The sequence below is a fragment of the Enterobacter cloacae complex sp. XAL002 genome (genome assembly GCF_049236805.1).
Lineage (GTDB): Bacteria > Pseudomonadota > Gammaproteobacteria > Enterobacterales > Enterobacteriaceae > Enterobacter > Enterobacter intestinihominis.
Map to the genome: position 1 here is coordinate 169,955 of NZ_JBMKJN010000003.1, position 56,456 is coordinate 226,410.

Sequence of the window (56,456 nt, forward strand, 5' to 3'; positions counted from 1 at the left end):
TGCCTGTAAGACTGAAAAGACAAAGGAGCAAATCCATGAAATCGTATCAGCGCCAGTTTATTGAGTTTGCGCTTAACAAGCAGGTACTTAAGTTTGGCGAGTTCACGCTGAAATCCGGTCGTAAAAGCCCGTATTTCTTCAACGCCGGGCTGTTTAATACCGGGCGCGACCTGGCACTGTTAGGCCGCTTCTATGCCGAAGCGCTGGTAGATTCCGGGATTGATTTCGATCTGCTGTTTGGCCCCGCGTACAAAGGCATTCCAATTGCAACCACCACGGCGGTGGCGCTGGCGGAGCACCATGACCGCGACGTACCGTACTGCTTTAACCGTAAAGAGGCCAAAACCCACGGTGAAGGCGGCAATCTGGTCGGCAGTGCGTTGCAGGGCCGCGTGATGCTGGTGGATGACGTGATCACCGCAGGCACCGCGATCCGTGAATCGATGGAGATTATCCAGGCTAACGGTGCAACGCTTGCGGGTGTGCTGATTTCGCTTGATCGTCAGGAACGCGGGCGTGGCGACATCTCTGCTATTCAGGAAGTGGAACGCGATTATGGCTGCAAAGTGATCTCTATCATCACGCTGACAGACCTGATTGCATATCTGGAAGAGAAGCCTGAGATGGCGGATCACCTGGCGGCGGTAAAAGCGTATCGCGAAGAGTTCGGGGTTTAATTGCGTTGCCCGGTGGCGCTACGCTTACCGGGCCTACCTGTTCGTAGGCCGGATAAGGCGAAGCCGCCATCCGGCGATGGCGTTACTGTAATTGTGCTGCCACTAACGGCCAGCGGGCGTCAAAATCGTCCGTTGGTCGATATTTAAACTCGCTGCGCACAAACCGGGAGAGCATCCCTTCGCAAAATGCCAGGATCTGGCTTGCCAGCAGCGTCTCATCCGTATTATATCCCTCACCTTCCCGCATTTTCTTCTCGCGCAGAACCTGACGAAGCTGGGCTTCGATACGCTCAAAAAGCTGGTTTATACGGCCTTGCAGACGATCCTGTTCAAACATCAGCGCGTGGCCGGTAAGAATACGGGTCAGACCCGGGTTACGTTCACCAAAGCCCAGAATCAGCAGCACAATCAGACGCAGACGCGTGCAGGTGTCTTTTTCATCCTTCAGAATCAGGTTGATGCGCGTGATCAGGCTATCTTCGATAAACTCGATCAGGCTGTCGAACATCCGGGTTTTGCTCGGGAAATGACGATACAGCGCCGCCTCTGACACGCCCACAGAGGCCGCCAGCTTGGCGGTGGTGATGCGTTGACTGCCGTCGCTGGATTCAAGCATCAGAGCCAGAGATTGAAGTATTTCTTCGCGACGATTCCTTTTCGCGGTTTGTTTTTCTGCCATGTTACAAAATACCCCTGAAAATAAGCACTTGTCAGGCTGGCAACCACACAGCGACCCGCAAACTGACGTTTGCGGTTTGTTATTGCATTATGGCGCTGTGAGATGCGTGTTTGTCGGGCGGTTATTTGCGCCCGGAATGGCCGAAGCCGCCTTCGCCACGGTCGGTAGCGTCGAAGTCTGCCACCAGGTTAAATTCTGCCTGCACCACCGGTACAAACACCATCTGCGCGATACGCTCGCCCGGTTCAATGGTGAAGCTGTCCTGGCCACGGTTCCAGACGGATACCATCAGCTGACCCTGATAGTCAGAGTCGATCAGGCCGACCAGGTTACCCAGCACGACGCCATGCTTATGGCCCAGGCCAGAGCGCGGCAGGATCACCGCTGCCAGTGACGGGTCAGCAATGTGAATCGCCAGCCCGGTCGGGATCAGGGTCGTTGCACCCGGCGCCAGTTCTACGGCGTCATCGAGACAGGCGCGCAGGTCAAGACCGGCAGAGCCGGAGGTGGCATACGTTGGCAGCGGAAATTGCTCGCCAACGCGCGGGTCCAGAATCTTAACGTCGATTTTTTTCATCATAACGGGTAACGATCTCGTCCAGTAATTGTTGGCCCAGGAGTTCTTTGCGCTCAAGCGGTAAGACTTTATCTCCATCCTGCCAGAAAAGGTGCAATGCGTTGCTGTCGCTGTTAAATCCTTGCGTGGACAGCGATACGTCGTTCGCGCAAATCAAATCGAGGTTTTTGCGGGTACGTTTTTGCCGGGCATATTCTTCCACATTATTCGTTTCTGCGGCAAACCCAACAACGTAAGGACGATGAGTTTTCAATGCGGCGACACCGGCAACGATATCCGGGTTCTTCACCATTTTTATTGTTAATTCATCACCTTGCTTTTTAATTTTGGCGTCGGCAATGGTTTCGGCGCGGTAATCAGCGACGGCCGCACAGCCGATAAAAATATGCTGCTGTTGAGCATGCGCCTGTACGGCGGCTTCCATTTCCAGCGCGGTAGTTACATCAATACGCCGCACAAACGCAGGGGTGGTAAGCGACACCGGGCCGCTCACCAGCGTCACGTTCGCGCCTCGTTTGGCTGCCGCGGCAGCAATCGCAAAGCCCATTTTGCCGGAGCTGTGGTTGGTGATGTATCGCACCGGATCCAGCGGCTCGCGCGTGGGGCCCGCGGTAATCATGATGTTGAGATGTTGCAGATCGTTGACAGGCGAGAAATGGGCGGCGGCCATATCAACAATCGTCAATGGGTCGAGCATACGCCCTGGCCCCACGTCGCCACAGGCCTGGCTGCCGCTCTCCGGTCCCCAAATTAGCAGGCCGCGCGAGGCCAGCGTATCCAGATTATGCTGGGTAGCGGCGTTGCGATACATCTGCTGGTTCATTGCGGGTACAACCGCGACGGGCGCAGGCGTGGCGAGGCAAATGGTCGTTACCAGATCGTTCGCCATCCCGGCCGCCACGCGGGCAATTACATCTGCCGTGGCGGGGGCAAGGATAACCAGATCGGCCCATTTCCCCAGCTCAATATGGCCCATTGCGGCTTCGGCTGCCGGGTCGAGAAGGCTGTCGGATACCGGGTATCCCGAGACGGCTTGCAGGCTCAGCGGGGTGATAAAGGCTTTGCCGCCTTCGGTGATCGCGACCCGTACGTCGGCCCCGCGCTCGCGCAAACGGCGCACCAGGTCTGGCGTTTTATAGGCAGCAATACCGCCGCTGACGCCAAGAACGATTTTTTTACCGGCCAGGCTCATCATGATTCTTTCCTGTTGGGTTTCACCAGAGAGCGGGCATTTTATCACAATCCCTAAAACGGGGTGATGATGTCCTCAATTCACTTTGCGAGGCGCTACGCAAGAACGAAACGCCAGCGTCGAGCCCCGAATTTGCCTGTGGCAGCATAATGGCAAACAGAAGGAGGCCGGGCATGGAAGAGACTGAACTGCTGCTACCGCGTGAAAAAATGCTGCGCCATGGCGTCACGTTGTTAAAGGACGACGAGCTGCTGGCGCTCTTTTTACGCACAGGCACGCCGGGGAAAACGGTATTTACGCTGGCGAAAGAGCTGATAGAGCATTTCGGCTCACTGTATGGATTGTTGACCGCCGAGCTGGAGGCGTTTACGCACGTTGAGGGTATTGGCGTGGCGAAATATGCCCAGTTACGGGGCATTGCCGAGCTGGCCCGGCGATTTTACAACGTGCGTATGGAGGAAGAAGACCCGATCCTCACCCCCGATATGACCCGCGAATTTCTGCAAAGCCAGCTTTCCGATCTGGAGCGGGAGATCTTTATGGTGATCTTTCTCGACAACAAAAACCGGGTACTGAAACATACCCGCCTTTTTTCGGGAACATTGAGCCACGTTGAGGTGCATCCGCGTGAAATTGTGCGGGAAGCGATAAAAGTGAATGCAGCCGGCGTGATCCTCGCGCATAATCACCCCTCTGGCTGTGCAGAACCAAGCAGAGCTGACAAAGCAATTACCGAACGTATTATCAAATGCTGTCAATTCATGGACATTCGTGTGCTGGACCATCTGATAATTGGCCGCGGAGAGTACATTTCTTTTGCCGAACGTGGCTGGATTTAGGCCTTTTCTCGCGATCCATCGGGATCTTTGTCTGTTCGGGACTTGAGCACACCGCCGAGTCAGCGTATACTACGCCACCTTTGAGAATCTCGGGTTTGGCATTTGGGCCTGGCAATCGAGAGTTCAATAGAACTATGCGATGACCGGGCTGTAAAGCCTGACGAGGCGCCGATACCCCATACGAAGCTCGAGCTAATTTGATTTTTGGAGAATAGACATGTCCCGAGTCTGCCAAGTTACTGGCAAGCGTCCGGTGACCGGTAACAACCGTTCCCACGCACTGAACGCGACTAAACGCCGTTTCCTGCCGAACCTGCACTCTCACCGTTTCTGGGTTGAGAGCGAGAAGCGTTTTGTCACCCTGCGCGTATCTGCTAAAGGTATGCGTGTAATCGATAAGAAAGGCATCGATACAGTTCTGTCCGAACTGCGTGCCCGTGGCGAAAAGTACTAAGTACTTAAAGAGGAAATAAATCATGGCTAAAGGTATTCGCGAGAAAATCAAGCTGGTTTCTTCTGCTGGTACAGGTCACTTCTACACCACCACGAAGAACAAACGTACTAAGCCGGAAAAACTGGAACTGAAAAAATTCGATCCAGTTGTACGCCAGCACGTACTGTACAAAGAAGCTAAAATCAAATAATTTTAGTCTCCTTGTATTGAAAAACCCCGCAACTGCGGGGTTTTTTGCATTCTGCATCTCAACGGAGGAACCATGCCTGAATTACCTGAGGTAGAGACCAGCCGCCGCGGCATTGAGCCCCATCTGGTTGGCGCGACTATTCTTCATGCTGTCGTTCGCAACGGGCGTCTGCGCTGGCCGGTGTCCGATGAGATCCACGCGTTAAGCGATAAACCCGTCCTGAGCGTACAGCGCCGCGCGAAATACCTGCTGCTGGAGCTGCCTGACGGCTGGATCATTATCCATCTGGGCATGTCGGGAAGCCTGCGCATCCTCACCGAAGAGTTGCCTGCGGAAAAGCACGACCACGTTGATCTGGTGATGAGTAACGGCAAGGTGCTGCGTTACACCGACCCGCGTCGCTTTGGTGCATGGCTGTGGACCAAAGAGCTGGAAGGGCACAACGTGCTGGCGCATCTTGGACCTGAGCCGCTCTCAGAGGCGTTTAACGCAGATTATCTCAAAGAGAAGTGCGCGAAAAAGAAAACCCCGATTAAACCCTGGCTGATGGATAACAAGCTGGTCGTGGGCGTGGGGAATATCTATGCCAGCGAATCGTTGTTTGCCGCCGGGATCCATCCCGATCGGCTGGCCTCTTCGCTGTCTGCGCAGGAGTGCGAGCTGCTGGTCAGAGTGATTAAAGCGGTACTACTGCGCTCAATTGAGCAGGGCGGGACGACGCTGAAGGATTTTCTGCAAAGCGACGGGAAGCCGGGCTATTTTGCGCAGGAGTTGCAGGTTTATGGTCGTAAGGGGGAACCGTGCAGAGCATGCGGGACGCCGATTATTGCCACGAAGCACGCTCAGCGCGCCACGTTTTACTGCCGTCAGTGCCAGAAGTAGGGTTACTTTAACTTTTCCATCAACGCCTGGTGGACGTTAACCGGCAGAAAGTGGGTAACGTCCCCGCGATGGCGCGCCACCTCTTTCACCAGCGAAGAAGAGATGAAGGACCACTCTTTGGAGGGCATCAGGAATACGCTCTCCAGCTCCGGCATCAGATGGCGGTTCATGTGCGCCAGCTGCATCTCATATTCGAAGTCTGCTACCGCGCGAAGACCGCGGATCAGGATATTGGCCTGCTGGGCACGGGCAAAGTTTGCCATCAAATCGCTGAATCCGACGACCTCAACATTCGACAAATGCGAAATCGCATCGGTGGCAAGCTGCACGCGTTCGTTCAGGTCGAACATCGGCTTTTTGCTCGGGCTGGCGGCAATGGCCAGAATCACCTTGTCGAACATACACGCCGCACGGGTGATGATATCAAGATGACCGTTAGTGATCGGATCGAAGGTACCCGGATAAATCGCTTTTGTGCTCATGGCTCACGTTTTCTCTGAGTAGCCGCGGTTCAGCGCCCACAGCTCGGTGTATTTATTGAAAGTATACTGGGCATTCACTACCGCCAGTAACCAGCCCTGTTTGCCGTCCAGCACGCCGCCACGTAGCAGCAGCGTTTTCAGAAACGCGCCCAGCGTGTGGGTGAAGATGCCGGTCAGCGTGGCCTTCTTGCCGCGCGCATGCCGCTCCTGTGCCCAGGCGGTGGCATAGTTCAGCTGTTTCCGCTGGAAGCTGGCGAAATCGCGGCAGGTCAGATGAAGCAGATCGCCCGTCAGGGGGATGACCTGAGCGTTATCGCAGGCCAGAGACTCATGGACCAGGTTGTCGTTGTACTGATAACGCTCGCGGGCATAGAGGCGCATCACGCGGTCGGGGTACCAGCCGCTGTGGCGCATAAAGCGGCCCAGGAAATAGTTACGACGCGCGATACTGTAGACCGCGCCGGGCTGTGGCGCGGCAAGCACCGTTTGAATGGCCTGTCGGAGTTCCGGGGTGACGCGCTCATCGGTATCGATCATCAACACGTAATCGCCTGTGGCGTAACCCTGCGCACGCTGACGCTGAATACCGTAGCCCTGCCAGTCGGTGTCGGTAAAGACTTTTGCCCCGGCTGCACGGGCAACGTCCGCCGTATTGTCCGTACTTCCGGAATCGAGAATGACGATTTCGTCAGCCCAGGCAACAGAGGCCAGGCAATCCGGAAGCAGGTCGGCGGCGTTTTTGGCGATCATCACGACCGACAGACGCGTTGACATTAGTGGCTCCGCTGCGGCAGGTAAGGTTGCAAAAGTTGCAGCAGACGGGTCAGTGCGCCCTGGTTCTGATGCAGGACTTCAACGGCGTGACGACCGTACCACAGGCGGTAATCTTCGTCAGTCAGAAGGGTTGAGACCTCTTTGACCACCGAGTCCGCATCGGTCACGGTGATTAAGCCATCGGCTTGCTGCAATTTCGCGCAGATATCTTTGAAGTTAAACGTGTGTGGACCCATCAGCACGGGAATGGCGTGGGCTGCCGGCTCCAGCGGGTTATGACCACCGCGCTCCACCAGGCTTCCGCCAACGAAAGCAAGATCGGCAATCCCGTACAGCAGCATCAGTTCGCCCATCGTATCGCCAATCACCACCTGCGTGCTGCCAGAGGGGATTTCGCCGCTGCTGCGCAGGGTGAAGCTGAAACCGCCTTTTTGCACCATCTCCCGGGCATCTTTAAAACGCTCAGGATGGCGAGGCACCAGAATCAGCAGTAAATCAGGGAATTTTTCCAGCAGCTGGCGGTGAGCCTGAAGAATAATGGCCTCTTCGCCGTCATGGGTGCTGGTGGCAATCCAGACCTGGCGACGCGGCGCCCACTGACGACGCAGCGTTACCGCACGGGCGGCGAGTTCAGGGGTGACGGAAATATCGAACTTCAGGCTACCCGTGACCGCAAGCTGGTTGCGCTTCAGGCCGAGGGCGATAAAGCGCGCGGCATCTTCTTCGTTCTGCGCGGCGATCAGCGTAATTTTGCTGAGCAGGCGACGCATAAATTTACCCAGCTTGCCGTACCCTTTCGCCGAGCGTTCCGACAGACGCGCGTTGGCGATAACCAAAGGAATTTTACGGGCATGCAGGGCGGAAATCATATTCGGCCACAGTTCAGTTTCCATGACGATCACCAGTTTAGGGCGAACGGTATTCAGGAAACGGTTCATGGCGCAGGGGAGATCGTACGGCAGGTAGACGTGATGCACGTCTTTACCGAAGGCAGACATCACGCGCTCTGAGCCTGTTGGCGTCATCGTGGTGACGGTGATGGGCAGTGACGGATAACGGTGGCGTAAGGCACGCACCAGTGGAATGGCGGCCAGCGTTTCCCCGACTGACACGGAATGCAGCAGAATACCGTCCGGCGCCACTTTATTGCGGCAGTAGCCATAGCGTTCGGCCCAGCGTTTACGGTACGCAGGCGCTTTACGGCTACGAAGCAACAGTCGCAGCCACACCAGTGGCTGAATGATGTAGAGCAGGGCGGTATACAACAATTCCAAGCGATTATCCGTTTTTTTAGTTTCGGCCGGGAAATTCTAAGCATTTAAGCGTGCTAAAGCTATCTCTTATGCCAGATACCGTTTTAAACGGAAGTAGCGTCGGCCCAGGCGCCAGCGCAAACGCGGGCTTTTGGCACTTTTCCAGATGAGCTTCCAGATCCCGGTGTCGAAGAACTCTTTGATTATCATTGATTTCTTCGCTTCATCCTTCATGTTGTCGAAGGTATGAATAATTCCCAGACCCTCTTTGGCGATTTGCCAGTGACAGGCCGGGATATTTTTCACTTTATCCGGGTAGCGCTGGTTAATGGCATCTAGCATCTTCAGGATCTTCATGTAATGGCGCGCTGAGCGAATCAGCGTGTCGTCATTATCCGGGGTGTGCGATACCGAGGCGGAGTGAATGTAGTAGTCGTAAAAGCGTTCGCTGGTGTACTGAACGCGTTCTGCAGCAAGCAGCACCTCAGTCGTCCACGGGATATCCTGATGGCGCAGGCCAGGCTCGAAACGAAAGCCGTGCTGACGAATAAAATCGTGACGATAGATATTCAGCCAGGTCACATGCAGGAACTTACGTGAATCCAGCGCCTTTTTTAACCATGCCGCGCCATTCATGACGCCCGTTGAGGCGAGCTTATCTTCAGGGAAGATAGGGCGAGACGGTTTTTTGTTATTTTCCCAGACGTAGTTGCCATTGCAGGTGGCGACATCCAGGTTCTGCGTGACGGCCATATCCAGCAGACGCTGGTACATGCCGGGTTTGAAGACATCATCAATATCCGGGAAAGAGAGATATTGGCCGGTCGCAATGGCCAGGCCGGTATTACGCGCGATGGACACGCCCTGATTAGGTTGTTCAATAACCTGCATCTGTGGCAGCTGTTCGCGCCATTTTTCGACAATCTGCATCGAGCGGTCAGTGGAGCCGTCATTCACGATGATGACTTCCATACTGTCCATGTGTTGATTTACAAGGCAGGTAAAGAACTGATCGAGAAAAGCTTCACCGTTATAAACGGCAACCACCACGCTTAATATAGGCGCTGAATTTTGCATATGAAACCTGATTATTTTTGGTTGTCGACCAAAGCAATGTATTGCTGGCAAATGGCGTTGATACCGAACGATGCGATCGTTTCGCGATCAACAACCGGCGGAGAGGCATACAGTTCTGCCAGGGTATTCGCCAGTGATTCGTCGGTTAACGCGGTCAGACCGCGCGCCAGGGGGCCAGTAAGGATCTCAGCAGGGCCGCCAGGGCAGTTTGTACTCACCGGTGGGGTCTGACAGATAATGGACTCTACCAGTACATTACCAAAACCTTCGCAGTCGGAACTTAACACTAAAAGGCGTGCACCTTTGATCCACGGATAAGGATTGGTTTCAAACGGGCGGAAGACGATCTTGTTTTCAATTCCCAGCTTAGCGGCAAGCTGTTTGAGCTGGTTAATTTTCACGTCAGAGCCTTTGCCCATCAACACCAGTGATGCGTCAATCTTGCTCATCGCAAACGCCCGCAGCAGCCGGTCGTGACGTTTGTGCTCATGAAAACGGCCAACGTGGATAATGTAATTCTGCCCCTGCATCTCAAAGGGCGCTTCCGCCAGACGCTGAATTTCAGGGATATCAAACGGGTTATGGATAACCGCTTTGCGCCGCAGGGGGATCGCGAGTACTTCAGACAGATCGTGCAGCACGGCGCCGGATACCGCCACCACGTTGCGGTTTTCATAGGTATGACGAATTTTATAATGCTTAAACCAGCGAGAAAGCCCGCTGCGATGGCGCAAATAGGAGAAGGAGAACATCCCGTGTACGCAAAACCAGACCTTATCGCGATCCAGCACGCGGCTGTGCGCCACGATACGGTCGGTTTTATGCAGATGCGAGAAGACGACGTCAAATTTACCGCTGCGTTCTGCCTGCTCAATGGCGCGATCCAGCAAACGGGCGCGACGCGGGATCTCGGTCAGCTTGCGCCAGGGTTTTTTACAGGTATCCTGCACGACCTGAAAATCGATGCCTTCCGGAATGGCGTAGTCGCACACCTTCCGTAAGGAGAAAAGGGTGACCTGATGCCCCAGTTCTGTCAGTCCGCTGGAGAGGGTGAGAACCGTTTTTTCGGCTCCTCCACCGGGTAAACCATCAATAATCATTAGGATGCGCATTATTAATCCAGTAATTTTTGATAAAGCGAAATAAGCTGACTTGATAGTTTTTCAGGGGTTGCTTCTCTGACGCGTTCACGCGCCGCAAGCCCCATATTGTTATTTTTTTCCAGTGAAGGGATGGACATGACGGCCTCCTTCAATGTGTGGATATCAAGTGCATCACAGTAAAACCCGTTCTGGCCTTGCTCAATAAATTCTGAACCACCGCAACTCTCTGACGTAATGACGGGCAATCCACAGGCCATTGCTTCAAGTATGACGTTAGGGAAAGGATCATACAGCGTCGGCAGCAGTAAACCATCAGAAAGCTGATAAAATGGCAGCGTCTCTTTTTGCATCCCCAGGAAACGGATTTGCCCCTCACAGCCTAATGAACGGGCGAGGTCGCGATAACGGCTTTCCGCTTTATCCTGACCGACCACAACCAGCCACGCCGATGTTCCTGCTATAGCCTGAATAGCGCTTGCCAGCCCCTTGCGTTCAAACCCTGAACCCACGAAGCAGAAAATGACGGCATCAGCGGGTAAGCCAAATTGCTTACGCAGTACAGCGCGCTGCCTCTCTTCTGCCGGAACGAAGCGGCGGGAATCTATTGAATTATAAATCACATGTATCTTTTTTGCGTCAATATCAAAGTCTTCGACGATTTCGCGCTTGATCATCTCCGCATTACAGATAACGGCTTTCAACTCGGGAGCCTGGTACATTTCACGTTCGGCGTTCATCACGTAGCGGTGATAGCGATCGTGCATGAGCAGCTTCGCGCGCCAGGCGGGAAGAATACGCGTACGCTGTAGCAGCCAGCGTCGATGTACACCATCTCCGGCGCGGTAAATATCGCAGCCCGGAATACGTTCGTGGCTCTGTACAATATCAAACTGCTGTTGCTGCCACAGCGCGCGCGCGGCGTGCGCAAAGCCGCGTTCACGGCTGATGCGGCCCCACTTTCTTGGATCGCAAATATGAATATGCCAGTCGTCCTGCTTTTCGCCCTGCCACTCGCGGGTGATGACGTTGAGCTCAAGATTTTGATTGCTCAGCGCGGTGAGTGCCCTGGAGACAAAACGTTCTGCTCCCCCATCCGGCCGATATTTTTGGCGCACAATGGCCAGACGATGAAGCTTCATTGCAGGTATCTCCTTGCGGCGGAGACGACAGCATCAACGGGGATGGCGTCGAGATAACGTTCCGTCGTTTTTGTATCAATGGCGTCAGGGTTGGGAAGCGGGCCGTAGTTACCAGCCCAGATGACCTCGCCGTTAACCTGCCATGGCGACCAGAACGTCAACTTTGATGGGCCAAACAGCGCCACGCAGGGCGTCTGAAGGGCGGCGGCCATGTGCATGGGGACGGAGTCAACGCCAATGAACAGGGCTGCGTGATCGATAAGCGAGGCCAGCTGGCGCAGGGTTAACTGCCCTGCCAGCGATACAACACCCGTCTGCGGGGAGGCGGCAAGAATGCGGTCAATCATCGCCAGCTCTTTCTTATCCGGTCCCGCCGTAAGGACGATAGTGTGGCCGTCCTGCTGCAACGCGGCGATAGTTTGCGCCATTTTGCCTTCGTCCCAGCACTTAAAGAACCAGCGTGAAGTGGGTTGAATAACGATATAGCGTTCCCCCACGCCCTTTTTTGTCAGCTTGTGATGAGCATGGTTCCAGTCATCCGCGCTGTAAGCCATGGTGACGGCGGGTCTGGCGGCAACGGGTAATGGTTTCAGTATGGACAGGTTTTGTTCAACGGTGTGCAGCGACTGATGGCTGGCGACCGAGACCAGTTCACTGTGACAAAAACGCCAGAAGGCATTATTGCGCTTGTTAAAAGCGAACCCGAGCCGAACCGGTGCGCCGGTGAAGCGGGTAACCAGTGCGCTGCGCCACTGATCGGCAAGATTGATCACCAGATGATAATGCTGAGCGCGTAAAGCACGAAGCAACAGCCACTCTTTTTGCAGGTGCTTCAGCGTCCCCAACTGCTTCCATTTACGATCGATACCATAGATCGTACCGATTGCCGGATGCGCGGCGAGCATGTCTCGCGTCTCTTCATAGAGAAGCACGTCGATTTGGGCTTCAGGCCATTTCTGGCGCAATGAATTGATGACGGGGGTGGTGAGTAACATGTCACCATGATGGCGAAGTTTAATCAGTAAAATGCGCAAATCAGGCGTGTCAGGTAAGTTATTCATCATCATCTTATCGGCGTTGTACTGTTGGCAATTCTAATAGACCTGGTAACGACTTGCACTCTTTCTCCATAATGTCAGGAATTTCCCTGGAAGGGTTTACTCCAGCTTTCGGGCGTGCGTAACATAGCGCTAACTATTTTGTCTTGCGGACTCATTATGAAAAAACCAGCGTTTATCATCACGATCGATACAGAAGGGGATAATCTCTGGCAGAACCACCGGGTCATCAAAACGGAAAACGCGCGCTACCTGGCGCGGTTTCAGACGCTTTGCGAGCGTTTCGGCTTTAAGCCTGTCTGGCTCACCAACTACGAGATGGCCGTCGAACCGGTGTTCATTGAGTTCGCGAAAGAGGTCATAGCCCGGGGGCAGGGCGAGGTAGGAATGCATCTCCATGCCTGGAACAGCCCTCCGGAGCACGATCTGACCGGTGATGACTGGCGCTGGCAGCCTTATCTGATTGAGTTTTCAGACGAGGTCATGCGTGAGAAAGTGCTGTTCATGACCCGCCTACTGGAAGAGACCTTCCAGACAAAAATGCTCAGCCATCGCGCCGGGCGCTGGGCATTCGACAGCCGTTACGCCCGGTTGCTGATTGAGCTGGGGTATCAGGTAGATTGTTCCGTTACGCCGCGCGTGAACTGGCGCAACGCGAAAGGTGCCCCGCAGGGTAATGGCGGAACGAATTACCAGCATTTTCCCGATCGTGCCTACTTTTTGGACGTAGACGACATTTCCCGGCCGGGAAATAGCCCCTTACTCGAAGTTCCGATGAGTATCCAGTATAAACACCCGGCATGGCTGAATTCCCTGAAGCAGGGTTACGATCGTCTGCGCGGTAAATACCGTTCTCCGTCAGTTAACTGGTTACGCCCGTCCGGCGGTAACGCGCAGGAGATGATTAAGGTTGCGCAGCAGTGCCTGTCTCAGGGAAATGACTACGTAGAGTTCATGCTGCATTCGTCGGAATTTATGCCTGGCGGGAGCCCTACTTTTAAAGACGAGGCGGCGATTGAAGGTTTATATCAGGATTTGGAACAGCTGTTTACCTGGCTATCAGATAAAACGGTGGGAATGACGCTGGCGGAGTTTTACCAGTACAAAAAATAGTTATGCCCGCCAGGCGGGCATATTTGCTATTGCTGCTTTGTTTGGGTGAAAGGTGTACTTAATGCAAACAAAACCATAAAGAAGATTAAGGCTTCTGAACTGAGCAGTATGACATCCGTCAGACCATACAAAAGCAAAAGTAGCATCGAGGTTAGCAGCAGTGCGTTTTTACTTCTAATAGAGTAAGCTATTATCGAAACAAAAAAGAAGCACAAAATTAGCAGTCCAGGAATGCCTTGCAGTGAATATTTTTCAATAAACTCATTGTGCAAATGAATTCGAATGTAACCGAGCGCTGCTGCAACATGTTGATGTCCATTTGCGACATAATTTCGAACCCATGATTCCCTGCTTTCAATAGACTGTCCCAGTGGATGCGCAATGCCAGTCATAAGACCCACGTTCCACATTGAAAAACGAGCCCCCAGAGAAGTTGCATCATGCCCTTCTTGATATTTAGTTATCTCAGTCACTGTTTGTTGAATTTTAGGTGATATCAATGGTTTATAACTTACAATTATGATCCCTGCAACGATGCATAAAAAAATCATTAATGATTTAAGGTGAATTTTTCGGAAATGATAAAGTGTAAGAATAATAGCCAGTAACAGATAAAGGGCCATGGCGGCACGCGTGGCTGTCAAAAGAATCAGGAAGAAAGATATCAGGACTACGACGCCTGCCAAAAGGTATAATTTCACATTATTCTTTAGGTATAAGCTGTAAACAAAGGCTAATGATAGAACAGAATATACATACGCTGCGATAGTTGGACGGTTTATAGCCATCTCTACGCGATTAATACCTTGTACAGCCTGATAAAGGCCATAAGCTGTGGCAAGGGTATAACCTACAGCTGTACTAATTAAGAAGTATTTCACAAAATTATCTTTTGTTACATAATTTTTGAAACGGTCAAGGTAAAAAATCAAAAGGCTTGCCAGAATTAATTTTTTACTCGATCCAAGATAATCACTGTATGCGTTTAATCCCTCATTATGCAATTCATAAGTGGCATACCAAATAAGATTAAGTAACCCTATCAGCATAATAGGATAGGCGATACTAAAAGGATGCCAGGAGATTTTTTTATACTCAAATGCCAAACCCAAGATACTTGCATATATTGCAATATAAAAAAACTCTCGTTGTTTCCCTGAATTAACAAGCACAAGAGCTAAAGAGATAAGGCTCAATGCGAGTGTTAACTGGTAAGTTCTTAACTTTATTTTTTCCATAACGCCTCAATAACCCTTTTTTTGTAGCTAAAACGAACATCGGTGGACAGGAAAAAAGACAATGTGTACATGGCCTTTACGCGTTGTTTCACGAGTTGCAATTGTTGGTCTGTAAGACAGGACCGATGGTTGCTGTAAATATCAAACCAGTGGCAATTGACAAGATGCCTGTAGCTTGACGGAAATGTTCTTTCCATCTGTAACGTGCATTCGACAAGCGTTGAAATTTTGCTGGCGTCCAGACTGCTCGACAAACTGTCGCGACGCTTGACGTAATAATAATGCCCCTGGCGTTGATAGACTATTTTGCTCGACTGCATCAACATTCCGGGGAAGACAGCGAAATCCTCATAACATAACATTGGAGGAATAGGGTTGCTTTCGTACAGGCTACGATGAATAAACTGGCCAATGAGATGCGCCTGAAAGTCTTTATGGCGTAAGAAACGAGCGACTGCTTCATGTTGTGACAATGGCACAGGATTGAATCCCTGCCAGTCTGAAGTCATTTTCCGGGGATCGCGAATCTCAAGCAAACGTGTCAGTAACATATCCGGACGTTGCGCTTTCAGAAAGGTAATTGCGTCCCTGAGGCTGCCCGGCTTTAAGCAATCGTCACTGTCGAGCATCGTAATATATTCACCGGATGCCAGTGCGACAGCACTGTTTCGTACCCGGCCGACGTTACGAAAGTTCACGGTGCGCGTTATGATCTGAGGAAATTTAGGTGACCACTCTTCAATTATTGCCTGCGTGGTATCCTCAGAACTGTCATTAAAAATAATAATTTCAGTGTCTTGAACGGTGGCTGCCAGCAGGCTTGAAAGCGTGGCATGCAGCGTAGCTTCAGCGTTATGCGCAGCAATAATGACGCTTAAAAAAGCCATAAAAATTAGTTTCCTTGAGCGTCGGTAGCGCTAGCCAGTGAGCGGGCTTTGGGTAATGTACGGATAAACTGCTGAAGATCGTGTAACGCGGAGTCAGTGACAGAGAATAGTGCTTCCCGTTCTTGCGGGAAGTAATAGCGCGTTTCAAACACATAAGAACAAATGTTGTCGTCATTCCCGATCAGCAACACATTGCCAAGCGGACGTTGTTCATAGTGACAACACGGACCAAACAGCAGGACTACCGGAACGCCAACGGCGTCTGCGATATACACATTCCCCGAGTCAGACGCGATATAACAGTCCATCTTAGAAATGGCCCAGGGAAGCTCTTCCAGCGAAATTTTGCCAATAAGATTGATAAAATTAGGGATTTCACCGTAAAGGCGGGTGATATCGTCCATCCACGACTGTTCATTTGGCGCGCCGAAGACATAAAACTCGCAGGGTAAATCAGCGAGTTGATCAACAATCCGCTTCCAGATAACCGGAGGGACGGTTTTGGCTTTATTGCCCGCCGCAATACTGATGCCGATGCGGATAACGTCAGGTTTATCAAGAGTGGCCGGCCAGGTCGTCGGTTTAAAGAGCGGCTTTGTGGCGTGCTTGGGAGAGTCTTGCCATGTGAGTGCGCGGTCGGCCAGTTTCAGGTAGTTCGTCACCGAAAGCGTTTTTTTGCCATGCTCAACGGTACCGTCAGCCGCAAGATAGAAAATCCCGTGATACCACCTGCGCGTGTAAATGGTTAAAAATTGTTTGTTTTTAGCATTGCAGACGGCGGCAAAAAAGAGGTTCACGCTGTTGGGTTGTAGCAGGTAGACGTTGTCGTAGCGGTTCATGATCCTGCACGCGAAGCACAGTTTACGCCACAGGTTGCGCTTATGCTGCTCAATAAAATAGATCTGCTCGATAGTCTCATCATGCTTCGCCAGCGCACCAACGCTGCGACTGACCAACACATCGCTTTTTTGCAGATATGCCAGTAGAGGTGTCGCATTAATAAAGTCACCGATTTTGGCTGTCTGAATGACAAGGTTTTTGCCCGTGTCTTTTCGAAACAGCTTCCGGAGGAGTTTCACCGGAAAGAGTAAAATCAGCAGAAATACATAACTCATGGGTTAAATATCCCTGTTGGAAAGCCGATGGCTGCCCTGTAAAAATGAAAAAATAGCATCTGCGCTAATATCCTTCGTTTGTTGCGTAGGGCTGACCATCTGATGCTGGTTTTTACCGTAACCCCCGATCAACCCCGGATCGGTCGGGCCGAAAATCGTGATATTAGGACGATCCAGTGCGGCGGTTAAATGGCTTAACCCTGTATCCACAGAAACGACGGCGTTAGCGCCCGCCAGCTGTGCGGCAACTTGCGCCAGCGTGAGTTTGGGTAACACCTCAACGTGGGAAAAACCGGCTGCCAGACGTTCCGCACGCTGCCGCTCATGTTCTGCACCCCACGGGAGTTTAATATGGATACCGCAAGGTTGCATTAGTTCAATCAGCCTTCTCCAGTGCGTTTCCGGCCAGTGCTTATCGTCGCGCGTTGTGGCATGCAGGAACACCAGATACGGTTCAGCATGCTCCTCCGTCTCGCGCAAAAAATGCTGTGCAATAGCGTAGTCACCCTGGGCTTCAGGTTTTGCATAGCCCAGGCTTTTCGCGAACAGCTCGCGGGTACGTTCCACGGCGTGCTGCTGCTTCGCAATATGGTGGCGACGATTATAGAACAGGCTCGCCAGCGGTTCGCGGGCGGTTTGCCAGTCCATGCCGTGCTTTACGCCGTGCGCCAGACGCGTGACCAGCGCGGCGCTTTTCACCAGGCCCTGAGCGTCAACGATCGCGTCGTAACGCCGGGCCTGCACCGCTTCGCGGAAGGCTTTACGTTCGGCTTTAATCGGTGCGGAGAACCATGCTTTGCGCCAGCGGCGAATGGCCACCGGGATCACGCGGTCAACCGCTTCGTGCCAAGTGGGGATCTGCGCGAAGCCTTCTTCCACCACCCAGTCAAAACGAATGCCGGGAATGGCCCGCATCGCGTCCGTCAGTGACGGCAGCGTATGCAGCACATCGCCCATCGAAGAGGTTTTAACGATCAATACCCGCATTCGTTATCCTTCTTCGCTCAACAGAAGTTCGTTGAGCTCTTCGAGAACGCGCTGCGGCGTAATGTCGATCAGGCTCTGATGGTAGCCTTCTGCGGCATCACCTTTACGTACCTTGTGGTAGCCGGTGATCAAACGGATCACGCGCGCTTTGTGCGACAGCGGCGGCGTGAAGTCCGGGCTGCTCGGGCCATACAGCGCCACCAGCGGACGATCCAGCGCGGCGGCGACGTGCATCAGGCCAGAGTCGTTGCTGACAACGGCTTTACAGGCGGCAATCAAAATAACCGCCTGCTCGAGCTGCGTTTCCCCGGCCAGGTTTCGGCACCAGGCCTGTTGCTCGGTGCTGAGCGTGGCGAGAATTTCATTGCCCGCCTCGTGATCTTTCGCTGAGCCAAACAGCACAATTTGATAGCCTTCGTCGATCAGCTGTTTCGCCAGCTCTGCGTAGTGATAGTGCGGCCAGCGTTTTGCCGGACCAAACTCCGCGCCGGGGCAGAAGCCAATCATCGGGCGTTCGGACGAAATGCCAAACGCGTTGCAGGTGTGGGATTTCTCCCCGTCGCTTACCTGGAGCTGCGGCCACAGTAGCGGCTGCGGCAGATCTTTCGCGCTGCGCATCACGCCTTTGTCGTAGGCCAGCGCCACGTAGCGTTCTACCATCAGCGGCCAGGCCTCTTTATCCAGCACCCGGGCGTCGTTAAGCAGGCCGTAGCGCATTTCACCGCGCCAACCGGTACGGTGCGGGATGCCCGCAAAGAAGGGCACAAGAGCGGATTTGAAGGAGTTTGGCAGGACATATGCGCGATCATAGCGTTTCTCGCGCAGGCTATGGCCGAGTTTGCGGCGTTCACCGATTTCCAGCGCCCCGTGGCCGAGCGGCATCGGGATCGCCTCGTTCACTTCCGGCATACGCGATAACAGCGGACGGCACCATGCGGGTGCCATCACGTCGATTATCGCCTGGGGATAACGCGCCTTGAGCGTGCGATAGAGACTTTGCGACATCATCATGTCGCCCACCCAGGACGGGCCGATCACCAGTATTTTCATTCACTTCATCCTTCAAGCTGTCTCTGCGTTGGCTGCCTGCGTTCACTCCAGTCACTTACTTTTGTAAGCTCCCGGAGATTCACTTAGTTGCCGCCTTGATACCGCTCGAATGATTTTGTGAATTTATATCGCGGTCACGGTTCAGCCAGGCCATATATTCCGTTACGCCTTCGGCAACGGTCTTGAACGGCTTGTCGTAGCCTGCGGCGCGCAGGTTAGTCAGGTCCGCCTGGGTGAATGCCTGGTAGCGGCCTTTCAGCTTATCCGGGAACGGAATGTACTCGATGCTGCCTTTCTTATGGTAAGCCAGCGTCGCGTCTGCCACCGCCTGGAAGGATTCCGCGCGGCCTGTGCCCAGGTTGAAAATGCCGGACACGCCGTTTTCCAGGAACCACAGGTTCACTGCCGCCACGTCGCCTACGTAGACGAAGTCACGCTTAAAGCCGTCGCTGCCTTCGAACAGTTTCGGACTTTCGCCGTTATTTAACTGGGTGTTCAGGTGGAACGCCACGCTCGCCATGCTGCCTTTGTGGCCTTCGCGCGGTCCGTAGACGTTGAAGTAGCGGAAGCCGACAATCTGAGAGTTGGCTTCTGGGAGGATCTGACGCACGTACTCATCAAACAGGAATTTGGAGTAACCGTAAACGTTCAGCGGCTGCTCATACTCGCGGGATTCGATGAAATCTGAAGTGCGTCCACCGTAGGTTGCCGCGGAAGAGGCGTACAGGAACGGAATTTCACGCTCCAGGCAGTAGTGCAGGATCTCTTTGGAGTACTGATAGTTGTTGTCCATCATGTACTTGCCGTCCCACTCGGTGGTGGAGGAACAGGCCCCTTCGTGGAAGATGGCTTCGATCTCGCCGAACTCTTCACCCGCCATAATCTGGATAAGAAAGTCTTCTTTATCCATGTAGTCAGCGATGTTCAGATCCACCAGGTTTACGAACTTGGTGCCGTCTTTCAGGTTGTCCACCACCAGGATGTCGGTGATGCCTTTGTCATTGAGGGCCTTAACAATATTGCTGCCGATAAAGCCCGCGCCGCCGGTAACGATGATCATAACTGTAACCTTTGAAGTGTGGAGTCCGGGGAACATCCCGAACGCTAATCTCTTTATCATATCATCACAATGCCCGGTCTTCAGCCATTCACCGATATGCAGCAGGGGTACACGTGATTTATGCTGCAAAAACGAGAAGAGATACGGCGTCATCTCGTCATGAACTATTGGTTTGGGTAATATGTGCCAAAATTTGCCGAGTCTGGAGAATTGCAATGCGTGGTGATTTTTACAAACAGTTAAACAGCGACCTCGACACCGCACGTGCGGAAGGGTTGTTCAAAGAAGAGCGTATTATCACGTCTGCCCAGCAGGCGGACATCACCGTTGCCGACGGCAGCCATGTGATCAACTTTTGCGCGAACAACTATTTAGGTCTTGCGAATCACCCTGAGCTGATTGCCGCGGCGAAAAACGGCATGGATACCCACGGCTTCGGCATGGCCTCCGTTCGCTTTATCTGCGGTACCCAGGACAGCCACAAGCAGCTTGAGCAAAAGCTGGCGAACTTCCTCGGAATGGAAGACGCGATTCTGTACTCCTCCTGCTTCGACGCCAACGGCGGTCTGTTTGAGACCCTGCTCGGTGCAGAAGACGCGATTATCTCCGACGCCCTGAACCACGCCTCCATCATCGACGGTGTACGCCTGTGCAAAGCGAAGCGTTTCCGCTACGCCAACAACGACATGGTTGAGCTGGAAGCCCGCCTGAAAGAGGCCCGTGAAGCCGGTGCCCGCCACGTGCTGATCGCCACCGACGGCGTGTTCTCCATGGACGGCGTGATCGCCAACCTGAAAGGCGTGTGCGATCTGGCGGATAAATACGACGCGCTGGTGATGGTGGATGACTCTCACGCGGTTGGCTTTGTCGGCGAAAATGGCCGCGGCTCCCACGAATACTGCGACGTAATGGGCCGCGTAGATATCATCACCGGTACGCTGGGCAAAGCGCTTGGTGGCGCGTCTGGCGGCTACACTGCTGCGCGCAAAGAGGTGGTTGAGTGGCTGCGTCAGCGCTCCCGCCCGTACCTGTTCTCCAACTCCCTGGCGCCGGCGATTGTGGCCGCCTCTATTAAAGTGCTGGAGATGGTGGAATCCGGGGCTGAGCTGCGCGACCGCCTGTGGGCTAACGCCCGCCTGTTCCGTGAAAAAATGAGTGCCGCAGGATTCACCCTGGCCGGCGCTGACCATGCGATCATTCCAGTGATGCTGGGCGACGCGGTTGTCGCGCAGAAATTTGCTCGTGAGCTTCAGAAAGAAGGGATTTACGTGACCGGGTTCTTCTTCCCGGTGGTACCAAAAGGTCAGGCGCGTATCCGCACCCAGATGTCTGCGGCGCACTCGCCTGAACAAATTGAACGTGCGGTGGAAGCCTTTACCCGCATCGGCAAACAGCTGGGCGTAATTGCCTGAGGACGTGTGATGAAAGCGTTATCCAAACTGAAAGCGGAAGAAGGGATTTGGATGACCGACGTGCCGGAGCCGGAAGTCGGTCATAACGATCTGCTGATCAAAATTCGTAAAACCGCCATCTGCGGTACTGACGTTCACATCTACAACTGGGACCAGTGGTCGCAAAAAACCATTCCCGTGCCAATGGTTGTCGGCCACGAATATGTCGGCGAAGTGGTCGGCATTGGCCAGGAAGTGAAAGGCTTCAACATTGGCGACCGCGTCTCCGGTGAAGGCCACATTACCTGCGGTCACTGCCGCAACTGTCGCGGTGGGCGTACGCACCTGTGCCGCAATACCGTCGGCGTGGGTGTGAACCGTCCGGGATGCTTCGCGGAATACCTGGTGATCCCGGCGTTTAACGCGTTCAAAATCCCGGACAATATCTCTGACGACCTGGCCTCCATCTTCGACCCGTTCGGCAACGCGGTACACACGGCGCTCTCCTTCGACCTGGTGGGTGAAGACGTGCTGGTCTCCGGCGCGGGCCCAATCGGCATTATGGCGGCAGCCGTGGCGAAGCATGTGGGTGCGCGCAACGTGGTGATCACCGACGTGAACGAATACCGCCTGTCGCTGGCGCGCAAAATGGGCGTCACCCGCGCGGTGGATGTCTCGAAAGAGAGCCTGACAGACGTGATGGAAGAGCTGGGCATGACCGAAGGCTTTGACGTGGGTCTGGAGATGTCCGGCGCGCCACCGGCGTTCCGCACCATGCTCGACACCATGAACCACGGAGGCCGTATCGCGATGCTGGGTATTCCGCCGTCAGATATGTCCATCGACTGGAACAAAGTCATCTTCAAAGGGCTGTTCATTAAGGGCATTTATGGCCGCGAGATGTTCGAAACCTGGTACAAGATGGCTGCGCTGATCCAGTCCGGTCTGGATCTGTCCCCGATTATCACTCACCGTTTCTCCATCGATGAGTTCCAGCAGGGCTTCGACGCAATGCGTTCCGGCCAGTCAGGGAAAGTGATCCTGAGCTGGGATAAGTAATCAAAAAGGGGCCTGAGGCCCCTTTTTTACTGATTCTTTTTCTCTTCGTCCGTCAGGTAACGCACCTTGCGGGTGTAATCCTGACCTTTGAACAGCAGCTTATTATCCGGTGATTCCAGATACTTCTGCCATTCGGAAAGCGGGAAACCGCCGTGCGCGCCAATCACCTCTTTCGGCACAACGGCTTCCTGTCCGCCGATCTTCTTGGAGACCGGCCAGTTCATCCAGTCGCCCAGGTTAACCGTTTTGACATCCAGCATGTCCAGCAGCGCAGCGAGCGGCAGCTGATCGGTCGGCGGCTGCGTATCGTCCATCAGCTCCCAGGTATCCTGGAACAGCGTCAGCCACAGCGGGCAGATACGGCGCCAGGTCTTTTTGGTGGCGGCAAGAAACGCGCCGTTAACATGATCGACCAGATACGGGCGCACCGTTTCTTTGTAATACGCCGGCACTTTCTCCGCTGGCGCGCCGTCCAGCTTGGCAATCATTTTGCCCTGACGGAAGCTGGAGTAGATGTGCATATCCGCCATGTTGATCTCTGGCATTTTAAGCAGGTTGAGATCGGAGTCGATCATCAGCACACCTTCACCGCGCGCCTGCAACGGAGCGTTAAGCTTCACCAGACGACTGAGGTAGATCTGCTTATAGCGGTAACCTTCTTCACGTTTTGGAAGCGTGAGGGTAACAACGCGAGTTTTTGGCGGCAGTTCGCCGAAAGCGGATTCAGGCTGATCGCTGACGATAACAATCTCGCTGACGTCAGAGGCATAACGCTCTGCAAAGGTCGCTGACAATAACGCCTCTTCGACGAAATCTGCGCCCGTACACGGGATCACAATGGAATCAACCGCAACGAGATCGCGCGTGACCGGAAGGGAAGCGTAAGGAATGTTATGACGCCCGGTAATGTGGCGGTAGCGAGCATTCAGGAATTTAAACATGTTCTTCTCGTTTGGTTATTGCGCGCCAAGAACGGCCTCGACACCGTTAACATAGCTTTCAATGGCATACATGTTGCAGACATTCTGGTGCGCGGCTGCGGCGAGCCGGGCGCGCAGAGCAGGATCCTGCCAGATATTATCCAGATGTTGAGCAAGTTGCGACACGTCGCTCCAGGGGAACAGCAGCCCGGTCGACTCATGGTCGATCAATTCTGCCGTGCCGGTCACTTTTGAACCAATCACGGGGATGTTGAGCAGCATTGCTTCCAGCACGACGCGGGGCAAGCCTTCGCTCTGCGAGGCCAGAATGAACGCGTCAAAAGTGGCGAGATAGTCAAAAGGCGTGTTCTGGAAACCGGTAAAAATGACGTGCTCAGCAATACCTGATGCATCAGCTTGTGCAGCCAGCGCGCCGCGTTCAGCCCCTTCACCGACCAGCACCATTTTCCATTTTGCCTGCGGGTGTCTCTGGCTGAACTGTGCCAGCGCCTCCAGCGTGTGGTGGTTGGCTTTACGAGGGATTAACGAGCCAATGCTGCCGAATACAAACGTATCGTCTTCAATATTCAGTCGCTGGCGCATCGCGCATCGGTCCGGCAAAGGCTGATGAATGTCGATGGCATTGTTGACCGTGGTACACAGCTCTGGCCGGACGCCATGCTGAAGTAGCACGCGTTCAACGCCGTGCGAGACGGCAATGATTTTTGTGGCATGGGCATTCACCAGCTTCACCAGCGGCGGGGTCAGCACTGGTTCAATCCGGCAGTGCTGGATTATCCGTGCACGCAGGTTTGCGCCCGCCAGATACCCTTCTTCATTAGAGCCTGGCTGGTTGTTCATATACAGCGTATCGAATCCACCTTCCCTGAAAATGGTCTCGATCTTGCTGACGTTGGGCCGGATACGCCACAGGGTATCAATATGCCGCGTAAATGCTTTGCGCGCCGAACGCGAGAAAAACAGCAGACCACGTCCCGCTTCTTTCAGGAGTTTTGCCCATGCCGGTTGCTTACGTTGAGGGATAACGAGTAATGGGATCCCAATGCTGTTGAGCACCTGGCCTATCGTTTGACCTTCAGCACGACTATAATCACTGTAAAAACAACAGGTAATGTCGAATTTGTCGCGGTTGATTCGCTTCAGAAGCTCAAGCATACTGTTGGTACCTCCCCCCCATTCTTTGCCTGTGTCCAGGAGGAGGATTTTACGTTTTTGCGGCATGTCTGAATCCGTATGCTACCCTTCATCTGACCGCATTATAAAGAATTTACTGAAATAAAATAGATTTTTTGTATTTCTTTGTCTTTTTATAAGGAAAGGTTTTAAACGCGCTTATTTTAAAAGTGCGATTTAAGACTTTAATCGCCTCTTCTCAATTCGATAGTATTAGCGCAAAAATTTCATGTTGTTTTTGAGAGGGTGAGAATATGTTTAAAATAACGGTTTGCTTATTAACGTTTAACTCCGAAAGAACGTTGCACGATGTTATTCCTCCTCTTTTAAAAATAGCAGATGAATTCGTTGTAGTTGATTCCGGAAGTACAGACGCAACGATATATATTTGCCAGAGTTATGGATTGTCGCCCATATTCAAAAAATATAGCTGGCACGGCGAGCAGATGAACCATGCCATATCCCATGCGCACAACGACTGGGTGCTGTGCATGGACAGTGACGAAATACTCGATCAAGAAACCGTTGGTGCTATTTTAAAATTAAAAATGGGCGATGAACCCGAACCGGATATGGCGTGGCGGATATGTCGTCACTGGTTTGTTCTGGGAGAAAATGTCCGAACGATTTATCCAGTCTCATCTCCGGATTATCCGGTGCGTCTTTTTAACCGTACGCAGTCGCGATTTAATAACCGGCCAGTAGACGATCAGGTTGAAGGTTTTCTCCGTTCTGAACGTATTCCTGGCTATGTCAGACATGATACGTTTTATTCACTGCATGAACTTTTCAATAAATTAAACGGATATACCACTCGCCTGGTTCAATATCAGACGATACGTCCCTCTCTTGGTCGCGGCGCGATCAGCGCTATCGGCGCATTTTTCAAATGGTATCTGTTTAGCGGTGCGTGGCGTAAGGGCAAAGTGGGTGTGGTGACAGGGTTTTATGCCACGGCGTACAGTTTTTTGAAGTATTTCAAGGCCTGGTATCAGGATCGAGAAAAGAAAGAGTCCGTTGCAAAAGAGCAGTCGGACTCTTATCTGGCAGAATAGGCGTTAGCCGATCAGGCTTTTTTTCCCCAACCCTGCCACTGTTGCTGGACGTATTTAACCAGCGTACTGCTGCTGATGCTTTCGCCAATCACCGTGAAGAAGCGGGTTGCATAGACCGGTTCAGGCGGCTGTTTCAGCGTGCAGTTCTTCACGCCGCGGAATGGATTACGCGGCTGCGTTGCGGGTGGTTGCGCGCTACCCGGACGGGAAGTATCCACCTGAGGTTCATTGAGCAGATCGCTCGGACGTACCAGCGTGATATCGGCGGGTAAGCCCGGCAACATTTGCTGCAAAACGCGAACGGTAGACGGATGCGGATGCCCAATGGCAATCGCCGAACCGTTACGGCGCGCCAGCTGTACCGCGCGGTTGAACTGCACGCGGATATCCGCTTCGTTCTGGGAGTCGTCCAGGAAGACTTTGCGCTTGATGACTTTTACACCCGTCCCCTGAGCGGCACGCATCGCCTGGCTGTTGCCGATGGTCATGCTGTCGAGGAAATAGAGATTGTAACGCTCCAGGGCCTGCATCACTTTCAGCATACCGTACAGGCTGGAGGTCATCGCGCTGCCCATATGGTTATTCAAACCCACGGCATACGGCACTTTATTGTACGCATCGCGGATGATGCGATCGATCTCGTCGCTGCTCATGTCCGGACGCAGGGTATCTTTTTCCAGCGGCTGCTTGCTGAGAGGGGCCATCGGCAGATGGATGAGGACCTGATGGCCGCCATTGTGCGCTTTGGTCGCCATTTCATGCGCGTGAGGCGCATTAGGCAGGACGGCGACAGAGATGGCTGACGGCATCGCCAGCACCTGATTTTCATAGTGTGGTCGATAACCGAAGTCATCAATCACAATCGCGAGTTTGCCTGCATAAACCGGTGCAGCCAGCGCCAGTGCGCTGACGACGGAAAAAACAATTCGACGAAATTGAAGCAAAACTTATCTTCCCAACCACGGCTGTGGATTGACCGCCTGACCCTGACGACGAATTTCGAAATAGAGTGACGGGCGGCCCTGACCGCCACTGCTGCCCACAAGGGCAATGGGTTGACCCGCGCGCACCTGAGTGCCAACGCTGACCAGCGCGCTCTGGTTGTAGCCGTAAAGACTCATGTCGCCTTTACCGTGCTCGACCACCACCACGAGCCCGTAACCCTGTAGCCAGTCGGCCAGGATCACGCGGCCATCGGCGATGGCTTTCACTTCGCTACCTTCAGACGCACCGATAACGATCCCCTTCCAACGTAGCTCACCCTGCAACTGTTCGCCATAGCGATGCAGGATCGTACCGCGAACGGGCCAGTAAGCCTGACCACGCGGGGAGCCGAGGCCGCCGGTACGCGATATCAGGGAACGTTCATTTTCAGTCGGTTTGTAGGTGGTGCCTTTCCGGGAGGCTTCCTGCTGCTTATTACGCACCGCCTGCGCTTCGCGCGCTTCTTTTTCGGCGCGCGCTTTGGCCGCGGCTTCTGCCCGGGCAATGCTGTTACGCAGTCTGGATTCGTTGGCGCGCATTTCGCTCAGCTGGCTTTGTCCTGCCTGGATAGAGGACTCCAGCCCGGCGAGCGTCTTCTTACGCTCATTGCGCGCCTGCTCAAGCTTCTCCTGCTGCGCCTGCTGATCGTAGAGCAGCGTTTGCTGCTGGCTCTGCTTCTCTTCCAGCTCGGCTTTTTGCGTGGTGACTTCTTCGCGCGTCTGTTTCAGCTGCGCAATGGTCTCCTGACGAGCCTGGTTGAGATAGCCGAAATAGGCCTGTAAACGCTGACCGCGCTGGCTCTCTTCACCGCTGAGGATCAACTGAAGGCCTGTGTGTTCACCCTGGCGGAAAGCGGCATCAAGCTGTGCAGAAAGGTTCCGCTCCTGGGCATCGCGCTGACGCTCCAGTTTCGCAATCGATGCGTTCATTTCATCGATTTGCTTATTAAGCTGGGCAAGGGTGTTTTGTGTTTCACGCAGCTTACGCGCGGCGGCGGAAATAGCCTCTTCCTGCTTTTTAAGCTGGGCAAGCAGGGCAGAGCGCTGCTGCTGCTGCTGGCGTACCACACGCTCTTTGGCGGCGATATCGGCCTGAATGGATTTGAGCTGGTCGCGGTCATCCGCGTGGGCAGATGCGGCGCACAGCAATACGCCAGCGCTGAGTGCGCTGGCGCAAAGCAGAGGTCTGACTGATAACCGAAACGGCTTCACGACCCATGTGATTGAAAAAATCGCCTTTCCCCTCATGGGGAGCGATTATTCCACGATGAACAGCGGCTTGCCAGTCATCTCTTCAGGGATTTCCATACCCATCAGCGACAACATGGTTGGCGCGATGTCGGAAAGCTTGCCGCCTTCCACTGCTTTCACTGACTTATCACCTACATAAATCAGTGGAACAGGCAGGTTGGTATGGGCGGTATGCGCCTGACCGGTTGCCGGGTCACGCATCTGTTCTGCGTTACCGTGGTCAGCGGTGATCAGCAGCTGGCCGCCCACGGATTCAACCGCTTTCGCGACCTGCTCAACGCAGTGGTCCAGCGCTTCAACCGCTTTAACGGCAGCTTCCATCACGCCGGTGTGGCCCACCATGTCGCCATTCGGATAGTTACAGATGATGGTGTCGTATTTACCGCTTTCGATCGCGGCCACCAGTTTTTCGGTCAGCTCCGCAGAGCTCATTTCTGGCTGGAGATCGTAAGTGGCGACTTTCGGCGAGTTAATCAGGATGCGGTCTTCGCCTTTAAACGGCTCTTCTACGCCGCCGTTAAAGAAGAAGGTCACGTGCGCATACTTCTCAGTTTCGGAGATGCGCAGCTGCGTTTTATCGTTTTTCGCCATCCACTCGCCGAAGGTATTTTCCAGGGAAGCGGGTGGATACGCGCATGGGGCTTTGATATCCGCTGCATACTCGGTCAACTGGATGAAATCGATCTTCGCCACTTTCTTACGGGCGAAACCGTCGAAATCGCTGTTGACGAAGGCGCGGGTGATTTCGCGCGCGCGGTCAGCACGGAAGTTCATGAAGATCAGCGCATCGCCATCTTCCATAGCGGCATCGGCCTGGCCTTCAGCGCGGATCACGGTTGCCTTCACAAATTCGTCGTTTTCATCACGCGCGTAAGCCGCTTCCAGGCCTTCAACGGCGGTCGGGAACTGGAACTCGCCTTTTGCCAGGGTCAGCAGATCATAGGCTTGCTCAACGCGGTCCCAGCGGTTGTCGCGGTCCATGGCATAGTAACGGCCAACGATGGATGCCACGCGGCCTTTGCCCAGTGCGGCAAATTTATCTTCAAAGGCTTTCAGAGAACCTTTTGCGCTGCGTGGCGGCGTATCGCGACCATCCAGGAAGGCGTGCAGATAGATTTTTTCCGCACCGCGCTCGGCGGCCAGCTCAACCATCGCCATGATGTGATCTTCGTGGCTGTGCACGCCGCCTGCAGAGAGCAGGCCCATAATGTGCACGGCCTTGCCTGCGGCAACGGCTTTATCTACCGCTCCGGTGAGCGTTGGGTTGGCAAAGAATGTACGTTCTTTGATTTCAACGTCCAGGCGCGTCAGGTCCTGATAAACGATACGGCCTGCGCCCAGGTTAACGTGACCCACTTCAGAGTTGCCCATCTGACGATCCGGCAGGCCGACTTCCAGACCAGACGCATCAATCAGGGTGTGGGGACGTTTTGCCCATAGCGCATCCATAACCGGGGTTTTGGCGTTGAAAATGGCGTTATCCTGTTGATCTTCACGGTAGCCATAGCCATCCAGAATCACCAGTACCATAGGTTTTTTAGAAACCGACATTGCGACAACCTCATGCTCAAGAGACAAAAAATTTGCGTAATTTTACTACAGCTGAATCGATAAAATAGCCGCAGAAGATCAAAGAAAGCGCGGGGGCAAGGCTGTACTCAGGCCATTTTGAGGCTTTTTTTACGTGGCATGCCGCAGAAAATAGATTAGCTTTATGTCGCTGGCTGTATTTGCCACAGCGCACAGGTATACTCCTGTCCTGGTTTTTTTAATCACTTAGTCGGGAGTTGTTACCCCCCATGCAAGAAATTATGCAATTCGTTAGCCGCCACCCGGTTCTGAGCATCGCGTGGATTGGCCTGCTGGTCGCTGTACTGTTCACCACATTTAAGGGACTGACGTCTAAAATTAAGGTGATCACCCGCGGTGAAGCGACACGTCTGATCAACAAAGAGGACGCCGTGGTTGTCGATCTGCGTCAGCGCGACGATTTCCGCAAGGGCCATATTGCAGGTGCTATCAACCTGCTGCCAGCGGAAATTAAAGCGAACAACATTGGTGAGCTGGAGAAGCATAAAGCCCAGCCGATTATTGTTGTTGACGGCACTGGCATGCAGGCGCAGGAATCTGCCAACGCACTGCATAAAGCAGGCTTTGAAAACGTAACGGTGCTGAAAGAAGGCATCTCCGGCTGGAGCGGGGAGAATCTTCCTTTAGTGCGCGGTAAATAAGGAGTTAAGTGATGGCCAATATTGAGATCTACACCAAAGCAACGTGCCCGTTCTGCCACCGAGCGAAAGCGCTGCTGTCCAGCAAAGGCGTAACGTTTAAGGAACTGCCGATTGATGGTGACGCGATTAAACGCGAAGAGATGATCCAACGCAGTGGTCGCACAACGGTTCCACAGATTTTTATTGATGCGCAGCACATTGGCGGCTGTGATGACTTGTATGCGCTCGACGCCCGCGGTGGACTCGATCCGCTGCTGAGCTAGAGACTTTAGGACAATTAAAAAGGGTTTTTCCATGTCAGAACAAAACAACACCGAGATGACTTTCCAGATCCAGCGCATCTACACCAAGGATGTCTCTTTCGAAGCGCCAAATGCGCCGCACGTTTTCCAGAAAGACTGGCAGCCAGAGGTTAAACTTGATCTGGATACCGCATCCACCCAACTGGCGGATGACGTGTATGAAGTCGTACTGCGTGTCACCGTGACCGCCTCCCTGGGCGAAGAAACTGCATTCCTGTGCGAAGTCCAGCAGGGCGGTATCTTCTCTATCGGCGGCATCGAAGGTAACCAGATGGCGCATTGCCTGGGTGCATACTGCCCGAACATCCTGTTCCCGTATGCGCGTGAATGCATCACCAGCCTGGTTTCTCGCGGTACATTCCCGCAACTGAACCTTGCGCCAGTCAACTTTGATGCGCTGTTTATGAACTATCTACAGCAGCAGGCTGGCGAAGGTGCCGAACAACATCAGGATGCCTGATGAGCACTGTTAATGCGTCAATGACTGTGATCGGTGCCGGCTCTTACGGCACCGCTCTTGCCATCACACTGGCAAGAAATGGTCACGACGTGGTCCTGTGGGGCCACGATCCAAAACATATCGCGACGTTGCAACACGACCGCTGCAACGTGGCGTTTCTCCCGGACGTTCCGTTCCCTGACTCTCTGTATCTGGAAAGCGACCTCGCAACCGCGCTGGCGGCCAGCCGCAATATTTTGATTGTGGTGCCAAGCCATGTGTTTGGCGAAGTCCTGCGTCAGATTAAGCCGCTGATGCGTGCGGATGCGCGTATTGTGTGGGCGACGAAAGGGCTGGAAGCGGAAACCGGACGTCTGTTGCAGGACGTTGCCCGCGAAGCGCTGGGAACAGCGATCCCGCTGGCGGTGATCTCCGGGCCGACATTCGCCAAAGAGCTGGCTGCGGGCTTGCCGACGGCGATCTCGCTGGCGTCCACCGACCAGGCATTTTCCGACGATCTTCAGCAACTGCTGCACTGCGGCAAAAGCTTCCGCGTGTACAGCAACCCTGATTTTATCGGCGTACAGCTGGGCGGCGCGGTGAAGAACGTCATTGCCATCGGGGCCGGGATGTCTGACGGCATCGGCTTCGGCGCGAATGCGCGTACGGCGCTGATCACCCGTGGCCTGACCGAAATGTCACGCCTGGGCGAAGCGCTGGGCGCCGATCCGGCCACCTTTATGGGAATGGCTGGGCTGGGCGATCTGGTGCTGACCTGCACCGACAACCAGTCGCGTAACCGCCGCTTTGGCATGATGCTCGGACAGGGTAGCGATGTCAAAAGCGCGCAGGAGAAGATTGGTCAGGTGGTTGAAGGCTATCGCAATACCAAAGAAGTTCGCGAATTGGCGCATCGTTTCGGTGTCGAAATGCCAATAACCGAGGAAATTTATCAGGTATTGTATTGCGGAAAAAATGCGCGCGAGGCAGCATTGACCTTATTAGGTCGTGCGCGCAAGGACGAGCGCAGCAGCAATTAGCCGGGAAGTATCGTCACCTGAATGACCCAGCCAGCGCAGAACTGGCTGGTCATTAACTATCGTCTGGAGCAAGCAATGCCGTGTGAAGAACTGGATATCGTCTGGAATAATATTAAAGCCGAAGCCCGAGCGTTGGCCGACTGTGAGCCCATGCTGGCCAGTTTTTATCACGCGACGCTACTCAAGCACGAAAATCTCGGCAGCGCCCTGAGCTACATGCTCGCCAATAAACTGGCTTCCCCTATCATGCCTGCTATCGCTATTCGCGAGGTGGTGGAAGAGGCCTACGCTGCCGATCCGGAAATGATTGCTTCTGCCGCCTGCGATATTCAGGCCGTGCGCACGCGTGACCCGGCGGTGGATAAATACTCCACGCCGCTGCTGTATCTCAAAGGCTTCCACGCCTTACAGGCGTACCGCATCGGCCACTGGTTATGGAATGAGGGACGCCGCGCGCTGGCCATCTTCCTGCAAAACCAGGTTTCCGTGACCTTCCAGGTCGATATTCACCCGGCGGCGAAAATTGGCCGCGGGATCATGCTCGATCACGCCACCGGCATTGTTGTCGGTGAAACGGCGGTGATCGAAGATGACGTGTCGATTCTGCAATCCGTTACGCTGGGCGGTACAGGTAAAACCAGCGGCGATCGCCATCCGAAAATTCGTGAAGGGGTGATGATCGGCGCGGGTGCTAAAATCCTTGGCAATATTGAAGTCGGACGCGGCGCAAAGATTGGCGCGGGATCGGTTGTGCTCCAGCCTGTACCGCCGCACACCACCGCCGCTGGCGTCCCGGCGCGCATCGTCGGTAAGCCAGACAGCGATAAACCGTCGATGGATATGGATCAGCACTTTAACGGTATTCACCACACCTTCGAATACGGCGACGGTATCTGAACGCTGGAACACTCAAATAAAAAAGCCCGGTGAGTTAATGCACCGGGCTTTTGATTAGTTGCGGTATAACACTTTGATAATGTGATAGCCGAACTGCGTATGCAGTGGGCCGGTTGGCTCCAGCACCGGGCAGGAGAAGACCACTTTATCAAACGCCGGAACCATCTGGCCCTGGCGGAACTCGCCTAAGTCACCACCGCGTTTGCCTGACGGGCAAATCGAGTGTTTCTTCGCCAGTTTGCCGAAGTCGGCGCCGTTTTTAATCTGTTCGAGCAGATCCTGTGCCAGTTTTTCTTCTTTAACAAGGATATGCAGTGCTGCTGCTGTTTTTGCCATGATCGTGCCTTGAGTCAACGAGTTTACGATCGGTATACTACCACGCGTTTTTCCTCCTCTCCCGACTTTCATTGAGTGATCATTTATGCGTTTAAACCCCGGACAACAACAAGCTGTCGAATTCGTCACCGGACCCTGCCTGGTGCTGGCGGGAGCGGGAACCGGTAAAACACGCGTGATCACCAACAAAATAGCCCACTTAATTCGGGGTTGTGGATACCAGGCGCGTCATATCGCGGCGGTCACCTTTACCAACAAAGCGGCGCGTGAGATGAAAGAGCGCGTCGGCCAGACGCTGGGCCGTAAAGAGGCGCGCGGGCTGATGATCTCCACCTTCCACACGCTGGGTCTGGATATCATCAAGCGCGAATACGCGGCGCTGGGAATGAAGTCCAACTTTTCGCTCTTTGATGACACCGACCAGGTGGCGCTGCTCAAAGAGCTGACGGAAGGGCTGATCGAAGATGACAAAGTGCTGTTGCAACAGCTGATCTCAACGATCTCGAACTGGAAAAACGATCTGATGACGCCGGCCCAGGCTGCGGCAAGTGCCAAAGGCGAGCGTGACCGCATCTTTGCCCACTGCTATGGCCTGTACGACGCGCATATGAAAGCCTGCAACGTACTGGATTTCGACGATCTGATCCTGCTGCCGACGCTGCTGCTTCAGCGGAATGAAGAGGTGCGCGAGCGCTGGCAGAACAAAATTCGTTACCTGCTGGTGGATGAATACCAGGATACCAACACCAGCCAGTACGAGCTGGTGAAGCTGCTGGTAGGACAGCGCGCGCGTTTTACCGTCGTAGGCGATGACGATCAGTCGATTTACTCATGGCGTGGCGCACGTCCGCAAAACCTGGTGCTGCTGAGCAAAGACTTCCCGGCGTTGCAGGTGATTAAACTGGAGCAGAACTACCGTTCTTCCGGGCGTATCCTGAAGGCGGCGAACATCCTGATTGCCAACAACCCGCACGTCTTTGAGAAGCGCCTGTTCTCTGAACTGGGTTACGGGACCGAGCTGAAAGTCCTTAGCGCCAATAACGAAGAGCACGAAGCGGAGCGCGTAACCGGCGAGCTGATTGCCCATCACTTCGTCAACAAAACTGAATACAAGGATTACGCGATCCTCTATCGCGGAAACCACCAGTCGCGCGTCTTTGAAAAGATGCTGATGCAGAACCGCATCCCCTACAAAATCTCCGGCGGTACGTCGTTCTTTTCGCGTCCGGAAATCAAGGATCTGCTGGCCTATCTGCGCGTGCTGACCAACCCGGATGACGACAGCGCTTTCCTGCGCATTGTAAATACGCCGAAGCGCGAGATTGGCTCTGCGACGCTGCAAAAGCTGGGTGAATGGGCGATGACCCGCAACAAAAGTCTGTTCACCGCCAGCTTCGATATGGGGCTGAGCCAGACCCTGACCGGGCGCGGCTATGACGCCTTAACCCGCTTTACCCACTGGCTGGGTGAGGTGCAGCGTCTGGCAGAGCGCGAGCCCGTGGCGGCAGTACGCGATCTGATCCACGGCATTGATTACGAATCCTGGTTGTATGAAACCTCCGCCAGCCCGAAAGCGGCAGAAATGCGCATGAAAAACGTTAACCAGCTCTTCAGCTGGATGACCGAAATGCTTGAAGGATCTGAGATTGACGAGCCGATGACCCTGACGCAGGTGGTCACCCGCTTCACGCTGCGCGATATGATGGAGCGCGGCGAGAGTGAAGAAGAAGCCGATCAGGTCCAGCTGATGACGTTGCATGCCTCGAAAGGGCTGGAGTTCCCGTATGTCTATCTGGTGGGGATGGAAGAGGGCCTGCTGCCGCACCAGAGCAGCATTGATGAAGATAACGTCGACGAAGAGCGCCGTCTGGCCTACGTGGGGATCACCCGTGCGCAGAAAGAGCTGACGTTTACGCTGTGCAAAGAGCGCCGTCAGTATGGTGAGCTGGTGCGCCCGGAGCCGAGCCGTTTCCTGCTGGAGTTGCCTCAGGACGATCTTATCTGGGAGCAGGAGCGTAAAGCTATTACCGCTGAAGAGCGGATGCACAAGGGTCAAGCCAACGTGGCGAACATACGCGCCATGCTGGCGAAAGCCAAAGAGAAAGGATAACAATTTTGTAGGCCGGGTAAGGCGAAGCCGCCCCCCGGCACGCTTCAAAGGGTCACTTCACTTCAAGCGCCCAGTGCACATAGCTCTGCCACTGGCACTCCTGCTCGATCAACTCTGCTCCAAGCGGATGATCTTCTAGCCAATTTTCCGGCAGCGTCAGCGTCAGTTTTTCATCGTCTGCCACCAGCGTAATGGCCGGGAGGAGATCGTCGCGACGCCGGCTGGCAAACAGAATCGCCAGACGAAGTAAGCGGCAGAGATGTTCGGCCACGCGCGGCGGTACAGCGTTTTGCTGATGAAGTGAAGAGAGGTCAACGGCGTTGGTTTGATTCAGCAGCAGGGTCGCGAGCAATTTTTTCTGCGCGGGAGTGTAGCCCGGCAAATCGAGATTACGCACCAGCCAGGCTGCGTGTAGCGGCGCTTGTTTGTACTCAACGCTAAGCCCAATTTCATGCAACGCACACGCACTTAGCAGCAAATCGCGGCTTAACGGTTCGATATCCCAACGTGGTTTAACCTGATCCGCAAAGAGCGATGCCAGTTGGCCCACTCGCTGCGCCTGATCGGTATCCACAATAAAGCGGCGCTGGACGTTACGTAGCGTACGGCTTCGAATGTCCTGATCCACCGAAAGATGCAGCATCCCATAGACCAGACCTTCGCGCAGTGCGCCGCCTGCCAGGGTCATGCACTGGATGTTTAGCTCGGTAAAAATGGCGATGAGAATGGCTAGCCCGCTGGGGAAGACCAGCGCACGTTCGAGCGTCAGCCCTTCAATTTCCAGCTCTTCCAGACGACCACATTGAATGGCGCGCTGTTTAAGCTGCTGGAGTTTAGCAAGCGTGATCCGCTCATCCATCCCCTGCGCCATCATGATTTCCTGCAACGCCTGTACAGTTCCTGACGCCCCAACACACACTTTCCAGCCGTGGTAGCGCAGTTCGTCCATGACCGGACGCAGCACTTCACGCGCGGCATTTTCAGCCTCGTCGAAGTTTTCTTGCGCGAGATTGCGGTCAGTAAAGTAGCGCTCAAGCCAGGTTACGCAGCCCATCGACAGACTGAACAGCGAGGTCGCCTGGGCACCTGTGCCGGTCACCAGTTCAGTACTCGCTCCGCCAATATCCACCACCAGACGGCGATCGTCGCCCCCGGTAGTGTGCGCCACACCCTGATATATCAGACGCGCTTCTTCTTCACCGCTGATGACTTGCACCGGGCAGCCGAGAATTTCCTGCGCTTTGGCAATAAAATCGACGGCATTAACCGCCAGACGGAGCGTCGCGGTCGCGACAACGCGGATTTGGGCATGCGGTATGTCCTGCAGACGCTCTGCAAAGAGGCGCAGACACTGCCAGCCACGTTCCATGGCTTCGGGAGAGAGGTGATTATCGCTGCTCAGGCCCGCCGCCAGGCGGACCTTGCGCTTGATGCGCGTCAGCGTCTGTATGCTTCCCGCCACCTCGCGTACAACCAGCATATGAAAACTATTCGAACCGAGATCAATTGCTGCATAGAGCGAGGTGGAACTGAGCATCATATTTAACCTGAACGACGACGATTACGCGGCGCACCGCCGGAACGACGCGGGCCATTACCGGTACGTGGACGGGTAAGGCGCTTAGGTGGCGGCAGTTCGCTCATCAGCGCGTCCGGATTGTATTTACTCTGTGGAATAGAGTGACCGATATAGGTCTCAATGGCCGGAAGGTTCAGCGCATACTCTTCACATGCAAGGCTGATGGAGTGACCGCTTGCGCCGGCACGACCGGTACGACCGATACGGTGTACATAGTCTTCACAGTCATCTGGCAGGTCATAGTTAAAGACGTGCGTCACGGCTGGAATGTGCAGGCCACGGGCCGCCACGTCGGTCGCGACCAGAATATCAAGGTCGCCACGAGTAAATTCGTCGAGAATGCGCAGGCGTTTTTTCTGCGCCACGTCGCCGGTCAGCAGGCCCACACGGTGACCATCTGCCGCCAGGTGGCCCCAAATATCTTCGCAGCGGTGTTTAGTGTTCGCAAAGATGATCGCGCGATCCGGCCACTCTTCTTCGATCAGGGTTTGCAGCAGGCGCATTTTCTCTTCATTAGAAGGATAGAAGAGCTCTTCTTTAATGCGGTGCCCGGTTTTCTGCTCCGGTTCTACTTCCACATATTCCGCATTGTTCATCTGCTCGAATGCGAGTTCACGTACGCGGTATGACAGGGTTGCGGAGAACAGCATGTTCAGACGCTGGTTTGCCGCAGGCATACGGCGGAACAGCCAGCGAATGTCTTTAATGAAGCCCAGATCGTACATGCGGTCTGCTTCATCCAGCACCACGACCTGGATTGCGCCGAGGTTGATATGGTTCTGTTTGGCGTAGTCGATAAGACGGCCGGTGGTCCCAATCAGGATATCGACGCCGCTTTCCAGCACTTTCAGCTGTTTATCGTAGCCGTCGCCGCCATAGGCCAGGCCAAGTTTCAGGCCGGTGGCTTGCGCCAGGGGCTCAGCGTCTGCGTGGATCTGTACCGCCAGTTCTCGCGTCGGGGCCATAATTAGCGCGCGCGGCTGGTTAACTTTGCGGTCTGCAATCGCTGGGTGAGAAAGTAAATAATGAAACGTTGACGTTAAAAACGCCATCGTTTTGCCAGTACCGGTTTGCGCCTGCCCTGCAACATCACGACCGGCCAGCGTCAGCGGCAGGGCGAGAGCCTGAATGGGCGTGCAGTTATGAAACCCTTTAGTTTCAAGGGCTTCGATCACCTTTGGGTGCAGGGCGAAGTCGGAAAACTTCTGTTCTGTTAAATGTGTTTTGCTCATAGTGTGGTAGAATATCAGCTTACTATTGCTTTACGAAAGCGTATCCGGTGAAATAAAGTCAACCTTTAGTTGGTTAATGCGACATCAACACGTCGTTGGTGGAGACAAAACCAACGTACCAGGCTTATTCCTGTGGAGTTATATATGAGCGATAAAATTATTCACCTGACTGACGACAGTTTTGACACGGACGTACTTAAAGCTGACGGGCTGATCCTCGTTGATTTCTGGGCTGAATGGTGTGGTCCTTGCAAAATGATCGCTCCGATTCTGGATGAAATCGCTGACGAATATCAGGGCAAACTGACCGTTGCCAAGCTGAACATCGACCAGAACCCGGGCACCGCGCCAAAATACGGTATCCGTGGCATCCCGACCCTGCTGCTGTTCAAGAACGGTGACGTGGCGGCGACCAAAGTGGGCGCACTGTCCAAAGGTCAACTGAAAGAGTTCCTGGACGCTAACCTGGCGTAAGGTTTCTCCGCTGAGCGTCCAGAGCGCCTAATTAATGGTGAGCTCTGGACGCCCGGCTTTAGTCGTGCTAAGTTAGCTATGACTACGTTTTAAACATATCTTGTTGTTTGAATCTTGTTTTACCCGATACTTCCCGTTGTTAACTTAAACAGTGCGTGAAGTTGCTAGATTCCGGGCTTGTCACTCAATCCGTCTTGTCGTTTCAGTTCTGCGTTCTTTCCCTGTGACCAGACAGCGAACAGACATGAGGTGATGGCCGCTAAACAGGCATGGATGACCCTGCCATACCATTCACAACATTAAGTTCGAGAATCACCCCGAGTTTAAGAACCCACACCATTATGAATCTTACCGAATTAAAGAATACGCCGGTTTCTGAGCTGATCACTCTCGGCGAAAATATGGGACTGGAAAACCAGGCTCGTATGCGCAAGCAGGACATCATTTTCGCCATCCTGAAGCAACACGCTAAGAGTGGCGAAGATATCTTTGGCGACGGTGTGCTGGAGATACTGCAAGACGGATTTGGTTTCCTCCGCTCTGCAGACAGCTCCTACCTCGCCGGCCCTGACGACATCTACGTATCCCCTAGCCAAATCCGCCGTTTCAACCTCCGCACTGGTGACACCATTTCAGGTAAGATTCGTCCTCCAAAAGAGGGTGAACGCTACTTTGCGCTGTTGAAGGTTAATGAAGTCAACTACGACAAACCGGAAAACTCCCGCAATAAGATCCTGTTCGAGAACTTAACGCCGCTGCACGCGAACTCTCGTTTGCGTATGGAGCGTGGTAACGGGTCTACTGAAGACTTAACCGCTCGTGTGCTGGATCTGGCATCGCCAATTGGTCGTGGCCAGCGTGGTCTGATTGTGGCGCCGCCAAAAGCCGGTAAAACCATGCTGCTGCAAAACATCGCGCAGAGCATTGCTTACAACCATCCAGACTGTGTGCTGATGGTGCTGCTGATTGACGAACGTCCGGAAGAAGTGACCGAGATGCAGCGTCTGGTGAAAGGGGAAGTGGTTGCGTCAACCTTCGACGAGCCTGCTTCCCGCCACGTTCAGGTTGCGGAAATGGTCATCGAGAAGGCGAAACGCCTGGTTGAGCACAAGAAAGACGTGATCATCCTGCTCGATTCCATTACCCGTCTGGCGCGTGCCTACAACACCGTGGTGCCGGCTTCCGGTAAAGTACTGACCGGTGGTGTGGATGCCAACGCCCTGCATCGTCCGAAGCGTTTCTTCGGTGCGGCGCGTAACGTGGAAGAGGGCGGTAGCCTGACCATTATCGCGACGGCGCTGATCGATACCGGCTCCAAAATGGACGAAGTTATCTACGAAGAGTTTAAAGGTACAGGCAACATGGAACTGCACCTTTCTCGTAAAATCGCAGAAAAACGCGTCTTCCCGGCGATCGACTACAACCGTTCCGGTACCCGTAAAGAAGAGCTGCTTACCACTCAGGAAGAGCTGCAGAAAATGTGGATCCTGCGCAAAATCATCCATCCAATGGGCGAAATCGACGCAATGGAATTCCTCATTAACAAACTGGCGATGACTAAAACGAACGACGATTTCTTCGACATGATGAAACGCTCGTAACGCAAATAATCCCAGTAAACGCCACGTTTTTACGTGGCGTTTTTTATTTATGGGCTATACGCTATTACCACACACTCCCAATTTTGCCCGGTCGGTGCGACAATAAGAAAATTCGCACAGTAAAAATATTAATAGCTTGAATAATAAACAAATGGGTCGCAAGAGGTGTGCTTTATGCCTTCTGGCTTGATGCCATCATGGTTATACTTCTTTGACTAACATATGTTGAGAACATCCGTTGTGAACCTATTCGATACGTTTGCTGAACTCACCAGTATTTTTTTGTTCACTACTTGCTTTCTTTTTTTAGCACGTAAGGTAGCAAAATATGTCGGTTTAGTGGACAAACCTAACTTCCGTAAACGGCACCAAGGTATGATTCCCTTGGTGGGAGGAATCTCCGTTTTTGCAGGTGTTTCTTTCACTTTTGCTGTCGCGGATTACTATATCCCACATGCCAGGCTGTACCTGTGCTGTGCGTCTGTTCTGGTTGTTGTGGGGGCACTTGATGATCGCTACGATATCAGTGTAAAAATTCGAGCCTTCGTGCAGGCTGCAGTTGCTCTTGCCATGATGGTGGCGGCAAACCTTCACCTTAGCACTCTTGGATACATTTTGGGTTCCTGGGAGATGGTACTTGGGCCATTTGGTTACTTCCTTACACTCTTTGCCGTATGGGTCGCCATCAATGCATTTAATATGGTAGATGGGATTGATGGTTTATTGGGCGGACTATCTTGTGTTTCATTTGCTGCCATTGGCATAATCTTATGGTTTGATGGTCAATACAGCCTGGCAATGTGGTGTTTTGCTATGATTGCGGCCATTCTGCCCTATATTCTTTTAAATCTTGGCGCGCTGGGCCGTCGCTATAAAGTCTTTATGGGCGATGCGGGTAGCACATTGATTGGTTTCACTATTATCTGGATCTTATTGGAAACCACTCAGGGTAAAACACATCCAATCAGCCCGGTTACAGCGCTTTGGATCATTGCCATTCCGCTGATGGATATGGTGGCGATTATGTATCGTCGTCTGCGTAAAGGAATGAGCCCATTTTCTGCGGACCGGCAGCATATTCATCATCTGATTATGCGCGCCGGCTTCACGTCTCGTCAGGCGTTTGTGCTGATTACGCTAGCGGCTGCTATTCTGGCTGCGATTGGCGTTGCCGCGGAATACGCTCATTTCATTCCTGAATGGGTAATGTTGGTATTATTCTTGCTAGCATTTTTCATGTACGGTTACTGCATCAAGCGTGCATGGAAAGTTGCGCGTTTTATTAAACGTTTAAAACGCAGGATGCGTCGGAACAGTGGCAAAAACACAACTTTAACTAAGTAAAACCGGGACTATGATGACTCAACCGTTGGCGGGAGCGAAATCAGTGGGCACTGAGAACGAGCTGGATATTCGTGGTTTGTTTCGAGTGTTATGGCAGGGCAAACTGTGGATTGTGGGGATTGGCCTGGGGTTCGCGCTGTTAGCGCTTGCCTACACCTTCTTTGCGAAACAAGAGTGGAGCGCCACAGCGATCACAGACCGACCAACGGTGAATATGCTTGGAGGCTACTACTCCCAGCAGCAATTCCTGCGTAATCTTGATATCAAGGCCAATCTGGCGACCCCGGATCAGGCCTCGGTGATGGATGAGTCCTACAAAGAGTTTGTGATGCAGCTGGCTTCGTGGGATACACGTCGCGATTTCTGGTCCCAGACAGACTACTACAAGCAGCGCATGGTCGGTAACAGCAAAGCGGATGCCGCGCTGCTGGATGATTTAATCAACAACATTCAGTTTATGCCTGGCGATGTGCTCCGTAACGTTAGCGACAGCGTGAAGCTGATTGCGGAAACGGCGCCGGACGCCAATAACCTGTTGCGTCAGTACGTTGCTTTTGCCAGCCAGCGTGCGGCCAGTCATCTGAATGACGAGCTGAAAGGCGCCTGGGCTGCGCGTACTATTCAGATGAAAGCGCAGGTCAAACGTCAGGAAGAGGTCGCTAAGGCCATCTTCGCCCGTCGCGTGCATAATATTGAGCAGGCGCTGAAGATTGCGGAACAGCACAATATTTCCCGTAGCGAAACGGATGTTCCGGCTGACGAACTCCCTGATTCAGAAATGTTCCTTCTTGGTCGCCCAATGCTTCAGGCACGTCTGGAAAATATCCAGGCCGTTGGCCCTGACTTTGACCTTGATTACGACCAAAACCGCGCCATGCTCAATACGCTCAACGTCGGTCCAACGCTGGACCCGCGTTTTCAGACCTATCGTTATTTAAGAACGCCTGAAGAGCCTGTAAAACGCGATAGTCCGCGTCGCGCATTCCTGATGATCATGTGGGGGATTGTGGGCGCACTGACTGGCGCTGGCGTAGCGTTATTGCGTCGCCGCACAAACTAAGAACGCCGTCTACGATGAAGGCTTCGGCCTTCATCGTCTAATCGAAGAGAATCGATGTGAAAGTACTAACCGTATTTGGCACCAGGCCGGAGGCCATCAAGATGGCGCCTCTGGTTCATGCGCTGGCCAGAGATCCTGATATTGAAGCGAAAGTGTGCGTGACTGCCCAGCACCGTGAGATGCTCGATCAGGTCTTAACCCTCTTTTCTATCGTCCCGGATTACGATCTCAATATAATGAAACCGGGACAGGGACTGACGGAAATCACCTGCCGTATTCTGCAAGAATTAAAGCCTATTCTGGAGTCGTTCAAGCCGGATGTAGTGCTGGTGCACGGCGACACCACCACCACCGTGGCGACCAGCCTGGCCGCGTTCTATCAGCGTATCCCTGTTGGCCATGTCGAAGCGGGACTGCGTACCGGCAATCTTTATTCCCCGTGGCCGGAAGAGGCCAACCGAACGCTCACCGGTCACCTGGCGATGTACCATTTTGCGCCAACCGAGAACTCACGTCAGAACCTGCTGCGCGAAAATATCAGCGACAGCAAAATCTTCGTTACCGGCAATACGGTCATTGATGCGCTGATTTGGGTGCGTGACCGCGTGCTGGCTAACAGCGAGCTTCAGGCAGAACTCGCTGCGCGCTATCCGTTCCTGAACAACGGCAAGAAAACGATTCTGGTGACGGGACACCGCCGCGAAAGTTTTGGCCGTGGCTTTGAGCAAATCTGCCACGCGCTGGCTGAAATCGCCGCGCAGAATGAGGATGTGCAGATTGTCTATCCGGTGCACCTTAACCCTAACGTCAGCGAACCGGTCAACCGTATCCTGGGCCACGTGGAAAACGTGCTCCTGATAGAGCCGCAGGACTATCTGCCATTTGTCTGGCTGATGAACCACGCCTGGCTGATCCTGACCGATTCTGGCGGCATTCAGGAAGAGGCGCCTTCCCTCGGTAAGCCGGTACTGGTGATGCGCGAAACCACTGAACGTCCGGAAGCGGTCACTGCCGGTACCGTGCGTCTGGTGGGAACGGATCCGCATCGTATTGTCGAAGAGGTCACGCGCTTACTGCATGACGAAGAAGAGTATCAGGCGATGAGCCGTGCCCATAACCCGTACGGGGACGGGCAGGCTTGTGGACGTATTTTGCACGCACTTAAACACAATCGGGTAACGCTATGAGTTTTACTACCATCTCTGTTGTTGGTCTCGGCTATATCGGGCTGCCTACTGCGGCGGCCTTTGCCTCTCGTCAAAAGCAGGTTATTGGCGTAGATATCAACGCGCATGCGGTAGAAACCATCAACCGTGGCGAAATTCATATCGTGGAGCCCGATCTCGATCGCGTGGTGAAAAAGGCGGTGGACGGTGGCTTCCTGCGCGCCAGCACCACGCCGGTAGAAGCCGATGCGTACCTGATTGCGGTGCCTACGCCCTTTAAAGGCGATCACGAGCCTGACATGGTTTACGTCGAGGCGGCGGCAAAATCCATTGCGCCTGTGCTGAAGAAAGGGGCACTGGTTATTCTTGAGTCCACTTCACCTGTTGGGGCAACCGAGCAGATGGCACAGTGGCTGGCCGAGGCGCGTCCCGATCTCAGCTTCCCCCAGCAGGCGGGCGACCAGGCCGATATCAACATCGCCTACTGCCCTGAGCGCGTACTGCCAGGCCAGGTGATGGTGGAACTGATTAAAAATGACCGCGTGATTGGCGGCATGACCCCAGTCTGCTCCGCGCGCGCCAGCGAGCTGTATAAGATCTTCCTTGAAGGCGAATGCGTGGTGACCAACTCCCGCACCGCCGAGATGTGCAAACTGACCGAAAACAGCTTCCGCGATGTTAACATTGCATTTGCGAATGAACTGTCGTTGATTTGCGCCGATCAGGGGATTAACGTCTGGGAACTTGTTCGCCTTGCCAATCGTCACCCACGCGTGAACATCCTTCAGCCGGGGCCGGGTGTGGGTGGGCACTGTATCGCTGTCGATCCGTGGTTTATCGTGGCGCAGAATCCGGAACAGGCACGCCTGATTCGCACCGCGCGCGAAGTAAACGACCACAAACCGCACTGGGTTATCAACCAGGTGAAAGCCACGGTGGCGGATTGCCTCGCCGACAGCGGTAAACGTGCCAGTGAGCTGAAAATTGCCTGCTTTGGTCTGGCATTCAAACCGAATATTGACGATCTTCGCGAAAGCCCGGCAATGGAAATTGCCGAAACGATCGCAGCCTGGCACAGCGGTGAAACGCTGGTGGTTGAGCCGAATATTCATGCGTTGCCGGCAAAACTTGCCGGTCACTGCACCCTTACCGCACTGGATGACGCGCTGGCGACGGCGGATGTGCTGGTGCTGCTGGTGGATCACAATGCGTTTAAAGCGGTCTCCGCTGATGCCGTGCGTCAGCAGTATATTGTTGATACTAAGGGCGTTTGGCGTTGATTACTCTCAACGGCGTGCTGGAGTCCCTTGAGTGGGAAAGCGTATTTTTTTCGCTCCCCTCAGCGATAGTGCGTCTGCGCGATAACGCTCCTGCGTTGCAGGACGCAGACTTCAGCGCCTGGCAGCGCGTTCAGGCTAAGATCCCGGCGGACCGCGCCGATCTGCTGGACGCGCTCCAGCAGCACGGATTCCGGCTGGTCGAGGGCGAGGTTGATCTCTCTGTTACCGTGGCCCGCCACGGCTCACCGGGCGCGGAAATTGCAACGGAGCAGGATATCCCCGCGCTGCGCAAGATGGCGGCGCTGGCTTTCGCTCAAAGCCGTTTCCGGGCGCCCTGGTATGCGCCCGATGACAGCGGCCGCTTTTATGCCCGGTGGATAGAGAATGCGGTTAAAGGCACGTTTGACCACGTCTGTCTGGTGTTCCGTACTGCCGGTGGGCAGATTCAGGGTTTTGTTTCGCTTCGCAGGCTCAACGAGCAAGAGGCGCGCATCGGTTTGTTAGCCGGGCGCGGCATGGGCGAAAAACTCATGCAGGCGGCGCTGCACTGGGCGGAGCAACAACAGGTATCGACGCTGCGGGTCGCAACCCAGATGGGCAACACCGCTGCGCTTAAACGTTATATTGCGAGTGGTGCCAGCATTGACGCCACCGCCTACTGGTTATACAGGTGACAAGATGATTCCATTTAACGCGCCTCCCGTTGTGGGCACTGAACTTGATTACATGCAGTCGGCTATGGGCAGCGGCAAGCTCTGTGGCGACGGTGGTTTTACCCGTCGCTGCCAGCAGTGGATGGAGCAACGTTTTCACAGTGCCAAGGTGCTGCTGACGCCGTCCTGCACCGCATCGCTCGAAATGGCCGCGCTGCTGCTGGATATTCAGCCCGGCGATGAAGTGATCATGCCGAGCTACACCTTCGTCTCCACGGCGAACGCGTTTGTCCTGCGCGGGGCGAAAATCGTGTTTGTGGATATCCGTCCGGATACCATGAACATCGACGAAACGCTGATTGAAGCGGCGATCACCGACAAAACGCGGGCGATTGTTCCGGTGCATTACGCGGGCGTGGCCTGTGAAATGGACACCATCATGGCCATCGCCAAAAAGCACAACCTGTTCGTGGTGGAAGACGCCGCGCAGGGCGTGATGTCCACCTACAAAGGTCGCGCGCTGGGAACCATCGGTCATATCGGCTGCTTTAGCTTCCACGAAACTAAAAACTACACCGCAGGCGGCGAAGGCGGCGCGACGCTGATTAACGATCGTGCCCTTGTGGAGCGTGCGGAAGTGATCCGTGAAAAAGGGACCAACCGCAGCCAGTTCTTCCGCGGTCAGGTGGATAAATACACCTGGCGCGATATCGGCTCAAGCTACCTGATGGCGGACTTGCAGGCCGCGTATCTCTGGGCGCAGCTGGAAGCGGCAGAGCGCATCAATCTGCAACGCCTCTCCCTGTGGCAAACCTACTACGACGCGCTGGAGCCGCTGGCAAAAGCCGGACGTATTGAACTGCCGACTATTCCGGCAGACTGCATCCACAACGCTCACATGTTCTACATCAAGCTGCGCGATAACGACGATCGCAGCAAGCTGATTGCCTGGCTGAAAGAGGCGGAAATTATGGCGGTATTCCACTATATTCCGCTGCACTCCAGCCCGGCTGGCGAAGCCTTCGGGATGTTTGCCGGTGAAGACCGCTACACCACCAAAGAGAGCGAACGTCTGCTCCGCCTGCCCCTGTTCTACAACCTCGCGCCGGTGAACCAGCGTACGGTGATCAATTCGCTTCTGAGTTATTTCGCCTGATATGTCTCTGGCAAAAGCGTCGGTGTGGACGGCAGCGTCCACGCTAGTAAAAATTGGCGCCGGGTTATTGGTCGTCAAGCTGCTGGCCGTCTCATTTGGTCCGTCAGGCGTTGGGCTGGCAGGGAACTTCCGCCAGCTGGTCACGGTGCTTGGCGTGCTGGCAGGTGCCGGGATATTCAATGGCGTCACCAAATACGTCGCGCAGCATCATGACGATGCCGAAAAGCTTCGCACGGTGGTGGGCACCTCCTCTGCTATGGTGCTGGGCTTCTCTACGTTGCTGGCCATCGTCTTTTTGCTGGCGGCGGCACCTGTTAGTCAGGGACTGTTCGGACACACGCACTATCAGGGACTGGTGCGCCTGGTGGCGTTCGTTCAAATGGGCATCGCCTGGGCGAACCTGCTGCTGGCGCTGATGAAAGGCTTCCGTGATGCCGCCGGGAATGCGCTGGCGCTGATCCTCGGCAGCATCATCGGCGTTATCGCCTACTACTTTTGCTATCGACTGGGCGGCTATGAAGGCGCGCTGCTGGGGCTGGCGCTGGTGCCTGCGCTCGTTGTCATTCCGGCAGCGTTTATGCTGATGCGCAGAGGCAATGTCCCGCTGAGTTACCTGAAACCGCAGTGGGACAAGATGCTGGCGGGGCAGCTAGGAAAGTTTACCCTGATGGCGCTCATCACTTCGGTAACGCTTCCCGTGGCTTACGTGATGATGCGAAACCTGCTGGCAGCGCATTACAGCTGGGATGAAGTGGGGATCTGGCAGGGCGTAAGCAGCATTTCAGATGCTTACCTCCAATTTATTACGGCTTCCTTTAGCGTCTATTTGCTGCCAACCTTATCGCGCCTGACGTCCAGGCAGGATATTACCCGCGAGATTTTTCGCGCCCTGCGTTTCGTGTTGCCGGCCGTTGCGATCGCCAGCTTTACCGTCTGGTTACTGCGTGATTTCGCCATCTGGCTGCTGTTTTCGGCGAAGTTTACCGCCATGCGCGATCTGTTTGCCTGGCAACTGGTCGGCGATGTGCTGAAAGTGGGGGCATACGTTTTCGGCTATCTGGTGATTGCGAAGGCTTCGCTGCGGTTGTATATCCTGGCAGAGATCGGCCAGTTTGCGCTGCTAACGGCATTTTCTCACTGGCTGATCCCCACCCACGGTGCGCTGGGGGCGGCGCAGGCCTATATGGCAACTTATATCGTTTATTTCGCTGCCTGTTGCGGCGTATTTTTACTTTGGCGTAAACGCGCATGACTGCACTGATACACATACTGGGATCGGATATCCCGCATCATAACCAGACCGTTCTGCGGTTCTTCAACGATGAACTGGCATCCGGCACGCCCGATGCGCGTGAGTTTATGGTCGTTGGATGCGATAACGGCCTGAGCGCGGCGTGTCCGGCATTGCATATTACCTTCTGGCCAGACAAAGCGGCGCTGACGAAGGCCGTGGTTGCTAAAGCCAAAGCGGATCGAAGCCAACGTTTCTTCTTCCATGGACAGTTCAATACCGGACTGTGGCTGGCGCTGTTAAGCGGCGGGATCAAACCTTCTCAGTTCAGCTGGCATATCTGGGGAGCGGATCTCTACGAAGTCTCCCGTGGCTGGAAGTTCCGACTTTTCTATCCGCTGCGTCGTCTGGCGCAGGCGCGCGTGGGCTGCGTTTTTGCTACCCGAGGCGATCTCAACTATTTTGCTAAACAGCACCCGAAGGTTCGCGGGGAGCTGCTCTATTTCCCGACCCGTATGGATCCGGCGCTGAACACCATGGCGAATGACACGGTTCGAGAGGGCAAGCTGACCATCCTGGTGGGGAATTCCGGCGATCGCAGTAACGAGCATGTCGCGGCGCTGAGGGCGGTGCATCAGCAGTTTGGCGACACGGTGAACGTGGTGGTGCCGATGGGCTATCCCGCCAATAACGACGCCTACATCGATGAAGTTCGCCAGCAGGGGCTTGCGCTGTTTAGCGCAGAAAACCTGCACATTCTCAGCGATAAGCTGGAATTTGATGACTATCTCGCGCTGCTGCGAAAATGCGATTTGGGCTATTTCATCTTTGCCCGTCAGCAGGGGATTGGCACGCTGTGTCTGCTGATTCAGGCGGGCGTACCCTGCGTGCTCAACCGCGAAAACCCGTTCTGGCAGGACATGGCCGAGCAGCATATTCCGGTGCTGTTTACCTCTGACACGCTTAATGTCGAGGTGGTACGGGAAGCGCAGCGTCAGCTCACGCTGGTGGATAAAAATAGCATCGACTTTTTCAGCCCGAACTACCTCACGCCGTGGCACCGCGCGCTGCGTATTGCTTCAGGAGACAACGCATGAGCCAGTTGCAGTTTAGCGGCTTGCTGGTGGTCTGGCTGCTGAGCACGCTGTTTATCGCCACGCTCACCTGGTTTGAATTCCGGCGGGTACGTTTTAACTTCAACGTATTCTTCTCGCTGCTGTTTTTGCTGACCTTTTTCTTTGGCTTCCCGCTGACCAGCATCCTCGTGTTCCGCTTTGATGTTGGCGTCGCGCCGCCGGAAATCTTGTTGCAGGCGCTGCTCTCTGCGAGCTGCTTCTACGCGGTGTACTACGTCACTTATAAAACGCGCCTGCGAGCGGCAAAAGACACCACCCCTCGTCGTCCGCTGTTTACCATGAACCGGGTAGAAACCCATCTGACGTGGGTTATGCTGATGACTATCGCCCTCGTTAGCGTGGCGATTTTCTTCATGCATAACGGCTTTTTACTGTTTAAGTTGCAGTCCTATAGCCAGATTTTCTCCGCCGAAGTCTCCGGCGTCGCGCTCAAGCGTTTCTTCTATTTCTTTATCCCGGCGATGCTGGTGGTCTTTTTCCTGCGTCAGGACAGCAAAGCCTGGCTATTCTTCCTGGTCAGCACCGTCGCATTTGGCATTCTGACCTACATGATCGTCGGCGGCACCCGCGCCAACATCATTATCGCCTTCGCGATTTTCCTGTTTATCGGCATTATTCGCGGCTGGATCTCGCTGTGGATGCTGGCGGCGGCAGGCGTCTTTGGCATTGTGGGGATGTTCTGGCTGGCGCTGAAGCGCTACGGGCTGAACGTGGCCGGCGACGAAGCGTTTTACACCTTCCTGTATCTGACGCGCGACACCTTCTCGCCGTGGGAAAACCTGGCATTACTGCTGCAAAACTACGACAAGATCGAATTCCAGGGGCTGGCGCCGATTGTTCGCGATTTCTATGTCTTTATACCGACGTGGCTGTGGCCCGATCGTCCCGGCATTGTCCTGAACACGGCGAACTACTTCACCTGGGAAGTGCTGAACAACCATTCGGGTCTGGCGATTTCCCCAACCCTGATTGGCTCGCTGGTAGTGATGGGCGGAACGTGGTTTATCCTGCCTGGCGCGATCGCGGTAGGGCTGATAATAAAATGGTTCGACTGGCTATATACGCTGGGTAACGAAGAGACCAACCGCTACAAAGCCGCTGTTTTGCACAGTTTCTGTTTCGGTGCCATTTTCAATATGATCGTTCTGGCGCGCGAGGGGCTGGATTCATTCGTCTCACGCGTGGTGTTCTTTATGGTCGTTTTCGGACTCTGTCTGCTGCTGGCAAAACTGCTGTACTGGTTGTTTGACAGTGCAGGGCTTGTGCACAGACGTGAGCCACAGGGCAGCACAACGCTGTCGCAAGTCTGAGTAGGGATTATCATGACGGATACAACTTCAGCCCCGCGTTATGCGCTGCGCGGGCTACAGCTGATTGGCTGGCGTGACATGCAGCACGCGCTGGATTTTCTGTTCGCGGACGGGCAGATGAAGTCGGGCACGCTGGTGGCCATCAACGCAGAAAAAATGCTGGCGGTTGAAGATAATGCGGAAGTGAAAAGCCTGATTGAAGCCGCGGAGTTTAAATACGCAGACGGTATTAGCGTGGTGCGTTCAATTCGTAAAAAGTTTCCAGACGCTAATGTGTCTCGCGTGGCGGGTGCTGACCTTTGGGAGCGGCTTATGGAGCGCGCAGGCGCTGAAGGCACGCCGGTATTTTTGATCGGCGGCAAGCCAGAGGTGCTGGCGCAGACCGAACAAAAGCTGCGTAACCAGTGGAATGTTAACATAGTGGGCAGCCAGGATGGCTATTTCAGGCCGGAAGATCGCCTGGCGTTATATGAGCGCGTGCGCGACAGCGGGGCGAAAATTGTCACTGTCGCTATGGGGTCGCCGCGCCAGGAAATACTGATGCGCGATTGCCGTCTGGTCAGCCCGGATGCGCTTTATATGGGCGTTGGCGGCACCTACGACGTCTTTACCGGCCACGTTAAGCGTGCGCCCAAAGTCTGGCAAAACCTGGGGCTGGAGTGGCTCTACCGCCTGCTCTCCCAACCGACGCGTATAAAACGACAGATTCGCCTTCTGCGCTACCTCGCCTGGCACTACACCGGGAAAATGTAATCAATATGCAGCGCGATCTGCTGTTCGCGCTGCAACGCCCCCCGCAAAACTGCTGAGTTTATGTGCAATGCATTCATTTTTTTAATGCATTGTTTGCCATTTGCCAGAATTTAAGAAACCATTCGCTCCGTATTTCAGTACCCCTCAAAACAATACCCGGCAACAAGTCGGGAAACAGCAAACACAACCGAGGAATTATGGCAGAGAAAAAACCGGAGCTTCAGCGTGGGCTGGAAGCTCGACATATTGAACTGATCGCGCTGGGCGGGACTATCGGCGTTGGCCTGTTTATGGGCTCGGCAAGCACGCTGAAGTGGGCGGGGCCTTCCGTCCTGCTGGCGTATATTATTGCCGGACTGTTCGTCTTCTTCATCATGCGCTCAATGGGCGAAATGCTGTTTCTGGAGCCGGTGACGGGCTCTTTCGCCGTTTACGCCCACCGGTATATGAGCCCGTTCTTTGGTTATCTCACGGCCTGGTCGTACTGGTTTATGTGGATGGCCGTGGGGATTTCGGAGATCACCGCCATCGGGGTCTACGTGCAGTTCTGGTTCCCGGAGATGGCCCAGTGGATACCCGCGCTTATTGCCGTAGGGCTGGTGGCGCTGGCGAACCTTGCCGCCGTTCGTCTTTACGGCGAAATCGAGTTCTGGTTTGCGATGATCAAAGTCACCACCATCATCGTGATGATTGTCGTTGGCCTTGGGGTCATCTTCTTTGGCTTCGGTAACGGCGGGCACGCTATCGGTTTTGGTAACCTGACCGGGCACGGCGGCTTCTTTGCGGGCGGCTGGAAGGGCTTTCTGACGGCACTCTGTATCGTTGTCGCCTCCTATCAGGGCGTTGAGCTGATCGGCATTACCGCTGGTGAGGCGAAAAACCCACAGGTCACGCTGCGTAGCGCGGTAGGCAAGGTGCTGTGGCGTATCCTGATTTTCTATGTGGGCGCGATCTTCGTTATCGTGACCATTTTCCCATGGAACGAGATCGGCACCACCGGCAGCCCGTTTGTCTTAACCTTCGCTAAGATTGGCATCACGGCGGCAGCCGCCATTATCAACTTTGTGGTGCTGACGGCGGCGCTCTCCGGCTGTAACAGCGGAATGTACAGCTGTGGGCGTATGCTTTACGCGCTCTCGCAAAACAAACAGCTGCCGGCGGTGATGGGTAAAGTCTCCCGCGTGGGTGTACCGGTGGCGGGCGTAGCGGTGTCGATTGTGATTCTGCTGATTGGCTCTTGCCTGAACTACATCATCCCGAATCCGCAGCGCGTGTTTGTTTATGTTTATAGCGCCAGCGTGCTGCCGGGGATGGTACCGTGGTTTGTCATTTTGATTAGCCAGCTGCGTTTCCGACAGGCGCACAAAGAAGCGATCGCCAGCCATCCATTCCGTTCCATTCTGTTCCCGTATGCGAACTATTTGACGATGGCGTTCCTGATTTGCGTATTAATTGGAATGTACTTTAATGAAGATACCCGCATGTCGCTGTTTGTCGGGATGATCTTCCTGGCTGCCGTCACAGCTGCATATAAACTTTTTGGCCTGGGTCGCCGTGGCTCCGCCCATAAAGTGGAGGAATAAGCGGCAAAATGTGCAAACCATAACCAAACGCGCATTTTTTTCAAAAAAGCACTAGACAGCGGGGTCGGAGGTACGTAATATCCAGCCCCGCAACGGCGCTAAGCGCCCGTAGCTCAGCTGGATAGAGCGCTGCCCTCCGGAGGCAGAGGTCTCAGGTTCGAATCCTGTCGGGCGCGCCATTTTAGTCCCGGCGCTAGAGCTGCGGTGGTCTGAGAAGTAGTCAGAACCGCGTGAAAGAATACAGTGGTGGCTATAGCTCAGTTGGTAGAGCCCTGGATTGTGATTCCAGTTGTCGTGGGTTCGAATCCCATTAGCCACCCCATTATTGAAAGAGTTGTGAATTGCGAAGGTGGCGGAATTGGTAGACGCGCTAGCTTCAGGTGTTAGTGTTCTTACGGACGTGGGGGTTCAAGTCCCCCCCCTCGCACCACGACTTTTAATGAGTTGAACTAAAAATTCAAAAAAGCAGTACATCGGCGAGTAGCGCAGCTTGGTAGCGCAACTGGTTTGGGACCAGTGGGTCGGAGGTTCGAATCCTCTCTCGCCGACCAATTTTGAACCCCGCTTCGGCGGGGTTTTTTGTTTTCTGCGCTTTTTCATCCTGTAGCCATTCCCCGACAACACTCTATATCCTTGTCGCGATTCAGCGACATATAAGCCTTTAATAATAAAGAATTTATTATTTTCTCTCTTAACCTGTCTCCTGGTGACGACAGATTTCCGCCCTTAGCGCGATTTTGTATGGCGTAAGGCGTCTCTTAACAACATAATTTCCTTTTATCTTAAAATGTTGCGCGATGTAAAAGTTATGCGTGTAAACCTGGCACATTACATGCAATAATATGCGTGTAGATGCTCATTCCATCTCTTATGTTCGCCCTAAGGCCTCATAAACTCAGGAATGACGCAGAGCCGTTTACGGTGCTTATCGTCCACTGACAGATGTCGCTTCGGCCTCATCAAACACCATGGACATAACGTTGAGTGAAGCACCAAATATGTTGTCTTACAGACCTGTTTTAACGCCTGCTTTTATAGCAGGCGTTTTTTTATGGGTACAAAAAAGGAGGCCATCTGGCCTCCTGGATAATTACTGCTGCGTTCCGTTATTGTGTAGCGTAAGCAGAAGCCCATCACGCCGCATGGCTGCGGCCTCTTCCGGCTTGTGCTGCTTGTCCAGCGAATCAGCAAGCCAGGCGTAATCAAATGCGTCCGGGCGTTGCTTCAGCGCAGCGCGGAAGGCGAGACTCGCCTCCTGCCACTCGCCGTGTTTCATCAAAGACTGGCCAAGCGTACTCCACAGCAGCGGACGATCGCCCACGGTTTTGATCTGCTGGCGCAGTGCTTTTTCTATTTGTTCCGGATTGTTGGTTTTCAGACGCGGGATGACCATCACCAGGCGGTCATCATACTGTCGCTTGAGACCGTCGAGAAGGATCTCCTGCGCGGTGTCATGGTCGTCACACTCAATCAGATGTTCTGCCATAGCCACCTGAAGGGGAACCTGCTGGCGCGTTTTGCGGCTCTGGTTTTTCCACCAGGTTTTCAGGCCGTCGCTGCCAAGATCGGCGCGCGCCTGATCCATCAGGCCAATCCAGGCCAGACGCTGAAGTTCATCACGATGTTCATCATCGCCCACGTCGGCTTTCGCCATGGAAGGGATAATGTCCAGCAGCGAACCCCAGGCACCTGTCCGAATGTATGCCTGCTCCGCAAGACGCAGCACTTCCGGATGACGAGGGGTGATTTCCAGCAGACGGTCAACGCCGTGACGTGCGGCATGGTTTTCATTGCGCGCCAGTTGCAGACGAACGCGGGTGATCTCAACCGGAATCGGATCCTTAGTAGAGAGCTCAGACGCGCGTTCAAGATGCTGATTGGCGCGGGCCTCATCGCCTCGCTGTTGCGCCGCCTCAGCGGCCAGCAGATAGTTAACAACCGGCTGTTCTGCATGGTCGGCATTTTTCGACATCAGCTTTTCAACCTGCTGATAGTCGCCTTCGGCCAGCTTCAGCAACGCTTGCTCGGTCTGCTTACGGGCGCGACGGCGCTTACGGCCAACGAACCAGCCGCGCGTGTGAACCCCGGTACGGAAAATCCGACGCAGGATCCATTCCACTGCCAGCAGGACGACCACACCCAGGATCAGGATGATCACCAGCCCTGTCACGCTGGTTTCGACGTTGTAGTTATCGGTCTGGATCAATACGTAACCCTGGTGACCCGCGAGCATCGGCCCCAGTACAATTCCGGCGATCAGCAGGATGAAGAGTAAGAAGACTTTTAGCATCATCACTCTCCTTGCGGCGCGCTTTCAGGCGCTGGCGCGGCGGCAGGTGCTTCAGCCGGGCGCTCTGCCGGAACGCCCGGCTGGGCCAGCAGGTTACGCACGCGCGTCTGCATGATCTTCTCCAGAATCGGCTGGCTTTCCAGCTTGTCCGGCACGTTCATGGTGATGTTTTGCTGGCTCAGCTTGTCGATATCCTCCAGGAACGCGGTCGTGGTTGCGTCATTGGTATCGTAGTAAGCACGTACCCACGTTGAAACGTTATCCAGCGCCTGCTTGTAGGTCTCTTCCTGGTGACGCGGTACGGCCTGAGCAGCCACCAGCAGGCGGGAGCGAATGTTTTCGCGCAGATAAACATCCTGGTTCGGTGCCAGCAGCGGCACGGCGGTTTCATCGCGGCGGCGAATGGTAATAAAGCTGTCCATAAAGTTCTGCCAGCTCTTTTGCAGGTTGATACGCCATTCGCTCAGGGAGCTGGACAGCTCGGTACCGTCGGAATCCATCGGGGAGTCATCGTCGTTGTTATCGGCCAGCTGAAGGTTATCAATCTGGTTGGAGAGCTGATTTACCTTAAGGATGATACCGTCGTAGTCGACCTGAGAAACCGCAGACAGGCTGGCGATATCTTCCGTAATAGCGCGGCGTGCGTTGATGAGGCTCGGATCGTTCATATCGGCCAGGCTTGCGTCGGCGCTTTTCAGCAGCGCGGCGGCGGTGGTGACATCCTGATCGCTCCAGAGCTTGCGCCCGGCCAGCTTCACCAGAAAATCGGCCTGTGAGAGCAGCCAGGTTTTGGCATCGGTTCCCGAAATCGTGGCGACTTTCTCCTGCACTTCGCTCAGCTGTTTGGTCAACTCTTCACGTTTGCTGTTCGCGTCGGCGAGGGCGGCAGCCTGCTGTTTGATCACGCCTTCCAGCTCAGCTTTTTGCGTCTCCTGCGTTTTCTGTAGGGCGGTGATTTGGTTAACCAGCGCGTCGCTGGTGGCCGTCTGGTTGGTGCCTTGTTTCTTCACCAGTCCGTAGAGACCCACGCCTGCGGCCAGCGCAATCGCGATGGCAATCACGCTCAGCGTGAGGCTGGTTTTGTTGCTGCCGTTTTTCTTCTCAACGGTTTTGTCTGTCGTCTCTGGCTGTGACGTGGTGTCCACAGTCTCCCTGGTCTCTTCAACCACGGCGGAGGATTTTTCGTGTTCCGTCATTATGGCTTCCCATTTGAGAGTTATTGTAATGCGCGCAGCAGCGCATCGTTGTCGGCGTTATCAGCGATCCGAATATCCTGCCAGCCCAGTTCCCGGGCGTGGTTCGCCAGACGCTCGCTGACGACCAGAAGCCGACAGCGGAGTAACCAGTTTTCGCGATACCAAAGCGGAATCAGCGACCAAAGCTGTTGTAACATTTCACCGCTGGTAACCACCAGCGTATTAATGCCGCGCGCATGCCAGCGCATGGCTTCTTCCGCGCCATCATAGTGTTTTGCACAGCGCTGATAGCACTCCACAAACGTCACGTCTGCGCCGCGTTCGCGCAGCGTCTCGCCCAGCAGTTCGCGGCCACCGTTGCCGCGCAAAATGAGCGCA

The 56,456-nt window shown here is 54.3% G+C and carries 55 protein-coding genes and 4 tRNA genes (1 of these 59 cut by a window edge); 32 read left to right on the forward strand and 27 right to left on the reverse strand.

Going from position 1 to position 56,456, the window contains the following annotated elements:
- Positions 1–35 precede the first annotated feature (35 nt).
- Positions 36–677, forward strand: a complete 642-nt coding sequence (pyrE, locus tag ACOT0L_RS03980; RefSeq protein ID WP_023305206.1) for an orotate phosphoribosyltransferase — start codon at positions 36–38, stop codon at positions 675–677.
- A gap of 82 nt (positions 678–759) precedes the next feature.
- Here pyrE and slmA read toward each other — a convergent pair whose 3' ends face one another.
- The 3 genes from slmA to coaBC all read right to left on the reverse strand — a co-directional run bounded on the left by slmA (position 760) and on the right by coaBC (position 3,125).
- Complete coding sequence (slmA, locus tag ACOT0L_RS03985) at positions 760–1,356, reverse strand: nucleoid occlusion factor SlmA (RefSeq protein ID WP_126502781.1); 597 nt, start codon at positions 1,354–1,356, stop codon at positions 760–762.
- Between the two features lie 121 nt (positions 1,357–1,477).
- Positions 1,478–1,936, reverse strand: coding sequence for a dUTP diphosphatase (gene dut, locus ACOT0L_RS03990; RefSeq protein WP_015570042.1), 459 nt, complete (start codon positions 1,934–1,936; stop codon positions 1,478–1,480).
- Entirely contained in the window at positions 1,914–3,125 is a 1,212-nt protein-coding gene (coaBC, locus tag ACOT0L_RS03995) for a bifunctional phosphopantothenoylcysteine decarboxylase/phosphopantothenate--cysteine ligase CoaBC (RefSeq protein ID WP_087878399.1), read from the reverse strand. Before coaBC ends, dut begins: the two co-directional genes overlap by 23 nt.
- A 173-nt stretch (positions 3,126–3,298) precedes the next feature.
- Here coaBC and radC point away from each other — a divergent pair, with 173 nt between their 5' ends.
- The 4 genes from radC (at position 3,299) to mutM (ending at position 5,490) form a co-directional block, all read left to right on the forward strand.
- On the forward strand, positions 3,299–3,964 hold the full coding sequence (gene radC / locus ACOT0L_RS04000; protein ID WP_022646621.1) for a RadC family protein: 666 nt from the start codon (positions 3,299–3,301) through the stop codon (positions 3,962–3,964).
- A 217-nt stretch (positions 3,965–4,181) separates the two neighbouring features.
- Entirely contained in the window at positions 4,182–4,418 is a 237-nt protein-coding gene (gene rpmB / locus ACOT0L_RS04005; protein WP_002436699.1) for a 50S ribosomal protein L28, read from the forward strand.
- 22 nt (positions 4,419–4,440) lie between these two features.
- Positions 4,441–4,608: a 50S ribosomal protein L33 gene (gene rpmG, locus ACOT0L_RS04010; protein WP_003024094.1), complete on the forward strand. Its 168-nt coding sequence runs from the start codon at positions 4,441–4,443 to the stop codon at positions 4,606–4,608.
- Positions 4,609–4,680: 72 nt separating this feature from the next.
- On the forward strand, positions 4,681–5,490 hold the full coding sequence (mutM, locus tag ACOT0L_RS04015; protein WP_003860879.1) for a bifunctional DNA-formamidopyrimidine glycosylase/DNA-(apurinic or apyrimidinic site) lyase: 810 nt from the start codon (positions 4,681–4,683) through the stop codon (positions 5,488–5,490).
- 2 nt (positions 5,491–5,492) lie between these two features.
- Here mutM and coaD read toward each other — a convergent pair whose 3' ends face one another.
- From coaD to rfaQ, 7 genes are all read right to left on the reverse strand, one after another.
- A complete protein-coding gene (gene coaD, locus ACOT0L_RS04020) occupies positions 5,493–5,972 on the reverse strand; it encodes a pantetheine-phosphate adenylyltransferase (protein ID WP_022646622.1) in 480 nt (159 codons plus the stop codon).
- Between the two features lie 3 nt (positions 5,973–5,975).
- Entirely contained in the window at positions 5,976–6,746 is a 771-nt protein-coding gene (locus ACOT0L_RS04025; protein WP_003860875.1) for a glycosyltransferase family 2 protein, read from the reverse strand.
- Positions 6,746–8,020: a lipid IV(A) 3-deoxy-D-manno-octulosonic acid transferase gene (waaA, locus tag ACOT0L_RS04030; protein WP_003860874.1), complete on the reverse strand. Its 1,275-nt coding sequence runs from the start codon at positions 8,018–8,020 to the stop codon at positions 6,746–6,748. The genes ACOT0L_RS04025 and waaA overlap by 1 nt, the downstream gene beginning before the upstream one ends.
- Positions 8,021–8,086: 66 nt before the next feature.
- Complete coding sequence (locus ACOT0L_RS04035; protein WP_126502782.1) at positions 8,087–9,076, reverse strand: glycosyltransferase; 990 nt, start codon at positions 9,074–9,076, stop codon at positions 8,087–8,089.
- Positions 9,077–9,087: 11 nt separating this feature from the next.
- Positions 9,088–10,188, reverse strand: coding sequence for a glycosyltransferase (locus ACOT0L_RS04040; RefSeq protein ID WP_023299022.1), 1,101 nt, complete (start codon positions 10,186–10,188; stop codon positions 9,088–9,090).
- A 2-nt stretch (positions 10,189–10,190) separates the two neighbouring features.
- Positions 10,191–11,318 carry a glycosyltransferase family 4 protein gene (locus ACOT0L_RS04045; RefSeq protein WP_023299023.1) on the reverse strand — a complete coding sequence of 376 codons (1,128 nt, stop codon included), beginning with the start codon at positions 11,316–11,318 and terminating at the stop codon, positions 10,191–10,193.
- Entirely contained in the window at positions 11,315–12,385 is a 1,071-nt protein-coding gene (rfaQ, locus tag ACOT0L_RS04050; RefSeq protein WP_126502783.1) for a putative lipopolysaccharide heptosyltransferase III, read from the reverse strand. Before rfaQ ends, ACOT0L_RS04045 begins: the two co-directional genes overlap by 4 nt.
- 150 nt (positions 12,386–12,535) lie before the next feature.
- Between rfaQ and ACOT0L_RS04055 the strand changes: the two genes are divergently transcribed.
- Complete coding sequence (locus tag ACOT0L_RS04055; protein ID WP_058646803.1) at positions 12,536–13,489, forward strand: polysaccharide deacetylase family protein; 954 nt, start codon at positions 12,536–12,538, stop codon at positions 13,487–13,489.
- Between the two features lie 26 nt (positions 13,490–13,515).
- Here the strand turns inward: ACOT0L_RS04055 and ACOT0L_RS04060 are convergent, their stop codons facing one another.
- The 6 genes from ACOT0L_RS04060 to rfaD all read right to left on the reverse strand — a co-directional run bounded on the left by ACOT0L_RS04060 (position 13,516) and on the right by rfaD (position 19,826).
- Positions 13,516–14,727: an O-antigen ligase family protein gene (locus ACOT0L_RS04060; protein ID WP_126502784.1), complete on the reverse strand. Its 1,212-nt coding sequence runs from the start codon at positions 14,725–14,727 to the stop codon at positions 13,516–13,518.
- Positions 14,715–15,614 carry a glycosyltransferase family 2 protein gene (locus tag ACOT0L_RS04065; RefSeq protein ID WP_023305212.1) on the reverse strand — a complete coding sequence of 300 codons (900 nt, stop codon included), beginning with the start codon at positions 15,612–15,614 and terminating at the stop codon, positions 14,715–14,717. Before ACOT0L_RS04065 ends, ACOT0L_RS04060 begins: the two co-directional genes overlap by 13 nt.
- A gap of 5 nt (positions 15,615–15,619) precedes the next feature.
- Positions 15,620–16,729, reverse strand: coding sequence for a glycosyltransferase family 9 protein (locus ACOT0L_RS04070; protein WP_023299027.1), 1,110 nt, complete (start codon positions 16,727–16,729; stop codon positions 15,620–15,622).
- Positions 16,730–16,732: 3 nt separating this feature from the next.
- Positions 16,733–17,716: a lipopolysaccharide heptosyltransferase RfaC gene (gene rfaC / locus ACOT0L_RS04075; RefSeq protein WP_022646632.1), complete on the reverse strand. Its 984-nt coding sequence runs from the start codon at positions 17,714–17,716 to the stop codon at positions 16,733–16,735.
- Between the two features lie 3 nt (positions 17,717–17,719).
- Complete coding sequence (rfaF, locus tag ACOT0L_RS04080) at positions 17,720–18,766, reverse strand: ADP-heptose--LPS heptosyltransferase RfaF (RefSeq protein ID WP_023305214.1); 1,047 nt, start codon at positions 18,764–18,766, stop codon at positions 17,720–17,722.
- A gap of 79 nt (positions 18,767–18,845) precedes the next feature.
- Positions 18,846–19,826 carry an ADP-glyceromanno-heptose 6-epimerase gene (gene rfaD, locus ACOT0L_RS04085; RefSeq protein WP_022646634.1) on the reverse strand — a complete coding sequence of 327 codons (981 nt, stop codon included), beginning with the start codon at positions 19,824–19,826 and terminating at the stop codon, positions 18,846–18,848.
- 215 nt (positions 19,827–20,041) lie between these two features.
- Here rfaD and kbl point away from each other — a divergent pair, with 215 nt between their 5' ends.
- Positions 20,042–21,238 (forward strand): glycine C-acetyltransferase, encoded by a 1,197-nt coding sequence (gene kbl, locus ACOT0L_RS04090; RefSeq protein WP_015570030.1) that lies wholly within the window; start codon positions 20,042–20,044, stop codon positions 21,236–21,238.
- A gap of 9 nt (positions 21,239–21,247) precedes the next feature.
- Positions 21,248–22,276, forward strand: a complete 1,029-nt coding sequence (gene tdh / locus ACOT0L_RS04095; protein ID WP_017383610.1) for an L-threonine 3-dehydrogenase — start codon at positions 21,248–21,250, stop codon at positions 22,274–22,276.
- A 26-nt stretch (positions 22,277–22,302) separates the two neighbouring features.
- Here the strand turns inward: tdh and ACOT0L_RS04100 are convergent, their stop codons facing one another.
- A complete protein-coding gene (locus ACOT0L_RS04100) occupies positions 22,303–23,217 on the reverse strand; it encodes a hypothetical protein (RefSeq protein ID WP_023305215.1) in 915 nt (304 codons plus the stop codon).
- A 15-nt stretch (positions 23,218–23,232) separates the two neighbouring features.
- Positions 23,233–24,438, reverse strand: a complete 1,206-nt coding sequence (locus ACOT0L_RS04105; RefSeq protein WP_022646636.1) for a glycosyltransferase — start codon at positions 24,436–24,438, stop codon at positions 23,233–23,235.
- Positions 24,439–24,644: 206 nt separating this feature from the next.
- On the opposite strand from ACOT0L_RS04105, the gene ACOT0L_RS04110 reads away from it, so the two are divergent.
- A complete protein-coding gene (locus ACOT0L_RS04110; RefSeq protein ID WP_063146890.1) occupies positions 24,645–25,445 on the forward strand; it encodes a glycosyltransferase family 2 protein in 801 nt (266 codons plus the stop codon).
- Between the two features lie 11 nt (positions 25,446–25,456).
- On the opposite strand, the gene ACOT0L_RS04115 is transcribed toward ACOT0L_RS04110, so the two are convergent.
- Genes ACOT0L_RS04115 through gpmM form a run of 3 tightly spaced genes read right to left on the reverse strand, consistent with a single transcriptional unit; the run spans position 25,457 to position 29,230 of the window.
- Positions 25,457–26,389 (reverse strand): divergent polysaccharide deacetylase family protein, encoded by a 933-nt coding sequence (locus tag ACOT0L_RS04115; protein WP_032622054.1) that lies wholly within the window; start codon positions 26,387–26,389, stop codon positions 25,457–25,459.
- Positions 26,390–26,392: 3 nt separating this feature from the next.
- The gene (gene envC / locus ACOT0L_RS04120) at positions 26,393–27,652 is read right to left on the reverse strand and encodes a murein hydrolase activator EnvC (RefSeq protein ID WP_260473303.1); all 1,260 of its coding nucleotides are present in this window, start codon (positions 27,650–27,652) and stop codon (positions 26,393–26,395) included.
- 33 nt (positions 27,653–27,685) lie between these two features.
- Positions 27,686–29,230, reverse strand: a complete 1,545-nt coding sequence (gene gpmM, locus ACOT0L_RS04125) for a 2,3-bisphosphoglycerate-independent phosphoglycerate mutase (protein ID WP_017383605.1) — start codon at positions 29,228–29,230, stop codon at positions 27,686–27,688.
- A 248-nt stretch (positions 29,231–29,478) separates the two neighbouring features.
- Here gpmM and ACOT0L_RS04130 point away from each other — a divergent pair, with 248 nt between their 5' ends.
- The 5 genes from ACOT0L_RS04130 (at position 29,479) to cysE (ending at position 32,588) form a co-directional block, all read left to right on the forward strand.
- Positions 29,479–29,910: a rhodanese-like domain-containing protein gene (locus ACOT0L_RS04130; RefSeq protein ID WP_003860840.1), complete on the forward strand. Its 432-nt coding sequence runs from the start codon at positions 29,479–29,481 to the stop codon at positions 29,908–29,910.
- A gap of 11 nt (positions 29,911–29,921) precedes the next feature.
- Positions 29,922–30,173 carry a glutaredoxin 3 gene (grxC, locus tag ACOT0L_RS04135; protein ID WP_003860837.1) on the forward strand — a complete coding sequence of 84 codons (252 nt, stop codon included), beginning with the start codon at positions 29,922–29,924 and terminating at the stop codon, positions 30,171–30,173.
- 31 nt (positions 30,174–30,204) lie between these two features.
- A complete protein-coding gene (secB, locus tag ACOT0L_RS04140) occupies positions 30,205–30,672 on the forward strand; it encodes a protein-export chaperone SecB (protein ID WP_003860835.1) in 468 nt (155 codons plus the stop codon).
- Positions 30,672–31,691, forward strand: a complete 1,020-nt coding sequence (gene gpsA, locus ACOT0L_RS04145) for an NAD(P)H-dependent glycerol-3-phosphate dehydrogenase (RefSeq protein ID WP_006812398.1) — start codon at positions 30,672–30,674, stop codon at positions 31,689–31,691. The genes secB and gpsA overlap by 1 nt, the downstream gene beginning before the upstream one ends.
- A gap of 75 nt (positions 31,692–31,766) precedes the next feature.
- Positions 31,767–32,588, forward strand: coding sequence for a serine O-acetyltransferase (cysE, locus tag ACOT0L_RS04150; RefSeq protein ID WP_022646641.1), 822 nt, complete (start codon positions 31,767–31,769; stop codon positions 32,586–32,588).
- A gap of 54 nt (positions 32,589–32,642) precedes the next feature.
- Here cysE and ppiC read toward each other — a convergent pair whose 3' ends face one another.
- On the reverse strand, positions 32,643–32,924 hold the full coding sequence (ppiC, locus tag ACOT0L_RS04155; RefSeq protein WP_006812396.1) for a peptidylprolyl isomerase PpiC: 282 nt from the start codon (positions 32,922–32,924) through the stop codon (positions 32,643–32,645).
- 85 nt (positions 32,925–33,009) lie between these two features.
- Here ppiC and rep point away from each other — a divergent pair, with 85 nt between their 5' ends.
- Positions 33,010–35,034 carry a DNA helicase Rep gene (gene rep, locus ACOT0L_RS04160; protein ID WP_126502786.1) on the forward strand — a complete coding sequence of 675 codons (2,025 nt, stop codon included), beginning with the start codon at positions 33,010–33,012 and terminating at the stop codon, positions 35,032–35,034.
- Positions 35,035–35,086: 52 nt separating this feature from the next.
- Here rep and gppA read toward each other — a convergent pair whose 3' ends face one another.
- Both gppA and rhlB read right to left on the reverse strand, forming a co-directional pair.
- On the reverse strand, positions 35,087–36,571 hold the full coding sequence (gene gppA / locus ACOT0L_RS04165) for a guanosine-5'-triphosphate,3'-diphosphate diphosphatase (RefSeq protein WP_126502799.1): 1,485 nt from the start codon (positions 36,569–36,571) through the stop codon (positions 35,087–35,089).
- Between the two features lie 5 nt (positions 36,572–36,576).
- Positions 36,577–37,845, reverse strand: a complete 1,269-nt coding sequence (gene rhlB, locus ACOT0L_RS04170) for an ATP-dependent RNA helicase RhlB (protein ID WP_022646644.1) — start codon at positions 37,843–37,845, stop codon at positions 36,577–36,579.
- A gap of 144 nt (positions 37,846–37,989) precedes the next feature.
- On the opposite strand from rhlB, the gene trxA reads away from it, so the two are divergent.
- The 17 genes from trxA (at position 37,990) to ACOT0L_RS04255 (ending at position 53,143) form a co-directional block, all read left to right on the forward strand.
- Positions 37,990–38,319 carry a thioredoxin TrxA gene (gene trxA, locus ACOT0L_RS04175; RefSeq protein WP_006812392.1) on the forward strand — a complete coding sequence of 110 codons (330 nt, stop codon included), beginning with the start codon at positions 37,990–37,992 and terminating at the stop codon, positions 38,317–38,319.
- 341 nt (positions 38,320–38,660) lie between these two features.
- Positions 38,661–39,920: a transcription termination factor Rho gene (rho, locus tag ACOT0L_RS04180; protein WP_001054528.1), complete on the forward strand. Its 1,260-nt coding sequence runs from the start codon at positions 38,661–38,663 to the stop codon at positions 39,918–39,920.
- Positions 39,921–40,142: 222 nt separating this feature from the next.
- On the forward strand, positions 40,143–41,264 hold the full coding sequence (gene wecA, locus ACOT0L_RS04185) for a UDP-N-acetylglucosamine--undecaprenyl-phosphate N-acetylglucosaminephosphotransferase (protein WP_126502787.1): 1,122 nt from the start codon (positions 40,143–40,145) through the stop codon (positions 41,262–41,264).
- Between the two features lie 13 nt (positions 41,265–41,277).
- Entirely contained in the window at positions 41,278–42,324 is a 1,047-nt protein-coding gene (gene wzzE / locus ACOT0L_RS04190) for an ECA polysaccharide chain length modulation protein (RefSeq protein WP_022646646.1), read from the forward strand.
- Positions 42,325–42,380: 56 nt separating this feature from the next.
- Positions 42,381–43,511: a non-hydrolyzing UDP-N-acetylglucosamine 2-epimerase gene (gene wecB, locus ACOT0L_RS04195; protein ID WP_045308205.1), complete on the forward strand. Its 1,131-nt coding sequence runs from the start codon at positions 42,381–42,383 to the stop codon at positions 43,509–43,511.
- Positions 43,508–44,770, forward strand: coding sequence for a UDP-N-acetyl-D-mannosamine dehydrogenase (wecC, locus tag ACOT0L_RS04200; protein ID WP_023299034.1), 1,263 nt, complete (start codon positions 43,508–43,510; stop codon positions 44,768–44,770). Before wecB ends, wecC begins: the two co-directional genes overlap by 4 nt.
- Complete coding sequence (gene rffC / locus ACOT0L_RS04205) at positions 44,767–45,444, forward strand: dTDP-4-amino-4,6-dideoxy-D-galactose acyltransferase (RefSeq protein ID WP_023305220.1); 678 nt, start codon at positions 44,767–44,769, stop codon at positions 45,442–45,444. The genes wecC and rffC overlap by 4 nt, the downstream gene beginning before the upstream one ends.
- Before the next feature lie 4 nt (positions 45,445–45,448).
- Entirely contained in the window at positions 45,449–46,579 is a 1,131-nt protein-coding gene (gene rffA / locus ACOT0L_RS04210) for a dTDP-4-amino-4,6-dideoxygalactose transaminase (RefSeq protein WP_032608214.1), read from the forward strand.
- A 1-nt stretch (position 46,580) separates the two neighbouring features.
- Positions 46,581–47,831, forward strand: a complete 1,251-nt coding sequence (gene wzxE / locus ACOT0L_RS04215; protein ID WP_023299037.1) for a lipid III flippase WzxE — start codon at positions 46,581–46,583, stop codon at positions 47,829–47,831.
- Entirely contained in the window at positions 47,828–48,907 is a 1,080-nt protein-coding gene (locus tag ACOT0L_RS04220; RefSeq protein ID WP_023305223.1) for a TDP-N-acetylfucosamine:lipid II N-acetylfucosaminyltransferase, read from the forward strand. The genes wzxE and ACOT0L_RS04220 overlap by 4 nt, the downstream gene beginning before the upstream one ends.
- Entirely contained in the window at positions 48,904–50,256 is a 1,353-nt protein-coding gene (wzyE, locus tag ACOT0L_RS04225; protein ID WP_126502788.1) for an ECA oligosaccharide polymerase, read from the forward strand. The genes ACOT0L_RS04220 and wzyE overlap by 4 nt, the downstream gene beginning before the upstream one ends.
- A 12-nt stretch (positions 50,257–50,268) precedes the next feature.
- On the forward strand, positions 50,269–51,009 hold the full coding sequence (gene wecG, locus ACOT0L_RS04230; protein ID WP_023299039.1) for a lipopolysaccharide N-acetylmannosaminouronosyltransferase: 741 nt from the start codon (positions 50,269–50,271) through the stop codon (positions 51,007–51,009).
- 197 nt (positions 51,010–51,206) lie between these two features.
- Positions 51,207–52,592 carry a bifunctional threonine/serine APC transporter ThrP gene (thrP, locus tag ACOT0L_RS04235; protein ID WP_023305225.1) on the forward strand — a complete coding sequence of 462 codons (1,386 nt, stop codon included), beginning with the start codon at positions 51,207–51,209 and terminating at the stop codon, positions 52,590–52,592.
- A 102-nt stretch (positions 52,593–52,694) separates the two neighbouring features.
- Positions 52,695–52,771: transfer RNA gene (locus ACOT0L_RS04240), tRNA-Arg, on the forward strand.
- 67 nt (positions 52,772–52,838) lie between these two features.
- A tRNA-His gene (locus tag ACOT0L_RS04245) sits at positions 52,839–52,914 on the forward strand.
- Between the two features lie 21 nt (positions 52,915–52,935).
- Positions 52,936–53,022: transfer RNA gene (locus ACOT0L_RS04250), tRNA-Leu, on the forward strand.
- 44 nt (positions 53,023–53,066) lie between these two features.
- A tRNA-Pro gene (locus ACOT0L_RS04255) sits at positions 53,067–53,143 on the forward strand.
- Between the two features lie 539 nt (positions 53,144–53,682).
- Here ACOT0L_RS04255 and hemY read toward each other — a convergent pair.
- The 3 genes in view from hemY to hemD are tightly spaced (at most 20 nt apart) and all read right to left on the reverse strand, a layout consistent with a single transcriptional unit that may run on beyond the window.
- Complete coding sequence (gene hemY, locus ACOT0L_RS04260; RefSeq protein WP_032622057.1) at positions 53,683–54,882, reverse strand: protoheme IX biogenesis protein HemY; 1,200 nt, start codon at positions 54,880–54,882, stop codon at positions 53,683–53,685.
- A gap of 2 nt (positions 54,883–54,884) precedes the next feature.
- Entirely contained in the window at positions 54,885–56,078 is a 1,194-nt protein-coding gene (hemX, locus tag ACOT0L_RS04265) for a uroporphyrinogen-III C-methyltransferase (RefSeq protein ID WP_126502789.1), read from the reverse strand.
- A gap of 20 nt (positions 56,079–56,098) precedes the next feature.
- Positions 56,099–56,456, reverse strand: partial view of a uroporphyrinogen-III synthase gene (gene hemD / locus ACOT0L_RS04270; protein WP_126502790.1) — the 3' end only. Its footprint extends 383 nt past the window's final position; only the last 358 of its 741 coding nucleotides appear in the window; its start codon lies beyond the right edge, outside the window; its stop codon occupies positions 56,099–56,101.

What these genes read in the sequence shown, in the direction of transcription:
- pyrE (WP_023305206.1), top strand. Translation starts at nt 36, where the DNA reads ATGAAATCGTATCAGCGCCAGTTTATTGAGTTTGCGCTTAACAAGCAG.
- slmA (WP_126502781.1), bottom strand. Translation starts at nt 1,356, where the DNA reads ATGGCAGAAAAACAAACCGCGAAAAGGAATCGTCGCGAAGAAATACTT.
- dut (WP_015570042.1), bottom strand. Translation starts at nt 1,936, where the DNA reads ATGATGAAAAAAATCGACGTTAAGATTCTGGACCCGCGCGTTGGCGAG.
- coaBC (WP_087878399.1), bottom strand. Translation starts at nt 3,125, where the DNA reads ATGAGCCTGGCCGGTAAAAAAATCGTTCTTGGCGTCAGCGGCGGTATT.
- radC (WP_022646621.1), top strand. Translation starts at nt 3,299, where the DNA reads ATGGAAGAGACTGAACTGCTGCTACCGCGTGAAAAAATGCTGCGCCAT.
- rpmB (WP_002436699.1), top strand. Translation starts at nt 4,182, where the DNA reads ATGTCCCGAGTCTGCCAAGTTACTGGCAAGCGTCCGGTGACCGGTAAC.
- rpmG (WP_003024094.1), top strand. Translation starts at nt 4,441, where the DNA reads ATGGCTAAAGGTATTCGCGAGAAAATCAAGCTGGTTTCTTCTGCTGGT.
- mutM (WP_003860879.1), top strand. Translation starts at nt 4,681, where the DNA reads ATGCCTGAATTACCTGAGGTAGAGACCAGCCGCCGCGGCATTGAGCCC.
- coaD (WP_022646622.1), bottom strand. Translation starts at nt 5,972, where the DNA reads ATGAGCACAAAAGCGATTTATCCGGGTACCTTCGATCCGATCACTAAC.
- ACOT0L_RS04025 (WP_003860875.1), bottom strand. Translation starts at nt 6,746, where the DNA reads ATGTCAACGCGTCTGTCGGTCGTGATGATCGCCAAAAACGCCGCCGAC.
- ACOT0L_RS04035 (WP_126502782.1), bottom strand. Translation starts at nt 9,076, where the DNA reads ATGCAAAATTCAGCGCCTATATTAAGCGTGGTGGTTGCCGTTTATAAC.
- ACOT0L_RS04040 (WP_023299022.1), bottom strand. Translation starts at nt 10,188, where the DNA reads ATGCGCATCCTAATGATTATTGATGGTTTACCCGGTGGAGGAGCCGAA.
- ACOT0L_RS04045 (WP_023299023.1), bottom strand. Translation starts at nt 11,318, where the DNA reads ATGAAGCTTCATCGTCTGGCCATTGTGCGCCAAAAATATCGGCCGGAT.
- rfaQ (WP_126502783.1), bottom strand. Translation starts at nt 12,385, where the DNA reads ATGATGATGAATAACTTACCTGACACGCCTGATTTGCGCATTTTACTG.
- ACOT0L_RS04055 (WP_058646803.1), top strand. Translation starts at nt 12,536, where the DNA reads ATGAAAAAACCAGCGTTTATCATCACGATCGATACAGAAGGGGATAAT.
- ACOT0L_RS04060 (WP_126502784.1), bottom strand. Translation starts at nt 14,727, where the DNA reads ATGGAAAAAATAAAGTTAAGAACTTACCAGTTAACACTCGCATTGAGC.
- ACOT0L_RS04065 (WP_023305212.1), bottom strand. Translation starts at nt 15,614, where the DNA reads ATGGCTTTTTTAAGCGTCATTATTGCTGCGCATAACGCTGAAGCTACG.
- ACOT0L_RS04070 (WP_023299027.1), bottom strand. Translation starts at nt 16,729, where the DNA reads ATGAGTTATGTATTTCTGCTGATTTTACTCTTTCCGGTGAAACTCCTC.
- rfaC (WP_022646632.1), bottom strand. Translation starts at nt 17,716, where the DNA reads ATGCGGGTATTGATCGTTAAAACCTCTTCGATGGGCGATGTGCTGCAT.
- rfaF (WP_023305214.1), bottom strand. Translation starts at nt 18,766, where the DNA reads ATGAAAATACTGGTGATCGGCCCGTCCTGGGTGGGCGACATGATGATG.
- rfaD (WP_022646634.1), bottom strand. Translation starts at nt 19,826, where the DNA reads ATGATCATCGTTACCGGCGGCGCGGGCTTTATCGGCAGCAATATTGTT.
- kbl (WP_015570030.1), top strand. Translation starts at nt 20,042, where the DNA reads ATGCGTGGTGATTTTTACAAACAGTTAAACAGCGACCTCGACACCGCA.
- tdh (WP_017383610.1), top strand. Translation starts at nt 21,248, where the DNA reads ATGAAAGCGTTATCCAAACTGAAAGCGGAAGAAGGGATTTGGATGACC.
- ACOT0L_RS04100 (WP_023305215.1), bottom strand. Translation starts at nt 23,217, where the DNA reads ATGTTTAAATTCCTGAATGCTCGCTACCGCCACATTACCGGGCGTCAT.
- ACOT0L_RS04105 (WP_022646636.1), bottom strand. Translation starts at nt 24,438, where the DNA reads ATGCCGCAAAAACGTAAAATCCTCCTCCTGGACACAGGCAAAGAATGG.
- ACOT0L_RS04110 (WP_063146890.1), top strand. Translation starts at nt 24,645, where the DNA reads ATGTTTAAAATAACGGTTTGCTTATTAACGTTTAACTCCGAAAGAACG.
- gpmM (WP_017383605.1), bottom strand. Translation starts at nt 29,230, where the DNA reads ATGTCGGTTTCTAAAAAACCTATGGTACTGGTGATTCTGGATGGCTAT.
- ACOT0L_RS04130 (WP_003860840.1), top strand. Translation starts at nt 29,479, where the DNA reads ATGCAAGAAATTATGCAATTCGTTAGCCGCCACCCGGTTCTGAGCATC.
- grxC (WP_003860837.1), top strand. Translation starts at nt 29,922, where the DNA reads ATGGCCAATATTGAGATCTACACCAAAGCAACGTGCCCGTTCTGCCAC.
- secB (WP_003860835.1), top strand. Translation starts at nt 30,205, where the DNA reads ATGTCAGAACAAAACAACACCGAGATGACTTTCCAGATCCAGCGCATC.
- gpsA (WP_006812398.1), top strand. Translation starts at nt 30,672, where the DNA reads ATGAGCACTGTTAATGCGTCAATGACTGTGATCGGTGCCGGCTCTTAC.
- cysE (WP_022646641.1), top strand. Translation starts at nt 31,767, where the DNA reads ATGCCGTGTGAAGAACTGGATATCGTCTGGAATAATATTAAAGCCGAA.
- ppiC (WP_006812396.1), bottom strand. Translation starts at nt 32,924, where the DNA reads ATGGCAAAAACAGCAGCAGCACTGCATATCCTTGTTAAAGAAGAAAAA.
- rep (WP_126502786.1), top strand. Translation starts at nt 33,010, where the DNA reads ATGCGTTTAAACCCCGGACAACAACAAGCTGTCGAATTCGTCACCGGA.
- gppA (WP_126502799.1), bottom strand. Translation starts at nt 36,571, where the DNA reads ATGCTCAGTTCCACCTCGCTCTATGCAGCAATTGATCTCGGTTCGAAT.
- rhlB (WP_022646644.1), bottom strand. Translation starts at nt 37,845, where the DNA reads ATGAGCAAAACACATTTAACAGAACAGAAGTTTTCCGACTTCGCCCTG.
- trxA (WP_006812392.1), top strand. Translation starts at nt 37,990, where the DNA reads ATGAGCGATAAAATTATTCACCTGACTGACGACAGTTTTGACACGGAC.
- rho (WP_001054528.1), top strand. Translation starts at nt 38,661, where the DNA reads ATGAATCTTACCGAATTAAAGAATACGCCGGTTTCTGAGCTGATCACT.
- wecA (WP_126502787.1), top strand. Translation starts at nt 40,143, where the DNA reads ATGTTGAGAACATCCGTTGTGAACCTATTCGATACGTTTGCTGAACTC.
- wzzE (WP_022646646.1), top strand. Translation starts at nt 41,278, where the DNA reads ATGACTCAACCGTTGGCGGGAGCGAAATCAGTGGGCACTGAGAACGAG.
- wecC (WP_023299034.1), top strand. Translation starts at nt 43,508, where the DNA reads ATGAGTTTTACTACCATCTCTGTTGTTGGTCTCGGCTATATCGGGCTG.
- rffA (WP_032608214.1), top strand. Translation starts at nt 45,449, where the DNA reads ATGATTCCATTTAACGCGCCTCCCGTTGTGGGCACTGAACTTGATTAC.
- wzxE (WP_023299037.1), top strand. Translation starts at nt 46,581, where the DNA reads ATGTCTCTGGCAAAAGCGTCGGTGTGGACGGCAGCGTCCACGCTAGTA.
- ACOT0L_RS04220 (WP_023305223.1), top strand. Translation starts at nt 47,828, where the DNA reads ATGACTGCACTGATACACATACTGGGATCGGATATCCCGCATCATAAC.
- wzyE (WP_126502788.1), top strand. Translation starts at nt 48,904, where the DNA reads ATGAGCCAGTTGCAGTTTAGCGGCTTGCTGGTGGTCTGGCTGCTGAGC.
- wecG (WP_023299039.1), top strand. Translation starts at nt 50,269, where the DNA reads ATGACGGATACAACTTCAGCCCCGCGTTATGCGCTGCGCGGGCTACAG.
- thrP (WP_023305225.1), top strand. Translation starts at nt 51,207, where the DNA reads ATGGCAGAGAAAAAACCGGAGCTTCAGCGTGGGCTGGAAGCTCGACAT.
- hemY (WP_032622057.1), bottom strand. Translation starts at nt 54,882, where the DNA reads ATGCTAAAAGTCTTCTTACTCTTCATCCTGCTGATCGCCGGAATTGTA.
- hemX (WP_126502789.1), bottom strand. Translation starts at nt 56,078, where the DNA reads ATGACGGAACACGAAAAATCCTCCGCCGTGGTTGAAGAGACCAGGGAG.